Annotated in this window: 47 protein-coding genes, 1 pseudogene and 1 riboswitch (2 of these 49 running past the window's edge); of the genes and pseudogenes, 19 read left to right on the top strand and 29 right to left on the bottom strand. The window is 63.2% G+C overall.

Annotated elements, in window-relative coordinates:
* The 6 genes from ACUXH0_RS24690 to ACUXH0_RS24665 form a co-directional block, all read left to right on the top strand.
* Positions 1–583, top strand: the 3' portion of a protein-coding gene (locus ACUXH0_RS24690; protein WP_182594795.1) for an alpha/beta fold hydrolase. It extends 374 nt beyond the left edge of the window; 583 of the gene's 957 nt are visible here — the last part of the coding sequence; the start codon falls outside the window, past its left edge; its stop codon occupies positions 581–583.
* 107 nt (positions 584–690) lie between these two features.
* A complete protein-coding gene (locus ACUXH0_RS24685) occupies positions 691–2,112 on the top strand; it encodes a coniferyl aldehyde dehydrogenase (protein ID WP_182594794.1) in 1,422 nt (473 codons plus the stop codon).
* 30 nt (positions 2,113–2,142) lie between these two features.
* Positions 2,143–3,825 (top strand): GMC family oxidoreductase, encoded by a 1,683-nt coding sequence (locus ACUXH0_RS24680; RefSeq protein ID WP_182594793.1) that lies wholly within the window; start codon positions 2,143–2,145, stop codon positions 3,823–3,825.
* Positions 3,826–3,848: 23 nt separating this feature from the next.
* Complete coding sequence (locus ACUXH0_RS24675) at positions 3,849–4,565, top strand: hypothetical protein (RefSeq protein ID WP_182594792.1); 717 nt, start codon at positions 3,849–3,851, stop codon at positions 4,563–4,565.
* A 39-nt stretch (positions 4,566–4,604) separates the two neighbouring features.
* Positions 4,605–6,296 carry a long-chain fatty acid--CoA ligase gene (locus tag ACUXH0_RS24670; RefSeq protein ID WP_015855720.1) on the top strand — a complete coding sequence of 564 codons (1,692 nt, stop codon included), beginning with the start codon at positions 4,605–4,607 and terminating at the stop codon, positions 6,294–6,296.
* 41 nt (positions 6,297–6,337) lie between these two features.
* Entirely contained in the window at positions 6,338–6,610 is a 273-nt protein-coding gene (locus ACUXH0_RS24665; protein ID WP_015855719.1) for a hypothetical protein, read from the top strand.
* Between the two features lie 36 nt (positions 6,611–6,646).
* Here ACUXH0_RS24665 and ACUXH0_RS24660 read toward each other — a convergent pair whose 3' ends face one another.
* The 9 genes from ACUXH0_RS24660 to ACUXH0_RS24620 all read right to left on the bottom strand — a co-directional run bounded on the left by ACUXH0_RS24660 (position 6,647) and on the right by ACUXH0_RS24620 (position 15,218).
* Complete coding sequence (locus tag ACUXH0_RS24660; protein WP_024542196.1) at positions 6,647–6,829, bottom strand: hypothetical protein; 183 nt, start codon at positions 6,827–6,829, stop codon at positions 6,647–6,649.
* A complete protein-coding gene (locus ACUXH0_RS24655; RefSeq protein WP_182594791.1) occupies positions 6,826–7,473 on the bottom strand; it encodes a TetR/AcrR family transcriptional regulator in 648 nt (215 codons plus the stop codon). Before ACUXH0_RS24655 ends, ACUXH0_RS24660 begins: the two co-directional genes overlap by 4 nt.
* A gap of 74 nt (positions 7,474–7,547) precedes the next feature.
* Positions 7,548–8,237 carry a hypothetical protein gene (locus ACUXH0_RS24650; RefSeq protein WP_182594790.1) on the bottom strand — a complete coding sequence of 230 codons (690 nt, stop codon included), beginning with the start codon at positions 8,235–8,237 and terminating at the stop codon, positions 7,548–7,550.
* A 66-nt stretch (positions 8,238–8,303) separates the two neighbouring features.
* Positions 8,304–8,984 carry a c-type cytochrome gene (locus tag ACUXH0_RS24645; protein ID WP_182594789.1) on the bottom strand — a complete coding sequence of 227 codons (681 nt, stop codon included), beginning with the start codon at positions 8,982–8,984 and terminating at the stop codon, positions 8,304–8,306.
* Positions 8,984–10,480 (bottom strand): flavin monoamine oxidase family protein, encoded by a 1,497-nt coding sequence (locus tag ACUXH0_RS24640; protein WP_182594788.1) that lies wholly within the window; start codon positions 10,478–10,480, stop codon positions 8,984–8,986. Before ACUXH0_RS24640 ends, ACUXH0_RS24645 begins: the two co-directional genes overlap by 1 nt.
* Positions 10,481–10,515: 35 nt before the next feature.
* The gene (locus ACUXH0_RS24635; RefSeq protein ID WP_137911000.1) at positions 10,516–11,205 is read right to left on the bottom strand and encodes a c-type cytochrome; all 690 of its coding nucleotides are present in this window, start codon (positions 11,203–11,205) and stop codon (positions 10,516–10,518) included.
* Positions 11,202–12,698: a flavin monoamine oxidase family protein gene (locus ACUXH0_RS24630; protein WP_182594787.1), complete on the bottom strand. Its 1,497-nt coding sequence runs from the start codon at positions 12,696–12,698 to the stop codon at positions 11,202–11,204. The genes ACUXH0_RS24635 and ACUXH0_RS24630 overlap by 4 nt, the downstream gene beginning before the upstream one ends.
* A gap of 193 nt (positions 12,699–12,891) precedes the next feature.
* Positions 12,892–13,770 (bottom strand): phytanoyl-CoA dioxygenase family protein, encoded by an 879-nt coding sequence (locus ACUXH0_RS24625; RefSeq protein ID WP_012430350.1) that lies wholly within the window; start codon positions 13,768–13,770, stop codon positions 12,892–12,894.
* 86 nt (positions 13,771–13,856) lie between these two features.
* Positions 13,857–15,218 (bottom strand): NAD(P)/FAD-dependent oxidoreductase, encoded by a 1,362-nt coding sequence (locus ACUXH0_RS24620; protein ID WP_182594786.1) that lies wholly within the window; start codon positions 15,216–15,218, stop codon positions 13,857–13,859.
* A gap of 716 nt (positions 15,219–15,934) precedes the next feature.
* Here ACUXH0_RS24620 and ACUXH0_RS24615 point away from each other — a divergent pair.
* On the top strand, positions 15,935–17,368 hold the full coding sequence (locus tag ACUXH0_RS24615) for a TetR/AcrR family transcriptional regulator (RefSeq protein ID WP_182594785.1): 1,434 nt from the start codon (positions 15,935–15,937) through the stop codon (positions 17,366–17,368).
* A gap of 178 nt (positions 17,369–17,546) precedes the next feature.
* Here ACUXH0_RS24615 and ACUXH0_RS24610 read toward each other — a convergent pair whose 3' ends face one another.
* The 14 genes from ACUXH0_RS24610 to ACUXH0_RS24545 form a co-directional block, all read right to left on the bottom strand.
* Positions 17,547–18,359 carry a phytanoyl-CoA dioxygenase family protein gene (locus ACUXH0_RS24610; RefSeq protein ID WP_259393758.1) on the bottom strand — a complete coding sequence of 271 codons (813 nt, stop codon included), beginning with the start codon at positions 18,357–18,359 and terminating at the stop codon, positions 17,547–17,549.
* Positions 18,360–18,463: 104 nt separating this feature from the next.
* Positions 18,464–19,435: a WD40/YVTN/BNR-like repeat-containing protein gene (locus ACUXH0_RS24605; RefSeq protein ID WP_024974765.1), complete on the bottom strand. Its 972-nt coding sequence runs from the start codon at positions 19,433–19,435 to the stop codon at positions 18,464–18,466.
* Between the two features lie 13 nt (positions 19,436–19,448).
* Positions 19,449–21,809 carry an efflux RND transporter permease subunit gene (locus tag ACUXH0_RS24600; RefSeq protein WP_182594783.1) on the bottom strand — a complete coding sequence of 787 codons (2,361 nt, stop codon included), beginning with the start codon at positions 21,807–21,809 and terminating at the stop codon, positions 19,449–19,451.
* Positions 21,810–21,872: 63 nt separating this feature from the next.
* Positions 21,873–23,708, bottom strand: a complete 1,836-nt coding sequence (locus ACUXH0_RS24595; RefSeq protein WP_182594782.1) for a DUF1302 domain-containing protein — start codon at positions 23,706–23,708, stop codon at positions 21,873–21,875.
* A 74-nt stretch (positions 23,709–23,782) separates the two neighbouring features.
* A complete protein-coding gene (locus tag ACUXH0_RS24590; RefSeq protein WP_024974762.1) occupies positions 23,783–25,150 on the bottom strand; it encodes a DUF1329 domain-containing protein in 1,368 nt (455 codons plus the stop codon).
* A 56-nt stretch (positions 25,151–25,206) separates the two neighbouring features.
* The gene (locus tag ACUXH0_RS24585) at positions 25,207–25,620 is read right to left on the bottom strand and encodes a RidA family protein (protein WP_012430342.1); all 414 of its coding nucleotides are present in this window, start codon (positions 25,618–25,620) and stop codon (positions 25,207–25,209) included.
* Positions 25,621–26,282: 662 nt separating this feature from the next.
* Positions 26,283–27,260, bottom strand: coding sequence for an alpha/beta hydrolase (locus ACUXH0_RS24580; RefSeq protein ID WP_182594781.1), 978 nt, complete (start codon positions 27,258–27,260; stop codon positions 26,283–26,285).
* A gap of 13 nt (positions 27,261–27,273) precedes the next feature.
* Positions 27,274–28,737, bottom strand: coding sequence for a flavin-containing monooxygenase (locus ACUXH0_RS24575; protein WP_182594780.1), 1,464 nt, complete (start codon positions 28,735–28,737; stop codon positions 27,274–27,276).
* 196 nt (positions 28,738–28,933) lie between these two features.
* Positions 28,934–30,103, bottom strand: a complete 1,170-nt coding sequence (locus tag ACUXH0_RS24570; protein WP_182594779.1) for an iron-containing alcohol dehydrogenase — start codon at positions 30,101–30,103, stop codon at positions 28,934–28,936.
* A 35-nt stretch (positions 30,104–30,138) separates the two neighbouring features.
* Positions 30,139–31,623: an NAD-dependent succinate-semialdehyde dehydrogenase gene (locus ACUXH0_RS24565; protein ID WP_182594778.1), complete on the bottom strand. Its 1,485-nt coding sequence runs from the start codon at positions 31,621–31,623 to the stop codon at positions 30,139–30,141.
* A 443-nt stretch (positions 31,624–32,066) separates the two neighbouring features.
* Complete coding sequence (locus tag ACUXH0_RS24560) at positions 32,067–33,248, bottom strand: acetate/propionate family kinase (protein WP_182594777.1); 1,182 nt, start codon at positions 33,246–33,248, stop codon at positions 32,067–32,069.
* Complete coding sequence (locus ACUXH0_RS24555) at positions 33,245–34,690, bottom strand: bifunctional enoyl-CoA hydratase/phosphate acetyltransferase (protein ID WP_182594776.1); 1,446 nt, start codon at positions 34,688–34,690, stop codon at positions 33,245–33,247. The genes ACUXH0_RS24560 and ACUXH0_RS24555 overlap by 4 nt, the downstream gene beginning before the upstream one ends.
* Positions 34,691–34,699: 9 nt before the next feature.
* Complete coding sequence (locus ACUXH0_RS24550) at positions 34,700–35,212, bottom strand: hypothetical protein (RefSeq protein WP_182594775.1); 513 nt, start codon at positions 35,210–35,212, stop codon at positions 34,700–34,702.
* Between the two features lie 164 nt (positions 35,213–35,376).
* Positions 35,377–37,125 carry a PHA/PHB synthase family protein gene (locus tag ACUXH0_RS24545; RefSeq protein ID WP_004627239.1) on the bottom strand — a complete coding sequence of 583 codons (1,749 nt, stop codon included), beginning with the start codon at positions 37,123–37,125 and terminating at the stop codon, positions 35,377–35,379.
* Between the two features lie 597 nt (positions 37,126–37,722).
* Here ACUXH0_RS24545 and ACUXH0_RS24540 point away from each other — a divergent pair.
* Both ACUXH0_RS24540 and dbpA read left to right on the top strand, forming a co-directional pair.
* The gene (locus ACUXH0_RS24540) at positions 37,723–37,908 is read left to right on the top strand and encodes a hypothetical protein (RefSeq protein ID WP_024542192.1); all 186 of its coding nucleotides are present in this window, start codon (positions 37,723–37,725) and stop codon (positions 37,906–37,908) included.
* 14 nt (positions 37,909–37,922) lie between these two features.
* Positions 37,923–39,320: an ATP-dependent RNA helicase DbpA gene (dbpA, locus tag ACUXH0_RS24535; RefSeq protein WP_024974752.1), complete on the top strand. Its 1,398-nt coding sequence runs from the start codon at positions 37,923–37,925 to the stop codon at positions 39,318–39,320.
* 50 nt (positions 39,321–39,370) lie between these two features.
* On the opposite strand, the gene chrA is transcribed toward dbpA, so the two are convergent.
* The gene (gene chrA, locus ACUXH0_RS24530) at positions 39,371–40,606 is read right to left on the bottom strand and encodes a chromate efflux transporter (protein WP_024974751.1); all 1,236 of its coding nucleotides are present in this window, start codon (positions 40,604–40,606) and stop codon (positions 39,371–39,373) included.
* A gap of 124 nt (positions 40,607–40,730) precedes the next feature.
* Between chrA and ACUXH0_RS24525 the strand changes: the two genes are divergently transcribed.
* The 3 genes from ACUXH0_RS24525 (at position 40,731) to ACUXH0_RS24515 (ending at position 44,494) form a co-directional block, all read left to right on the top strand.
* A complete protein-coding gene (locus ACUXH0_RS24525; protein ID WP_182594774.1) occupies positions 40,731–42,113 on the top strand; it encodes an ethanolamine ammonia-lyase subunit EutB in 1,383 nt (460 codons plus the stop codon).
* Between the two features lie 20 nt (positions 42,114–42,133).
* Positions 42,134–42,925 (top strand): ethanolamine ammonia-lyase subunit EutC, encoded by a 792-nt coding sequence (eutC, locus tag ACUXH0_RS24520; RefSeq protein WP_182594773.1) that lies wholly within the window; start codon positions 42,134–42,136, stop codon positions 42,923–42,925.
* 64 nt (positions 42,926–42,989) lie between these two features.
* Positions 42,990–43,095, top strand: a riboswitch (glycine riboswitch).
* Positions 43,096–43,240: 145 nt separating this feature from the next.
* Entirely contained in the window at positions 43,241–44,494 is a 1,254-nt protein-coding gene (locus ACUXH0_RS24515) for a D-amino acid dehydrogenase (RefSeq protein ID WP_182594772.1), read from the top strand.
* A 67-nt stretch (positions 44,495–44,561) separates the two neighbouring features.
* On the opposite strand, the gene ACUXH0_RS24510 is transcribed toward ACUXH0_RS24515, so the two are convergent.
* Both ACUXH0_RS24510 and ACUXH0_RS24505 read right to left on the bottom strand, forming a co-directional pair.
* A complete protein-coding gene (locus ACUXH0_RS24510) occupies positions 44,562–45,626 on the bottom strand; it encodes a porin (RefSeq protein ID WP_024974747.1) in 1,065 nt (354 codons plus the stop codon).
* A gap of 121 nt (positions 45,627–45,747) precedes the next feature.
* Complete coding sequence (locus tag ACUXH0_RS24505; protein ID WP_182594771.1) at positions 45,748–47,634, bottom strand: bifunctional sugar phosphate isomerase/epimerase/4-hydroxyphenylpyruvate dioxygenase family protein; 1,887 nt, start codon at positions 47,632–47,634, stop codon at positions 45,748–45,750.
* Between the two features lie 130 nt (positions 47,635–47,764).
* Between ACUXH0_RS24505 and ACUXH0_RS24500 the strand changes: the two genes are divergently transcribed.
* From ACUXH0_RS24500 to ACUXH0_RS24480, 5 genes are all read left to right on the top strand, one after another.
* A complete protein-coding gene (locus ACUXH0_RS24500; protein ID WP_182594770.1) occupies positions 47,765–48,532 on the top strand; it encodes an IclR family transcriptional regulator domain-containing protein in 768 nt (255 codons plus the stop codon).
* Between the two features lie 231 nt (positions 48,533–48,763).
* On the top strand, positions 48,764–50,149 hold the full coding sequence (locus tag ACUXH0_RS24495; protein ID WP_004627269.1) for an MFS transporter: 1,386 nt from the start codon (positions 48,764–48,766) through the stop codon (positions 50,147–50,149).
* A 19-nt stretch (positions 50,150–50,168) separates the two neighbouring features.
* Entirely contained in the window at positions 50,169–51,002 is an 834-nt protein-coding gene (locus ACUXH0_RS24490; protein ID WP_182594769.1) for a shikimate dehydrogenase family protein, read from the top strand.
* A 4-nt stretch (positions 51,003–51,006) separates the two neighbouring features.
* Positions 51,007–52,197, top strand: a complete 1,191-nt coding sequence (locus ACUXH0_RS24485; protein ID WP_182594768.1) for an MFS transporter — start codon at positions 51,007–51,009, stop codon at positions 52,195–52,197.
* 81 nt (positions 52,198–52,278) lie between these two features.
* On the top strand, positions 52,279–53,352 hold the full coding sequence (locus tag ACUXH0_RS24480) for a 4-hydroxyphenylpyruvate dioxygenase family protein (protein WP_182594767.1): 1,074 nt from the start codon (positions 52,279–52,281) through the stop codon (positions 53,350–53,352).
* Between the two features lie 76 nt (positions 53,353–53,428).
* Here the strand turns inward: ACUXH0_RS24480 and ggt are convergent, their stop codons facing one another.
* Both ggt and ACUXH0_RS24470 read right to left on the bottom strand, forming a co-directional pair.
* The gene (gene ggt, locus ACUXH0_RS24475; RefSeq protein ID WP_012430324.1) at positions 53,429–55,159 is read right to left on the bottom strand and encodes a gamma-glutamyltransferase; all 1,731 of its coding nucleotides are present in this window, start codon (positions 55,157–55,159) and stop codon (positions 53,429–53,431) included.
* Positions 55,160–55,302: 143 nt separating this feature from the next.
* Positions 55,303–55,779, bottom strand: coding sequence for an Lrp/AsnC family transcriptional regulator (locus tag ACUXH0_RS24470; protein ID WP_004627279.1), 477 nt, complete (start codon positions 55,777–55,779; stop codon positions 55,303–55,305).
* 80 nt (positions 55,780–55,859) lie between these two features.
* Between ACUXH0_RS24470 and ACUXH0_RS24465 the strand changes: the two are divergent.
* A pseudogene (locus tag ACUXH0_RS24465) lies at positions 55,860–57,067 on the top strand (cystathionine beta-lyase).
* 11 nt (positions 57,068–57,078) lie between these two features.
* On the opposite strand, the gene ACUXH0_RS24460 reads toward ACUXH0_RS24465, so the two are convergent.
* Positions 57,079–57,558 (bottom strand): Lrp/AsnC family transcriptional regulator, encoded by a 480-nt coding sequence (locus tag ACUXH0_RS24460; RefSeq protein WP_198135802.1) that lies wholly within the window; start codon positions 57,556–57,558, stop codon positions 57,079–57,081.
* Between the two features lie 107 nt (positions 57,559–57,665).
* Here ACUXH0_RS24460 and ACUXH0_RS24455 point away from each other — a divergent pair, with 107 nt between their 5' ends.
* Positions 57,666–57,671 carry the 5' end (the start) of a DMT family transporter gene (locus ACUXH0_RS24455; RefSeq protein WP_015855712.1) on the top strand. Its footprint extends 897 nt past the window's final position, so 6 of the gene's 903 nt are visible here — the first part of the coding sequence; it begins with the start codon at positions 57,666–57,668; its stop codon lies beyond the right edge, outside the window.

The raw sequence follows: 57,671 nt of genomic DNA, 5'->3' as shown, positions 1-57,671 counted from the left end.
GGGCGGCATGATCGCGCAGATCATCGCTGGCCGCCATCCGCAGCGCACGCTGTCGCTCACCTCGATCTTCTCCAGCACTGGCTCGCGAAAGGTCGGCCAACTGGCCATGTCCAGCATGCTGATGCTGATCAAGCCGCCCGCACGCACGCGCGACGAAGCCGTGCAGCGTTACAGCGCGGCCATGGCCCACATCGGCACGCAGACGTACCCCGTGAACGACGCCGCGCGACGCGCCTACGCCGCCGACGCGTGGGACCGCGGCCAGCAGGCGAAGGATGCCGAAGGCATGGCACGCCAGCTGGAGGCCATCATGAAGTCGGGCGACAGGACGGCAGAAGTCCGCCGTATCCGGGTGCCAACGCTGGTGGTGCACGGCGATCGGGATCTGATGGTGGCAACCAGCGGGGGTACCGCGACTGCGGCTGCCATCCCCAATGCGGAGATGGTCATCATCCGCGGCATGGGCCACGACATCTCGGAAGGTGTCGTACCGCTGCTGGTCGACCTGATCGCCGGACATGCGAAACGCAATACGGCAGCTTCCGCAGCCGAACAGATGAACGCCAGCAGGCATTCCGCCTGAGTACGTTCCGGCGTGCGGCGACCACCTCGCCGGTACGCATCCACGCACAACCAAAACAAGAACAGCCGTTGCTGTGATCTCGCTACCGAGAACGCATAGGAGACACCATGCTGCAAGGCTCCCCCACCGAGCTTGTCGCCAGCTTTGAACGCCAGCGACAGGCTTTCGCGCTGGACCCCGACCCGACACTGGCCACGCGCCTGTCGCGTCTCGATCGGCTCGCGGCCTGGCTCGACTCGCACGAGCCGGACATCGTGCGTGCCATCGACGCCGACTTTCAAGGCCGCTCGGCGCATGAAACCCGGCTTGCCGAAGTGTTTGTCGTGCGCGCGGGCATCCGTCATGCGCGGCGCCACCTGAAGCAGTGGATGCGCACGCAACGCGTGCCGACCGCATTGCATTTCCGCCCCGGCTACAACCGGCTCATGCCGCAGCCGCTGGGTGTGGTGGGCATCATTGCGCCGTGGAACTATCCGCTGCAACTGTCGTTGGGGCCAGCGCTTGCGGCGCTTGCGGCAGGCAACCGGGTGTTGATCAAGCCGTCGGAGCTCACGCCTCGGCTGTCAGCGTTGCTCGCTTCGATGGCGCGCGAGATATTCAACCCGGATGAGCTCGATGTCGCCATCGGCGATGTCGAACTCGGCAAGGCCTTTGCCAGCCTGCCGTTCGATCACCTGTTCTTCACCGGTTCCACGCAGGTCGGGCGTGACGTGGCGCAAGCGGCGGCGGCCAATCTGACGCCGGTGACGCTGGAACTCGGAGGCAAATCGCCAGCCATTCTTGATGTGTCGTGCAATGTCGCTGTTGCGGCGCAACGCATCGCATTCGGCAAGCTGTTGAACGCAGGGCAAACCTGCGTCGCGCCGGATTACCTGCTCGTGCCGACAGGTACGGCGGAAAACGTCGCATCGCATCTGGAGCGGGCCATCACGAAGCTCTATCCGAATCTGACTGCCAACCCCGACTACACCGCGATCATCAGCGAACGCCACCGTGCGCGCCTGGCAGAGATGGTCCGCGAGGCGCGCACCGCAGGCGCACGTGTGATCGAGGTCAACCCGGCTGGCGAAGTGTTCAACGCGGCATCACGCAAGCTCCCGCCCACGCTCGTGATTGGCGCACCCGCCGCCACGCGGCTCATGCGTGAAGAGATCTTTGGCCCCGTGCTGCCCATTGTCGAATACGCAAACCTCGACGATGCGCTGGCGTATGTCCAGCGCAACGCCCGCCCGCTCGCGCTGTACTGGTTTGGTGACGATGCATCGCGCTGCAACCGCGCACTGCGCGAAACCGTATCGGGCGGTGTGACGATCAACGATTGCCTGTGGCATCTGGCACAGGAGAGCCAGCCGTTCGGCGGCGTCGGCCCCAGCGGCATGGGCGCCTACCACGGCAAGTGGGGCTTCGATACCTTCAGCAAGCGCAAGCCGGTCTTTCATCAGACCCGCTGGAATGGCACTGCGCTGTTCCACCCGCCCTACGGCCATACCTTCAACTGGCTGCTGCGCGTGCTGTCGCGCATTGCCTGATCCCGTCCGTTGCTTGTCGAGAGAAACATCATGAATCAACAGTTCGATTACATCATCGTCGGCGGCGGCTCGGGCGGCTGCGTGGTCGCGGGCCGGTTGTCCGAAGACCCGAACGTCTCGGTTTGCGTGCTCGAGGCGGGGGGGCATGGCGACGGCATGATGGTCAAGGTCCCGGCGGGTGCGGTCGCCATGGTGCCAACCCGCCTCAATAACTGGGCATTCGATACCGTGCCGCAGGCCGGGCTTGGCGGGCGCATCGGCTACCAGCCTCGCGGCAAGATGTTGGGCGGTTCCTCCGCCATCAACGCGATGGTCTACATCCGCGGCCACCGCAGCGATTACGATCACTGGGCGTCGCTGGGCAACGGCGGCTGGTCGTATGACGACGTGCTGCCCTACTTCCGCCTCAGCGAGCACAACGAGCGCTTCGACAACGCCTGGCACGGCCGCAACGGCCCGCTCAACGTGAGCGACCTGCGCACCGACAATCCCTTCCAGGCACGCTACCTTGAAGCTGCGCGCCAGGCGGGCTTGCCGCTCACGGACGACTTCAACGGCCCGCAACAGGAAGGCATCGGCATCTACCAGGTCACCCAGAAGCAGGGCGAGCGGTGGAGCGCGGCGCGTGCCTATCTGCACCCGCACATCGGCCAACGCGCCAATCTTACGGTCGAAACGCACGCGCAAGTCCGTCGCATCCTGTTCGAAGGCAGGCGCGCCGTTGGCGTGGAGGTGCTGCAGAACGGCACGGTACGCACACTGCGCGCGCGGCGCGAAGTGGTGCTGGCTGCAGGTGCGCTCCAGACGCCGCAGTTGCTGATGCTGTCTGGCGTGGGGCCGGCACAGGAACTTGCACGCCTTGGCATCCAGGCCGTGCAGCATCTGCCGGGCGTGGGACGCAATCTGCAGGACCATCCCGACTTCGTCTTCGGCTACAGCGCACGCAGTCTCGACACAATTGGCGTCTCACTTGGCGGCGGTGTGCGCATGCTGGGCGAGATCCTGCGTTTCCGCCGCGAGCGGCGCGGCATGCTGACAACGAACTTCGCCGAAGGTGGTGGCTTCCTGAAGACACGCCCCGAGCTTGAGGCACCCGACATACAGCTGCATTTCGTGGTGGCGATGGTGGACAACCACGCGCGGCGCATGCGCCTGGGCCATGGGTTCTCGTGCCACGTCTGCCTGCTGCGTCCGCGCAGCCGGGGCGCGGTCACGCTGCGCAGCAACGATCCGCTCGCCGCACCGCTCATCGACCCGGCCTTCTTCGATGACCCGCGTGATGTCGAAGACATGGTGGCCGGCTTCAAGATCACGCGCGGGCTCATGCAGACGCCCGCACTCGCCAAGTGGGCCACACGCGACCTCTTCACCTCGCACGTGAAGACCGACGAAGACATCCGCGCAATCCTGCGGCAGCGCACCGATACCGTCTATCACCCTGTCGGCACCTGCCGCATGGGCCAGGACGAGATGGCCGTGGTCGACTCGCAGTTGCGCGTGCACGGCCTGGAAGGATTGCGTGTTGTCGATGCGTCGATCATGCCGACGCTGATCGGCGGCAACACCAATGCGCCCACCATCATGATCGGTGAGAAGGCTGTCGATCTGATCCGCGGTGTCAGCCGCGTCGCGTCCGGCACGCGCGAAGAAGCGGAAGCCGCCGTAGCGCAGTCCGCGATCCATCACCAAGAAACCCGTCATGCAACCACCTGAGGCATCCCTGGAGATTGATGCATATGAACTCGTATAACGTAGCCAGGTTCACGGCCTGGAGCGCCATCTTTGGCGGTCTCGCGGCTTGCACCACCCTCGGTCTTTCGGTGGTCGTCACGGGCGGAGACATCGAAATGGTGCCCCACGGCCCGGCAATGCTGGCGTTGTCTGCCGAAGGGCGTGACCTGTTCCGCTGGTGGATGCTGGCTGACGTGCTGGGCTTCTATCTGCCGTTCGTGGCCATCGGCGGCTACTTCCTGCACACGTTCCGAGAAGAGCTTGGGGCGCTGCGCGAGATGATCGCCATTGCTGTTGCGGTCTATATCGTCTGCGGCATCGCCGGAGCGGTGCTCCAGTTGTCGACCATCCATCCGCTCGCGCATGTGTATGCCAGCGGGGACGACGGGGCGAAGGTTGCAGCTGGCGCCGTGTGGACCGCCATTGCCAATGCCACGCAAAACGGGTTCTGGTGGGTGGAAGGCCCGCTCGTGTTCTTCTGGACATCGATCGCCGCCAGAATGCTCAAGAAGGCGGGCTGGCGCGGATCGTTCCTTCTTCATATCGTCGGCTGGGGCTTCGGCGTCTTTTTCGTGTTCGGCTTCTTCCCTAGCCTTGCTGCAGTCACGGATGCGGGCGAAACCGTCGGCGTCCTGGCCCTGCCGCTCTGGATGCTGGTATTTGGCTGGCAGTTGCTGCGTCGCGCGCCGACGCTCGCGGCGCCGACTGCGGTCCGGGCTTAACACCCTGTCTACTACCCACGTGAAGTTTGGAGTCGAAACATGCCCCCGGAAACCTCTCCGCATTGGCCAGCGCACCTTCCCCGTCATCTGACGCTGCCCGCGACCAATCTGTACTTCAACGCCGAGGTTTCGGCAGCCCGCTATCCAGACAAGCCGTTCATCGTCTTCTACGACACGCCCATCACGTTTGCGCAGTTCAAGGACGAGACCGAAAGGATTGCCGGCTATCTGCAGCAACACTGCGACGTGAAGGCCGGAGACCGCGTGCTGCTGTACATGCAGAACAGCCCGCAATGGATGCTCGCCTATTACGGCATCCTGCGCGCCAACGCCGTCGTTGTGCCCGTCAACCCGATGAACATGACGGATGAACTGCGTCACTACGTAGAGGACGGCGGCGCGCGCACGGCCTTCGTCGCGCAGAATTTGTACGAACGCATCGCGCCGCTCGTCGGCGATGCTGATGGACAGCTTGCGCACACCATCGTCGCGACGTACAGCGATTACCTGAAGCAGCCATCCAGCATCACGCCGCCGGAGTTCGTCAGTGCGCCACGCCATATCAGCGGCGGTGACCACATTGGCGTCACGCATTGGAACGACATGCTGGATGCGCGCGTTGCGCCAGGGCCACTGACCGCAGGGCCGGACGATCTCTGCGTGATGCCGTATACGTCGGGCACGACGGGCAAGCCGAAGGGCTGCATGCACACACACCGCAGCGTCATGTGCACCGCGCTCGGCGTGGTCAACTGGGCGAGCGGCACGCAGAACTCGATCCTGCTGTCGGTACTGCCGCTGTTCCATGTGACCGGCATGCAGAGTGGGCTGAACGCGCCGCTGTTCAGCGGCGCAACCGTCGTCGTGCTGCCGCGCTGGGATCGTGATGCAGTCGGTCGCGCGATCGCACACCATCGGGTGACGGAATGGTGGTCCATCTCCACCATGGCCGTCGATTTCCTATCGAACCCGAAGCTCGATGACTACGACCTGTCGAGCTTGCGTGTAGTGGCCGGCGGCGGCGCGGCGATGCCGGACGCCGTCGCCAAGAAACTGCATGACAAGACCGGCATCGAGTACATCGAAGGCTACGGCCTGTCGGAAACGATCGCCCCGACGCACATCAACCCGCCGCACCGGCCGAAGTCGAATTGCCTCGGCATTCCGATCTTCGATGTCGACGCCCGCATCGTCGACCCGCAAACGCTTGAAGAGCTGCCGCAAGGCGAGACCGGCGAAATCGTGACGCATGGCCCGCAGCTGATGCAAGGCTATTGGCGCAATCCCGAAGCCACGCGCGAAGCGTTCATCGAGATCGACGGCAAGCGCTTTCTGCGCACCGGCGACCTCGCCAGGAAAGACGAGGATGGCTATTTCTTCATGGCGGATCGCCTGAAGCGGATGATCAACGCATCGGGCTACAAGGTGTGGCCAGCCGAGGTCGAGACCATGATGTACTACCACCCGGCGATTCAGGAAGTCTGCGTGATTGCCGCGCGCGACACACATCGCGGCGAGACTGTGAAGGCGTTCGTCGTGCGCAATGCACGGCATACGCAAGCCGTGACCGAAGACGACATCATCACGTGGGCCCGCGAGAACATGGCGGCCTACAAGGCACCGCGCATTGTTGAATTTGTCGAGTCATTGCCCAAATCGGGCACCGGCAAGATCATGTGGCGCGAGCTTCAGGAGCAGGAAGCCGCGAAGGCCGCACGAACCGCAAGCTGAGCCGATCAACGTAATCCACATCCCTCTCTGGAGACTCAACCGTGTTCACCCTCCCCGGCAAGTTGCTGCTGCTGGCTGTGTATGGCACCGCTGTCTGCAGTTACCTGGCGGCGCTGCCGCTAACGCCGGACGCCATCCACTGGTTGCGCATCGTGGCGGCGGTGCTGCTGGGCGTGCATGTGCTTGAGGTGCTCATCTGCTTCAGACAGGTGGCACTGCACAAGGGGTCGCTGTTCGATAGCGTGCTGCTGACGCTGCTCTTCGGTGTCCTGCACTGGAAGCCGACGGCCGATGCCGCGCGTCGCCCGCGCTGATCGCAGCGCAGCACCCCGAACACATCGATCGGCCACTCAGACAGTGGCCTCAAAGAACGACAGCCCCGCCATGACAACACCGACCACCAGCAGTACGGTCGGAGTGCGCGTGTTGGCATCGAAACCAGGGTGCCGCGCCACACGCGCCTCTAATGCCCGATTCACTGACTGCAATATCTGACGCTCGTCCGCATCGACCTTGTCGAAGATGTCCGTCAACGCGTTGTCCGTATCCGGAAACGGATCGCGCAGGAGCAGCGCCGCATCGGCACTGGCGTGATGAACACCTTCGGTTCCAGCGCCTTGGCTGCACAGATGCCGAAGGAGAGCTTCCACATCTTCAGAAACAGCATCGGTGGGACCAGAGCCAACGTGATCTGATGCACGTCGGTTTCTCGAAAATCGCCGCGCGCCGGGATGCGAGCAAACAGCCGATCGTAGCGCTCTATGACGTCCACGCTGTAGTACTGCACGAGATCGGGGAAGTTGCCCGATTCGGCGATCAGCAGTTTGGTCCGACCCGAGGCAGCGGATTCACCAATTCGCTCCCACCAGCGCATCAGAATCTCGTGCAGCAGCGCCTCGCTGGTCCCTTGAAAGGTATCAATGAAGACTTCGCCTTCAGCCAGCACTGGCAAGAGGTTTTCCTGGATCACTGCCTTGAACAGATCTTCCTTGCCGGCGAAATACAGGTAGACGGTGCCTTTGGATACCCCTGCGGCCGCGGCGACATCTTCCAGCCGCGTGGCCGCACAGCCGCGCACAACGAACAGGTCCAACGCAGCGGAGACCAGCGCTTGCGGCCGGGTTTTCTTGCGTCGGACCCAGCGTTTAGCGGACGTCTCGCGGCTTTGACGCTTCACGGCACCCACTCCAAAAGTGTATGGCCGACTCGTTCCGGGAGCCTCTAAAAGGAATGTCTACAAGAACGGCGTGATCACTGCGAAGTCCGTTCCAAGCCGCCAAGGGCATAACCCCGATTCAGGTTCCATTCCTGTGCCTGCGCGCGCTCCAAGGCGCAATAGGCGTAATAAAACACCACGGACTGATAAGCCCAGACAAGCATCGCAATCGTATAGAAGACCGCGTGATCATCGTCACCCGGTATATGGTAGAAGTCATAGATGCTGGCAATCGTCTGTGCGGATACCAACGCCAGGATCACGCCGAAAGCGATCCGCTTCTCTCCGGCGCTTAGCAATTTCTTGATCACGTAAGCGACGTAAACCGAGAACAAAGACCACATCACCAGATAGAAGTAAGGCTTTGGTCCCACCATGAAATCTGCTGTCCATACCACCACGGTTGCCGCCAGCGCGCCCAACACATACATGACATCAGCGCCCATCGATGGCTTGTATCGATGCGTCACAGCCATCATGCCGGCGATCCCGATCACCGGTACACCGGCGGTTCTGGAAAATGCATCGCAAAAAAGCGAGATGTTCAAGAACATCCGTTCGCCGGTTAATGCATTGGTCAATAAGTTCGTCGCCGAGAATGTCACAACCAGCCACTCGAACCCGAGCAGGAAGTTTCGCTTCTTGAGAAGCTTGATCCCATAGATTAACGACGTCGTGATCAAGGTGAAATCAGCGAGGCAATAAAGATAATATTTTGGTTCCATGATGAATTCCGGTGGTGTCGATGAATGCCTTCACCATTGCACTTATCTACGAATATCAATCCTTTCTTATCGGCTGGCGATGAATTGCGCGAGGTCTTCGATATCCTGTTGCGACAACGGACCGGCCATCGCCGCCATCGCGCCGGTGGCATCGTGGCGCTTACCGGTCTTAAAGTTCGTGAGCTGATCGACCAGGTAGTCGTAGCCCTGCCCTGCCAATCGGGGATACGCGTCCTTCCCCTCGAGCTGCTGCCCATGGCAGGCGGCGCAGTTCTTGGCTTTGGCCAGCGCCTCGCCGCGTGCTACGCGCGCCGCATCGGCATGGAAGCTCGTGTTGGGCAGCGGCGTCATCTGCGAGAAATGCGTCACCATCGACTCGAACTCGTGCTCCGAAAGGCTGAGCGCAAATGGCGTCATGGTCGGGTCGCTACGCTCGCCACTGGCGAATGCCTTGAGCTGCTTCCTGAGATAGGCCTCCTTCTGCCCCGCCAGGCGCGGATAGGCCTGGGTAACGGCGTTGCCTTCGAAGCCGTGGCAGTAAATGCAAGAATCGCTGGCGCGCGGCCAAGGGCCGTTCACACGTGCGTTGTTGTCCGAGATCTTGTCGACCTCATTGCTTATCCGCAGCAGGCCATAGACTTCGGGCCCATAGACGATGCCGCCGACCACCGCAGCCGCCAACAGCAGCCAGCCCGACAGGATGAGCATCCGCTTGCCGCGGCTGCGTGGTTTCGTTGTGGTATTCATCAAGCCTTCCCCCCGGCTACGGCCTGCAGCGCCTGCAACGCTGCCTTGTGGCCGGAACGCACCGCACCGTCCATGTAACCCGCCCAGATTTCCGCCGTTTCCGTGCCCGACCAGATCAGCTTGCCAACAGACGGATGCAGGGCTTCACCGTACGTGGTGAGAAAACCGGGCGGCATCGGCGACACGCAGCTCAGCGTCCATTTGTCTGCCTTGAGCCAATCACGCTGATGGAATGCGATGGGGTGCAGCGCTTCGTCGCCAAACGCCTCGGCATAGATCTGCGAGAGCTGGGCCTCGGCCTCCTTCGGATCGGCCGGCAGCATGCTGATGTGCACGAATGCGTTGATCACGCCGAACGAGACATCCTCCGGCGAGTTGTCGTACGCCCAAAGCACCGGCCCTCCCGGTTGAAAAATCCAGCCGTTCAGGCCCTTGTCGCGCCAGAACGCTTTCTTGTAGACGTGCGTCGTCTTGCGTCCGGGCGCAAACGCCGGCCAGCGGCGCTGCATTTCGCGGCGTTTCTCCGGCAGCGGCGGGTCGAAGGCGATCTGATTGCACAACATCGGCGCGAGCGCGACGATCACGTTACGCGCACGGACCACACCATTGGCGGTATGAATGGCGACTGGTCCGTTCTGCCAGTTCTCAATGCGCAGCACGGGGCTCGACAGTCGGACCTTGTTACCCAACGCTTCCGCCATCTTGATCGACAGAATCTGCGAACCGCCCGAGAGTCGGGTGCCTTGCGCGCCGTCCTTAACCGCTTCGAGCCGGTCGTAGTTGCATTCGGCTGAATTGACCATCGACAACCAGTGCAGCAGCGACAGTCGCGCCGGCGAGGCGCCACCCGTGATCGCCAAGCCGGTCGACCAACCGATCTGGTCTGCGTTTGCGATGTTCTTTTTCACCAGCCAGTCGCCGACCGACATCGCGTCGAACTCGGCGGCGCGCGGCGATTTCCACGGCGCGCCGCACGGCACGCTCTTAGCCAGCTCCTCGAGTTCATGTGCAATCTTCGGATCCGTGCCGAAGCCGCCCTCGGTATCGACTGCGGCACGCGCGCCACCGGCCAGCATCACGGTCTTGCCCTGCCAGTAGGTTGGAAACGTGCCAACTCCCAGCTCGCGAGCCAGATCGGCAACCGCAGTCTGACCCGGCCCGATCCATTGGCCGCCCGATTCCGAGAAGTAGCCTTTGCCGAGATCGTGGTTGAGGGTGCGTCCGCCAACACGGTCGCGTGCCTCCAGCACCACGAAGGATTCGCACTCCGCACGCTTCAGGTCACGTGCAGCGGTCAGGCCGGCCAGCCCGGCACCGATGATGGCCACCTCGAGCACGTCGCGCTCATCGCCGGCGGCAACAGCGGCGCTCGCCACCTTGGGCAATACCGCCGCCGTCGCCGCAGCTGTCACCGATGCGGCCATGCCGAGAAAGCCACGCCGCGTGAGCGCTGCCGCCTCCGGCGCCTCATCGCCTTTCTTTGCAAAATCGTCCATCTTGCTTCCCGCCTAGCTTGAAAAATCTGCGTGGTTTATCGGCTTGCGATGTAGTGCGCGAGGTCGTCGATATCCTGCTGCGACAGCGCTCCGACGACCGCAGTCATTGAACCCGTGGCATCGCGGCGCGCACCGCTCTTGAAGTTGTTCAACTGATCGCGCAGATAGCCGTAACCCTGCCCGGCCAACCGCGGATACAGGTCCTTGCCCTCCAACTGCTGACCATGACAAGCGGCGCAGTTGTTGGCCTTGACCAGCGCCTCGCCGCGCGCTACGCGCGCCGGATCCGCCTGGAACGTCGTGTTCGGCAACGGCGTCATCTTCGAGAAATGCGCCGCCAAGCCGTCGATCTCGTGTTGCGACATGCTCGCTGCCAGCGACGTCATAGTCGAATTGCTGCGCTCGCCGCTGGCGAAGGCGGTGAGCTGCTTCTTGAGGTAGGCCTCCGGCTGACCCGCCAGGCGCGGATAAGTCTGGGCGCGTGCGTTGCCCTCATAACCATGGCAAGACACGCACACTTCGCTAACGCGTGGCCATGGACCGCCGACACGCGTGTCCTCCTGCGTGATCTGATCGAGCTGCTTGCCAAACTGCAGCAGGCCATAGAACTCCGGCCCGTACATGACGCCGCCGACCACCACTGCGGCCAACAGCAGCGCGCCTCCCAGTACCAGAATCCGCTTGCCGCGGCCGCGTGATTTCGTTGTGGTATTCGTGTTCATCATGCTTTCCCCCCAGCCGCGGCCTGAAGCGCTTGCAATGCCGCCTTGTGGCCCGACCGTATTGCGCCGTCCATGGTGGTAATCCAGATTTCTGCGGTTTCCGTACCCGCCCAGATCAACCGGCCGATTGGCGGATGCAGCACGTCGCCGTACTTGGTGAGAAAGCCCGGAGGGATGGGCGATGTGCAGCTCAGTGACCAGTTGTCAGCCTTGCCCCAGTCGTGCTCGTGGTACGCGACGGGATGCAGCGCTTCGTCGCCAAACGCCTGGGCATAGATGCGCGAGAGCTCGGTTTCGGCAGCCTTGGGGTCGGACGGCAGCACGCCGTTGTTCACAAAGGCCGAGATCACGCCGAACGAGACATCCTCCGGCGAGTTGTCGTAGGCAAATTGGACCGGCCCCTTCAATTGCACGAGCATGCCGTCCAAGCCCTTGTCACGCCAGAACGCCTTCTTGTAGACATGCGCCGTCTTGCGCATCGGCGCATAGGCAGGCCAGCGGCGCTGCATTTCGCGGCGCTTTTCCGGCAGCGGCGGATCGAAGGCGATCTGGTTGCACAGCGATGGCGAGAGCGCGACGATCAAACTGCGCGCGCGAACCACGCACTTCGCGGTATGGATGGTCACCGGTCCGTTCTGCCAGTTCTCGATGCGCAGCACCGGGGTCGACAGGCGCACCTTGTCGCCCAGCGCCTCGGCCATCTTGATCGACAGGATCTGCGAACCGCCCGAGATGCGGCTCTCCTGTGCACCGCCCTTGATTGCTTCGAGCTGCCTGTAATTGCAATCCGCCGAGTTGATCAGGGACAGATAGTGCAGCATCGATAGTTTTTCCGGTGCAGTACCCGTCGTCAGCTGCGCGGCAAGCGCCCAGCCGATTTGGTCTTCCGGTGTGAGGTGCTTGGTTGCCAGCCAGTCGGCTAGCGACATGGCGTCGAACTCGGCAGCACGCGGTGAGGTCCACGGTGCGGCGGTCGGCACGCTCCTGGCCATCTCCTCGAGCTCGCGCCGCAGCTTCGGATCCGTGTCAAAGCCGCCGTCGTTTGCGAGGGTTGTGCGTGCGTTGCCGGCAAGCATCACTAAATCGCCCTCCCAGTGCGTCAGGAAGGTGCCGACACCCAGCTCGCGAGCCAGATTGGCAATCGCGGTCTGGCCCGGCCCGATCCATTGGCCACCCGCTTCCGAGAAGTAGCCGTTGCCGAGATCGTGGTTGAGGGTCCGTCCGCCAACGCGGTCGCGCGCCTCCAGCACCACGAAGGACTCGCACCCCGCACGCTTCAGGTCACGTGCCGCGGTCAGGCCTGCCAGCCCCGCGCCGATGATGGCCACCTCGAGCACATCGCGGCTATCGCTTGCTGCAGTGACTGCGCTCGCCACATTCGGCAGTACCGCCGCCGTTGCCGCTGCCGTCACCGATGCGGCCATGCCGAGAAAGCCGCGCCGCGTGAGCGCGGCCGCCTCCGGCGCCTCATCGTGTTTCTTTGCAATGTCGTCCATCTTGCCCCCGGGCTTAACTTGAAAAATCTGCGTGATCTATTGGCTTGCGATGCATTGCGCAAAGTCGTCGATATCCTGTCGCGACAGCACTCCGACGCCCCTGGCATCGCGCCAGTGACATCGCTGCGTGCACCGCCCTTGAAGCGGCTGAGCCCTCCCCATGCGCTCCATGGGGAGGACGGATGCACTGGAGTCAGTCAAAGTGGCCAACCTCGACAAAGTCGTCCTGCTGGAGCAGCGCATGCGGGTCGGTCATCACCCCGTTGCGCTCGACAAATCCTGCATAGGTCGTGCTGCACGACCACCCGAGCAGCCGCTGCATTTCCTCAGGGAAGCGCTTGACGCGCTCGATGGGCAACGTCAGGTAGTGGTTCTCTTCCTGCCGCAGGATCGCGAGGTCATACGACATGGTCAGCCCCGTGCGCGGCGCATTGCTCCGGTTCTGACCACCGCCGTGGTACGTCGAACCGATGAAGATCAGTGCATCGCCGGCCTCCATCGAGGTCGGGATCGCCTCTTCCTGCTTTGGCATGCGTTCGTCATCCCACTTGTGGCTGCCCGGGATGACCAAGGTCCCGCCGTTCTCTTCGGAGAAATCGGTGATGGCGATCATGATCTGCACGCGAGCTTCCCGCTTGTAGCCAGGGTGCCGCCACAGCCAGACCGAATCGTCGCGATGCAACGGCTGCATGCCCTGACCAGGTCGAATCTGGATAGCCTGCGTCACACCCACCTGAATATCGGGGGCCACCTCGACCTGGTTCTCACCGCTCCAGAGCTTGATCGGCTTCTGCAGAATGAGGCGTGCGGTTTCGAGATACAGCGGGTTCAGCGCGACGTCGACCATATGATCGGTGCGGGCAAACAGACGTGACAGCCGCCGCGTTTGCGTACCGGCAAAGTATTCGTCCACCCCATTCGGCGTGGTTTCGAGCATCGGAAGAAGGTCCTTCTTCAGGTGTTCGAGCAGGCTGGGGCTGAGGAAGCCCTTCACGATCGCACCGCCGTCTTCTTCAATGACGGACGCGAGTTCAGAGGGCGCTGCTGAATTGGGGAAACGCTTGACGGACATGGTGTTACCTCACGTTGATGTTGAGGGCTGAATAGCGGCAAAACGGCCCAAGGCGTCGTGTTGCTTTGCAGTGAAAGCGCTCGCCTTCAGGCTGCCGCGTGCCGCACTTTGCGGTTCAATCGATCGTCCAATATGTTTGCCGCAGCCAGAGCCCCATTGAGGAGACACCAGCGGAACGGCTCTGGCGGCAGCGTGGGCGTGTCGTAGCGCAACGCTGCCAGCAGCGGCGGCTCGGACCCGCGAATCTTCTGGGCGAGCATGTTCCCGAGCATGGATTGACTGGCCAAACCATGACCAGAACACCCGGCGGTGTAGTAGATGTTCTGGTTTGCGCCGGTGGTGCCGACCACGGGAAGCGCGTTGCCGGCGGTGCTGATGTAGCCGCTCCAGCAATGCCGCAATGCGACGTCCTTCAAGGTGGGCAAACGCTCATGGAGGTTTGCTCTCAGCGCTCGATACTGGTCGTAGGCGGGCACGTTCGGCGTTTCTGATCCGTACGGATAGTGGATGCGCTTGACGGTGGAGATGATTGTGTTACGTGCCGTCAGCCGGAAGCTCTCCATGCTGTAGTGGCCCGTCACGATGCCTTCGCGCCTTGGCCAATCCAGCGAGGCCAACTGCACTGCGGACAGCGATTCGGTCTCAATTGCCGAGATCCGCAATGGCACGACCTTGTTTGCAAGCAAACCGAGCTGCGGGGTGTAGGCATTGGTGGCCAGCAACAGCACCGGGGCACTGACGCTACCGCGCGGAGTCTTCACCTGAATGACCGGCCCTTCGGTGTAAGACAGCAGCGGCGTGTTCTCGTAGAGCTTCACGCGAGCCCGCAGCGCGGCACGCCGCAGCCCCATGACGTATTTGCCCGGGTGGAGCGTTCCTCCGGCCGGCGTGTATTCACCAAACAGAAACGCCGGTGGAATCCCGCGTGCGCGCATTTGCGCGTGATCGAGAAATTCCGACTTGTGGCCGTGTTCGGTACCGACCAGCATATCGGCGCGGATCTTCTTTTCCTGCGACGGATGGACACCCGCCCGAATCCACCCGGACTGCACGTACTCGCAGTCGATATCGTGTTCCTTGAGCTTGTCTTCCACGAAGCCGACAGCGTCGTCGTAGTAGCGGACGATCTGCGTCGCCCGCTCCTTGCTGAGGCCCCTGAACATGAGGTCGTATTCGAGCGCCATGGCGCCGGCCAGATAGCCTGCGTTGCGTCCGCTGGCACCAAAGCCGGCGAAATCCCGCTCAATCACAACGACGTTCGCACCCAGCCTGGTGAGCTCCAGCGCCGCGGAAAGACCTGCAAAACCGGCACCGGCAATCACCACATCCGCGCTGACGTTGCCCTCGAGCGCATGCTGCATGTCGTCGGGCTTCTCCACCCAGCCACCCAGCGCCCGATACTTCCCCAGGTCGGCTCGCTCTTTGCCGTCCTCAAGATTCGTACTCATTTCAGACTCCCTCAGTTCCTACTCAAGATGTGGACGGCCAGCGCGGCTTCTTCGATGCCTTCCATGCCTCCACGCACGAAGACGGGATGCTTTGCCATGGTTGTCCCCTGCGACTTGTTCTGTTGAGGGTTGGGTCAATCAAACGTGGATCGATGCGCGACGGTGCGCTGCACATCAGTTGAAGCCGACTCTCATATCCGGGCGAAAGAGAAGCGGCGCCGCCCTTCTGTTTCACCGTCAAGTTGGGAGCCGTTCAGAACTTTCCGAAATGCATTGCGCATGCAGCCAGCGCTGCGACGCATGAAATCCCTCACCCGATTCTGCGGCCGACACCCGCCTTGAATGAGCGTATTACCGGCCCTCGACTTACGTTATTACGGCCTAATATTAACGGCGTGACGGCCTACATTCAAGGAAGAGCGCGTTAGGGAAAACACCGACCGGGCGCGACGCAAACGCTGTCGAGTTGGCTCAGCTTCGCTCGCTGCAAGTTACGGTGTGGCGCGGCAAACCACCGAAAGCGTTTCGCAGCGCGAGGTTGGCAGGGAACGTCCTCCGCGAGGGACTCGCGTTAAAGACGCACGCGAGCGCTGCGCGTCAGGAAGCAGTTACCGCTCGCACACAAGGACGTGAGAGAAAGCAGCTACGTTTCTCCCATTCCGTCGGATAGGCCTATAATTTGCGGAAGTTTTTGTATAAGCCACGGGAGAGTCAACGTGCCAAACAGCGCGGTCAAGCAAGGAACCCCTGACCATTCGGAGGGAGCCAAGTCCGCCGTGCGCCCATCCACACGGCGCAATCGGGAACAGCGCATTCGCGAGATCATCGAAACCGCGCGCCAGGTCTTTCAAGAAGACGGCTATGCCGGATTCGCGATACGCCGTGTAGCGGATCGCATGGGCATCACCCATGGAAATCTCCAGTACTACTTTCGCACGACGGAAGAATTGCTGCGCACGGCGCTCCCGGCCTATATGAGCCAGGTCATGGAGGACTACGCGGCAATTGCGAGTCGTCCGGGCACGGGAGCAGCGCAACGTTGCTCCGCGCTGATCAATCGCATCTTCCAGAACATCAACGAAACCGATCTGCCGAAATTCATGGTGGAGATCTGGGCATTCGCTTCGCATGAAGCCTTTGTCGCAGAACTGCTGGACGATATGCAGGCGCGTTTTCGGAGCATCTTTGCGAAGTTGTTGTCGGAAATGCATCCCACGTTGAGTCACGAAGAATGTCTGGTGCGTGCCGCCGTGATCGGTGCCCAAATGGACGGCATGACGCTATTCGCCTCCCACGGCGATTACCCCGGAAGAGACTATGTCGAGCTCGCTCGTGTTGGGAAACGCGCCGTCAAATTGGTCGTGAGTGCTTCAGCAGCAACGCTGCAAAGCGAGGTCCCTCTTCGTCGTCCACGCACACAGCACGATGGTAGCGATGCCCGTGTCAGCATTTTTGGATCTGACGGATATCTGCAGCCGGCCCTACTGGAATTGCGCGCGCGTCAGTCGACTCAAGACACCTTCCATTACAGGCCAACGGCGCAGGGCAAACGCAGAGAGCTCAAGATCAACGAGATCATCTCCATCGCCGCCAACCTGCTGGCGACGGAAGGCTATGCAAATTTCACCCTGGCACGGGTAGCCAGAGAACTCGGCACCCTGCCATCGGCGCTTCAGAACTATTTCCCGACCCATGACGACTTGCTCCGCTCGACGATGGAGGCGGTGGGGCAGGCTTATCTGGACCGCTACTCGGAGATCGGCAAACCGAGCGGCAAACCGGCACTGGAGCGCGTGCTCGAAATTGCCGCAGAAAACTTCGAGGAAACCTGTGTTCCTGCGGTGCAGCAGCTGTGGTCGGAGATGTGGGCGCTGGCCCAGCATTCGGATATCACGCGTGAACATGTGAGAAACGGCTATGCCGCCTACCGGGTGGTCTGGGCCGACCTCATCCGGGAAGTCGACGCGACGGCAACCGCGCGGGAATGCCTGGCTCGCGCAACGCTCATCACAGCCCTGCTGGACGGTGTCACGGTGCTGAGGTTTGATGCACAGCACCAATCGGTGAGCGAGGACCGCACGTTCGAACTGGTCATGGTGATGACAGCGCTCATCGCGCAAGGACGGATCGCCCCCAACGACGTTCCGTAAAGCACGAACAAAAAAAGGTGCCGTGCTGCCACGGCATCGAAAGACCCCAGAGGAGACCAAAGCTAGGATCTAGGAGACGTCACCAGCGTACGTTTTCAATAGCATCGGCTTACTGCGTTCGCTAGTTTGAGGGGGCTTGGCGATGGCGCACGCCGCTGAGGCGACGACTTTGCTTGCCTCACCGCACCTGCGTGCAGTAAGGCGCCCGGAACGGCTCGCCCGGCGTCAGCGACGGATCGTTGAGATTGCTGATGTCGTAGCCGTAGTTGCATCCTCCGGTTGGCAGGGGCCGGTAAAACAGCTTGTCGCCGTAGAACCGGTAAACCAGCGTATGGCGATCCGGGCAATCCGGGGTCACGGGCGCACCGCCGTGCAGCGAGCCCGAGTGGAACAACAGCGCATCGCCCGGCTCCAGATCCCAGGACACAACGTCCCACGACGCCGGGTCTTTTACACGGTCGGCCTCGATGTTGGGCAGTAGAGGCCAATCGGTGTTGGCCCACAGCGGTTTGGTGTGATCGTTGGGGTCGTTGTAGGACGTACCGTTGTACTGCGCCCCAAGGTGAGAGCCTCGTACGACCTCCAGCGCATTCTTGCGGGGAATCTTCTCAAAGCAGGTCCAGATGTTGAGCAACTGCGCCCCGCTGAACGGATAGTACGAAGTGTCCTGGTGCCACGGCGATCGGCCGGCCCTGCCGCCCTTCTTGATGAAGAGTTCCTCGCCGATGAACCACACATGCTCGGAATCCCAGAGCGACGCTACAAACTCATCGAGTCCCAACGCCTTGACCGTCGCGACGTGTACATCGCGGTTGTCGAAGTTGCCGTAGTCGTTGAAATGCTCATCCGGCGTACCTGCAAAGGCGTAGCCGTGCTGCGGGCTGGGGTGAGCAATCCCGTAATCGAACGCCTCGCGCATCCGCTTGAGGCGCTCGGGTGAAAACAGGCCTCGGGCGACGGTGGCGCCATCGCGCGCCAGCTCCAGCTTCATCTGCTCTGTCACTTGCATGTGAACCCCTTCTTACCTCGTTGGATAACGAACCGTCTCGAAGATGTCGGGAGACACGGGGAGACGTGTGAGCGCTTTAACTGGCCTCAGAGCCCAGCCAGCACGCCCTCTTTCGAAAACAGGATTGGCTTGCCGCCCGCGTCGATCACAGCGGCGGTGAGTGCCGCGCGGTCTTCACGCTGTGCAACCGCCAGCGGCGCGCCGTCTTCACGCTGCTTGAGCACGAGCCCATCCAGCCCAACCGCAACGAACCCGTTACCCGACGCCACAAGACCGGTGATCGAACTCTTCGTTTCGGCCTTCAACGGTTGCCAGTTCGCTCCACCATCGCTGCTCTGGAACAGGCTGCCGAGCAGACCACCCACCACAATCCGCCCATCGGGCATGGCTACACCCGACCAGAGCGAGCCCTTTCCACCGGTTGCCAGATAGTCCCAAGTGGCGCCGCCATCCGTCGACTTGAGCACCGTCCCCTGCTCGGCAGAGATGTAGAACGCGCCCTTGCCATCCGCAAACACGTGGTACAGGTTGCGGTCGGCCTTGCCGCCCCCGGGCGGTTTTGGCAGCGTCGTTTTCGTCCACGTCTTACCGCCGTCATGGGTCTGCAGCATCAAAGACCACAGGCCGATCGCAATGCCGTCGCGGTCGTTTGTAAAGAGCACCGAGAACAGCGGTTGATCGACGGCCGTATCCATGCGCTGCTTTTGCCATGTCTCACCGCCATCGCTCGTCGCGAGAATCGCGCCCCACTGCCCGACTGCCCAGCCGTGCTTTTCATCGGCAAAGGAGACAGCCGACAGCGTGGCGGACGCCGGCACCGTGCGCGCCTGCCGATACGTCTGGCCTTCATCGTCGGAGAGCAGAACGATGCCGTGCTCGCCCACGGCGACGATGCGTTTTCCGGCGCGCGTGGCGTCCAGCAGCATTCTGTTGGTCGGCGCTGGCCACGTATGCGCAGGCTTGGCGCTCCAGGTGGCGACTGTGCCGTCGGCGGGCGTTTGTGCAAACACTGCGGCAGCCGCGCACAGCGCGATGCTGGTAAGAATCGTTTTCATCATGGTTGCCTCCGGATCAGTGGCTCAACACGCCCGGCGCACGCGCTGGCTTACGCCGCGGGAACCAGCGCTCCAGCACTGAGGCCAGCGCTGGAAGCGCGGTCATCGCCATCACCAAGTTCACGATGAACATGAAGGCCAGCAGCTTGCCCATGTCCGCCTGGAACTTGAGCGCCGAGAAGCTCCACGTCGCCACACCGACGGCCAGCGTGATGGCGGTAAAGATCGTCGCCACGCACTCGAACTCGAGCGCCCGCTCCATCGCCCGCTCAATCGGGTCGCCCTCGGCCAGGTGCCGCTGCAGGCGGTTGTAGATGTACAGCGCGTAGTCCACACCGATGCCCACCGCCAGCACCATCACCGGCAAGGTCGCCACCGTCAGGCCGATCTTGAGTTCCTTCATGAACCAGTAACCAATGAAGGTGGCCACCGTCAGCGGCACGCAGCAAGCAAGCATCGAGCGCCAGTCGCGATAGGCCAGGAACACCAGGATCACGATGGCCGCGTACACGTACAGCATCATCGGCAGCTCGCTATGCTCCACCTCGTCATTGGTGGCGGCCAGCACGCCGGCATTCCCTGCCGCCAGGCGGATGTTGACGCCGGGGAACGGATGCGACACGCGGTACTGCTTGATGTCCTCCAGGATCCGGTTGATCGTCGTCGCCTTGTGGTCGGTCAGGTACAGGTGCACGGCGGTCATGCTGCAGTCGGCCTTCATGAAGCCCTTCAGACGCGCCACGTCCACCGACACCGCACCGTAGTTCTCGGGGTCGATCGGCACGACGTTCATCTTTGGATAGTCTTCGTTGTAGCCCGCGTTGTAGGTGCGCAGCATCCCCGAGTACGACTGGGCGGAGACCACGCCGGGCTCGGTGCGCATGGCGGCGGTGAATTCGTCCTCGTACAAGCCGACGGCTGGGTTGTTGCACGCCTTGCCGGTCGACTCGACGGCCACCGACAGCCAATCGAGCCCCATGTCGTAGTTGCCTGCGATGGACGTCGCATCCCGGTTGAAGCGCGCTTCCTCGCGCAACTCCGGGGCGCCAGGCTGCAGCGTGCCGATCACACGGTCACGGCTCTGCCAGACCGCCAGCCCAAACACCATCAACGTGATCAACAACGTGACGCCGGCGTACTTTGGCTGGGCAACCTTCGACAGAGGACGCAGCACCGCCGAGCGCCAAGCCGCACGCTTGAGCGCGCTCTGCGCATACGCCTGCGTGAAGTTGAAACACGAGGCAGCCACCGGCAGCAGGATCAGGTTCGTCACGATCTTGTAGGCCACGCCCAGCGAGGCCGTGATTGCCAGCTCCCGCACCATCGGAATCGGGATCAGCAGTAGCGTGATGAACGAGACGAAGGCCGTCACGAGGGCCAGCACGCCCGGGATCAGCAGACCGCTGAAGCTGTGGCGTGCGGCGTCGTACGAGCTATTGCCGCGGGCAATCTCGCGCACGATGAAGTTGACCTGCTGCACGCCGTGTGACACCCCGATGGCAAAGACCAGGAACGGCACCAACACCGCCAGCGGATCCAGCCCGAAGCCCAGCAGCCGCAGCGTGCCGAACTGCCAGACCAACGACGACAGCGAACACACGATCAGCAGCACCGTGAAGCGCACGGAATGGCAATACCAGTACACCGAGAGAGCCGTCAGCAGCAGCGCGATCACGCAGAAGACGAGCACGCCCTTGGCGCCATCGGCAATGTCACCAATCTGCTTGGCGAAGCCGATGATCTGAACTTCGTAGCCGGCATCTTCAAACGGCTTGCGGATCTTGTCTTCAAGCGTGTGGTTGAACGCCACGTAGTCGAGCACCTTGCCGGCACTGTCGCGCTCGTTCAGCTCTGCGGTGATCATCGCGCTGTCTTCGTTATGCGAGACGAGCGTGCCCACGTAGCCGCCGAGCGTGGTCGCGCGACGAATACTCGCCACGACTTCAGGCGTGAGCTGATCCGGCGTGATGTTGCCCGAGATGATCGGCTCGGCGCGGAAGCCTTCTTCGGTGATCTCGTTGACGAACGCGTTGGGCGTCCACAGCGAGCGCACACCGATGCGATCCACGTTCGGCAGGTAAATGACCGCCTGAGTCACCTTGTACAACCGTGTGAGCCCTTCCGGCGTCCAGATGGAACCCTTCTTCGCGCGTACCACCACCGTGATGCGATTGGCCCCGAGCAGATCGTTCCGGTACTTCTGGAACGTCTGGATGTATTCATGGCCGATCGGCATCTGCTTCTCGAAGCCCGCATCCATGCGCAGTTGCACGGCAAACACGGCCATTCCTGCAGTGAAGAGGCCAATCACCGCGAGTACGATCATGCGGTGACCGAAGAAGGCTTTTTCCAGCCCCGCAACAAGACGATTCAACACGACACTACCCCTTCAAGTATTTCTGGCGGCGCACCGCGCGCGCCGCCGCCCGACACGGACGCGTCAGAAGTTGCGCGTGACGAATGCGCCGATAAAGTTGCGATCCGAATACGGATTGCCGACCGTGTTGTGCCCACCCCAGAACGCCGTGAAGTTGATGCCCGCCTGCCAGACGGTGGGGTTCTGGTTGAACAGCACGTAGAAGTTGGCCGACTTCGCGCCCTGCATGTAGTTCGCGTTAAAGGTGGGCGTGTAACCGTACAGGCCCGCGTTGAACGTCACACCCGGCGTGACCTGCCAGCCGGGGATCAGCGTGCCGTCATACGTCCAGTTGAAGTCGACCGTCACGCCGCCCGAGGCGGCCGTACCCTGGCGCATGCCGATGGGGTAGCCCGTGCCTGAGTTGTTGTTCAGCCACGTCAGATAGCCTGCCTGCGGCGCCTGCATGACCTGCACGCCGTTGATGGTGCGTGTCACGCTTCCGCCAAGACCGGGGTAGTAGACCATCGTCGCTTCTGCGGTCAGCGAGGCCGAATCCGCTCCTATCATCTTGAGGAACGGATACTCGCTGCGCGTGAGTGCCAGAATGCCGTTGATACCGAATTGCAGCTTCTTGCGGTCCACCCACTGCTGGCAGTCGACACCGGCCGGGTTCACGTTCAGGTCCATCGGTCCGCCTGCGCCGTAGCAACCCGAGAGCGCCACGGCGTCACGCGGGCGATACGACAGCTCGGTACCGACTGCCCACGGTCCCACCGGGAAGTTCGCGCTGATACCAAACAGCTGACGATTCTGCTGATACGACCACTGTGCTGTGTTATTCGTGAACGAACTCAACACGGGCGACTTGTCGGTGTAGTTCTCGTAATAGAAGGCGAAGTTCGCGTCGATGGAGGTCGGCACATAGTTGAACTTCACCCCGAACTGCGGCTTGTACTTTGAAGGCAGCTTGTTGGAGACCGGCAGCCCGATCGAGAACGACGGTGGGCCAGCGAAGTCGCCATTGACCAGGCCGTTGTTGATCGCCGCAATGGTGCCCGGGTCGTGGCTGTTCAAACCGTTCTGGCCCGCCACCGTACCCGCGCTCGGGCCGTTCGCGTTGAAATTGGTCGTGTTCACGGTGAAAGGCTCAGCACCACGGCCCACAGCGTTGGACGCCGACCAGAAAGAGCCAACCGGCGGCATGCGGTTGCCGTTCCAGATGAACTGGTAATAAGCCTCGGTGCTCAAGCCATGCGAGAGATTCGTGGCAAAGCTCACCATCGGCGCAGGTAGCAGCGCCTGCTTGAGCTGCGAGCCAGGAATCAGAAGCTTCTGGATATCGAGCGAGTTGGTGGCATTGATGCCGCCCATGGCATACATGCTCTCGCCCCAGTTGATGACCTGGTTGCCGATACGGACGTGGGCGTTCTGATCCGCCACGGTAAAGTCCTTCTGCGCCCATAGGTCAAGCACGTGCGCGTCATAAACCACCTGCGCCCTCGCATCACTCGACAGCGGCGTGCGCTCGGTGTTCTTGGCCATGAAGTCGTACATGCCCGTGCCGCGCGCCATGAACTTCAACCCCTCGCTGGGCATCGTCAGCAGCAGTTCGCTGGTCGCGCTCAGGTATGTGCTGTAGGGCTTCCACTTGCGATAGTTCAGATCGCCGTTGTCGCCAGCGCCCCACTGGTCGGTATTGGCCGCCGCACCGCAGCCATTTGCATTCGGATCACCCGTGAGCGCGCAGCTCGGGCTTTTTGTCCGCGTTGCCACACCGGCCGTGATGTTGCTCACCAGCGAGCCTTTCACCGCGTCGTCCGTGCCCAGGGTGAAGTCGTAGGCGTGCGTTGCAGACGTTGTTGCCGCCAACACGGCGAGCGAAATCGCTGTCCGCGTGGACATCTTCTTGGTATTCATTTTTCCTCCAACCCGTTTTGATACCGGTACGCCCCTCCTCAAGCGCGTGCCGGCCCCCGCTCATGCGGCCACGTTCAGCGCTCGCTCACCGCGCGCAGTGTCTCTGCGGTAAAGAAATCCGTCTTGAAGCGCGGATCATTGATCTGCTCGTACCAACGAATGTCTTTGCCCTGACCGAACGTCGTTTGATCCATCACGTAACGGCCGTTGCTGAGGTCGTACATCGCGAAGGGCAGGTTGTCGCACGTGCTGCCCAGCTCCCACACCGGAATCGGGTAGCTCTCGCGCACCTTCCAGAGCTTGCCCTGGGCGTCGTAGTCTTCGCCGACGAGCGCCAACCAGCTGTCTTCATCCAGGTAGAACACCTTCTTGGATGCAACGTGACGCGCGCTGGGCTTGAGCGTGGCCTCGACCACCCAGACGCGGTGCATCTCGTAGCGACGGTTGCCCGAAGCAACGCCGTCGGGCGTGGCAACGTCGTGCAGGTTGGTTTTGAACTTGTACATGCCGAACGCGTTGTACGGCACCAGCAGCTCCTTCTTGCCGACGAGCTTCCAGTTGAACCGGTCGATCGTGCCGTAGAACATGTTGGCCTCATCGATCAGGTACTGGTTCTCCATGCCGATGACCGGCGCATCGTGCGTATAGGCCGGCATGCGGCGCACACGACGCTGCCCCGGGAAGTAATAGAACGTCTCCGACGACTTGTTGAAGAACTGCCGCTGTACAAAAGCCTGTCCGGCCAGCGCCGGTGGCGATTCCATCTTGAAGAAGGCGGCGCTGCTGAGTTGGTCAACATCCTGCGGCGTCGTCTTGCCGGGCTTGCCCCATGGGAGGAGAGCATGCTGTGGAGAGATCACGTCGATCCATTCATTGCCGCCCGGGCGCGGGGAAATCGAGGTAACCATCTTCGGCCATTCCAGACCTTCACCGTGGTAGCGATATATGTAGTTCAGGATCGCTTCTGCGCCGTTCTTGGGCTGCGGGAATGCAACACCCGGAAGGGTGGCGGTCTGCAGCTGCTCCCCCGTCGAATCCAGCTTCGCTCCGGTCAGATTTGCCTTGGAGTTCTGCGCAACGAAGTCGGGCACCTGGCATTCGCGATGCGACGGATACACGTCCATGCGATAGCCCTTCTTCTGCTTGATGAGCTGGATCTGGCCTGGCGTCAGCTTGTCTGCGTACTTGTCGATGTTTGACGCATCGATCGAGTACAGCGGCTTCTCGCTCTTGTGCTTCCAGAAATCGCCGCGAACCTTGCCCCACTCCCAACCCGCTTCGGGCGACTGTTTACCTGCGTAAGCAGGTACCGCACCATCTTTGCTCGCGGCGCGATCACCGCCCTCCGGCGTGAGGTCTTCCGCCATGGCGGCGGTGCCGATCACACAACATACTGCGGCCGCAATAGCGGATACGAATTCAATGCGTTGCTTCTTCATCATGGGCTCCTTCCAATATCTCTCGCCGTGCAGCCAGCATGTCCGGCCGCCTCAAGCGCTCATTCCTCACCGGATCCGGCCACGGCCATCGCGCGAATCTCGATCAGCAATCCAGGCAAGGCCAACTGCGTCACCCCTACCGCCGACCACGACGGATAGCGGCTCGGAAAGAACTGGTCCTTGACGGCGATAAACGCGTCGATATCGCCATGCAGGTCCGTGTGAAACGTCGTGAGCTCGACCACATCGGCCAGGCTTGCGCCCGCCTCGTTGAGAACGAGCTTCAGGCATTCGAATGCGATCTGCGCCTGCGCTTGCATCCCCTCCGCAGGCTTCATGTCAGCATCCACCCCAACCTGGCCGGACACCCAGACCATGTCGCCCACGCGCGTTGCCGGCGAGAAGTGATACGCGTCGTAGTGCCCTTGGAAAGGAGCCGGGATGATCGATTGACGCTTATTGCTTGCAGCCATGGCCTGAGCCTCTCTGCTAGATGCGTTGATGGAAACAGGTGTGCGGAGCAGAAGAAGACGCCAACAGCGCTCTAGCCCTGCACCTGTTTTCGGGCTGCCATTTGAAGATCGTCTCGCCGCCAAGAAAGCCAGCACGGCCGCGTGACGCGCGGTGCGGCACCGACCTGAGCGACACCCATCTGAGCATCGCCTTATGAATACGTATTGACGGCCTACAAATAACGTTAGTACGGCCAAATATTAGCGTTGCACCGGCCTATCATCAAGGTGTGACAAACTAGGGAAAATACCAACCAAGCGGGACGCAAACGATGTCCAACCGGTCCATTAAGGGGTGCTGGTGTGGATTCGGCGGTTCGATCGCCGCAGCGCAACGCTGCAGCACGCGCATGTGCCGCGTTGCCATTAGATGGAGAGCCGGAACAGGAGCGACCTGAGGGAGCCGCCGGGGGGCTGGGAGTCACGCGGGCGGTCGACTGAACCGATCCGCGCATGGGCAAGCGAATGGATTCATGCGTTGCAGGCCTGGCTAATTGCCGAAGCTCGAGTCAAGACCGACAGGCCGACGCGACATTGCTGGCGCAGCGATCAGCACACGCGCCAGCTCGCGTGCCACCCATCAGAAAAAGGCGACCTCATCGTTGCGCATCAAAAGCAACGCTTTACGAGTGCCGAGAAAGTCGACGAATGAATAAGCCGCCAAGCTCGAGCAAGTTCTGCGCCGAGCTGATGCGACCTGCCGCCGTGAAAATGCCGTGCATATGGCGAGGCAGGTGGTGATGCTCCAGCAAGCCGCCTGCCCGCGCTGCCATTGCTGCGTATTCAATGCCTTCGTCGCAGAGTGGGTCCAGGCCAACGGTGGCGATAAACATCGGAGGCTGACGGCGGCCCTCTGCATGCAGCAGCGGCGACAAGGTGGGCTGGTCAAGCGGTGTGCCTGCGGGCACGTACAGCTCACGGAACCATTGCATCGATTCTGCGACGAGCGGCAGCCCGCCCAGGAAGCGTCCGTAGGACGGCCGGCTTGCGGTCAGGTCCGTCACCGGATAGAGCAGCACCTGGCCCGCGACCTCGTACGCCCCTGTAGCCGGCGAATTGCTGATGATGGTCGCCATACTGCCGCCCGCGCTATCGCCGGCCAGCACTACGCGGCTGGCGTCAATGGACAACGCTGCCGCATTGGCGACCAGATGGCCGAGTGCCTGCTCGCAGTCCCGCAGCGGCACGGGCCATTGATGCTCTGGGGCCAAACGATATTCCACCGACGCGACGACGCAGCCACTTTGCCGGGCCAGCAGTCGGCAAATGCCGTCATGCGTGTCAATGCTGCCAATCACCCACCCGCCGCCGTGCAGGAACACGACCAACGGCCCCTTGTCGCCCGCGCCCCCCGCTTCGTCCGGCTGGTACAGCCGCACCCGGATCTCTCCGTCGGTCACCGGCACCATGATGTCGCGATGGCCAACGCCGTCAATGCCGTTCAAGCCGTTCAGGCCGCAGGCCCGGGCAAAGTTAGCACGCGAAGGCTCCGGCGCCAGGCTGCCGTAGTGCAGGCCGCCCGCCTCGCGGAACGCCTGCACGAGGGGCCGCGCATCCTCCGCCACCTCGGCGAGCGGCTGCCAGGAGCGTTCCGAAGACATGTCCCTGCTCCCGTCAGATCGGCTCGAATGCGCCGAGATCCCAGCGCGCCGTCGCTCGGTATTCATCCACCGTGCCGGACCAGTTGTTGATGACCTTGCCTTTGGCGTTCTTGTACCAGCTTGAGCAGTCGGCCGAAAATGCCGAGCCGCTCATTGCCGCCTGCAGCGCGCGGTTGTAGTCGTCGGATAGCGACCTGCTGACGTGGCATGCATCCACCCCCGAGGCCTCGATACCGCGAATCGCATCGATGATGTAGCGCTGCTGGATCTCCAGCATCGACAGGATGGAGTTGTGGTTCAGGTTGGTGTTCGGGCCATAGATCATGAATAGATTGGGAAAGCCCGGTACTGCCATGCCGAGATACGCTTGCGGTCCGTCGGCCCAGGCATCGGCCAGCGAACCATCTAGGCCACTGACCTGCAGGTCACCCTGGAATGCCTGGCTCTCAAAACCGGTGCCGAACACCACGACCTCGAAAGCATGCACGCGGCCGTCTTTGGTCAGGATGCCCTCTTCGACAAACGCCTCGATTCCGGCCGTCTCGAGCGTGACGTTGTCGCGCGTCAGGGCCGGATAGTAGTCGTCGGAGCGCAGAATCCGCTTGCAGGCAAATTCATAGTCAGGCGTGAGCTTGGCACGCAGGACGGGGTCGGCGACGCTTCGCTCCAGATGTTCCAGCGCCAGGCGCTTGCCTTCGCGCTGCGCATCGGTGCCGACGCGGGTGCGCTCGAAGCCTGACTCTCGGAATGCATGGAGCCGCTCGCGGCTCTTCTCGAACAGGGCCGGATCGCGCTGAAATTCATCGAGCTGTTCCGTGGCGAAGACAATCTGATTGCGCGGCATGATCCAGTTGGCGCTGCGTTGGAACACAGTCAGATGGTTCACCACCGGGGCAATCTCGGGAACGTACTGCACCGCGCTGGCCGCGTTACCAATGCTGGCGACGCGCTTGCCGCGCAGGTCCACGTCATGGCGCCAGTCGGCGGAATGGAAGTACTGCCCCTTGAAGGTGCCCAGTCCCGGCACCTTGGGAATCAACGGTCGGTTGAGCTGCCCCCAGGCCGGCACGAAGAAGCGCGAGGTCAGGCGCGAGCCGTCGGCCAGCTCGAAGCGCCAGAGGCGATCGACCTTGTCCCAGACCGCGCCGCGGATTTCGCTGTTGAAGCGCAGATGGGATTCGAGTCCGAAACGGGTTGCGAGCGATTCCATGTAGCCGAGCAGCTCGTCGCGGCCCGCGTACATGGCACTCACGCGCAGATGCGGATGGAAGCTGTAGCAGTAGAGGTGCGATTCGGTGTCACACGCCGCGCCGGGATAGGAGTTGTCGCGCCAAACGCCGCCCAGCGCCGGGCGCTTTTCCAGCACGACGAAATCATCGATACCCGCCCGCTTCAACTGGGCCGCCATGCCAAGCCCGCCGAATCCGGCGCCGAGGATGACAACCTTGTAGTGACCGTTGGTTTCGACCTGACTCATGATGCTTCGCTTCCTGTACTGCGGGCCCCGCCCGACGACGGGTCCCTTTGCAATGGATTGATAGATGCCAGCCTGCGCTGTTCCCGAGCGCATCGCAGGCGAAGGTCGGGCTTCGCACCTGGCGCAGGTCAGCACATGGTTCTCCAGCCAGTGGCGCGCTGGCCTTGACTGGTCCAGCAAGCGCCCCACTCCGGCCTTAGTACGCCTGTTCGTAGAGCCGCAGGGCGTCGGCTTGCTGCACGTCGATCGGGTTGTTCTGTAGTAAGCGCTGCTGCTGCATGGCGTCCGCGGCAAGCATCGCCAGGCTTTCGCGCGTGACACCTGCATCGCGCAGCCGCCGCGGCGCACCGGACCGATCCATCAGGTCCTCCAAGAATGCAATGAAGGCAGCGGTGCGGGCATCGTCATCGCCATCTGCCTCGCCGATGCCCAGCGCGCCCGCCAGCTCTGCGTACTGCGCAGCCGCTGCTGCGGCGTTGAAGCGCAACACCGGCCCAAGCATCAGCGCGTTGGACAGACCGTGCGGGATATGGAAATGCCCACCCAGCGGATACGCCAACGCGTGCACGGCCGCAACCGGCGCGTTGGCGAAAGCCTGGCCCGCGAGCGTCGCGCCAAGCAGCATCGCCTCGCGCGCGCGCCGGTCGTTACCGTTCTCGCATGCAGCCAGCAGATTGGCCGACAGCAGGCGCAGCGCCTCACGCGCCAGCGCGTCGGAAATGGCGTTCTTCTTGTGCTTGCTGGTGTAAGCCTCGATGGCGTGAACCATGGCGTCGATCCCCGTGGCCGCGGTGTGCTGCCGCGGCAGGCCGACGGTCAGCTCGGCGTCGAGGATCACGCGGTCTGCGTAAAGCTGGGGCGCGACGATTCCCATCTTGGTCGTCTCGCCGACGGACACGATGGAGATATTGGTCACTTCCGAACCGGTACCGGCCGTGGTCGGCATCTGCACCAGCGGCACGCGTGCGCCCTTGACGTTTCCGATGCCGTACATCTCGGCCAGCGGCTGCTCGGAGACAGCCAGCACGGCCGCCAGCTTTGCAATGTCCATCGACGAGCCGCCACCCAGACCAATCACGAGATCGACACGGGCCGCGCGCGCATGCTCGACGCAACGCAGCAACACCGCCTCAGGCGGATCGGCCACGACCTCGTCGAAAACGGTCACGCGGAAGCCGGCGGTCGCCAGCGATGCCTTGGCGCTCTCCAGCACCCCGGCCTTGTGCAGGCCACCATCGGTGACGACCAGCACACTGCGGCGCTCGGTCCATGCGGCCAAGAGCTCTCCGAGGCGGCGCGCGGCGCCCCACTCCTGGAGGATGGAAGGGACCGTGTCGAAACGTACCGGCTGTTGGAATTGATCCATGCTCTTGCTCGTTGGTGCTGTCGGTTGCCCCGCGCTCAGACCTGTGCGCACAGGTACTTGATTTCCAGGTATTCGTCGATGCCGTATCGCGAGCCTTCACGGCCGAGACCGGATTGCTTCACGCCGCCGAACGGGGCCACCTCGTTGGAAATCAGACCGGTGTTCAGGCCCACCATGCCGTACTCCAGCGCTTCACCAACGCGCCAGATGCGCGCGTTGTCGCGGGTGTAGAGATAGGCGGCAAGGCCGTACTCGGTGTCATTGGCCATAGCAATCGCCTCTGCCTCATCGCGGAAGCGGAACACAGGAGCGACCGGACCGAACAGTTCCTCGCGCGCCACGCGCATGTCCGGCGTGGCGCCGGCAATCACGGTCGGCTCGAAGAACGTGCCACCCAATGCATGGCCCTTGCCTCCAACGACAACCCTCGCGCCCTTGCCGACGGCATCGTCGATCATGGCTTGCAGGTGTTCGCACGCTGACTGCTGAATCAGCGGCCCCTGCTGCACGCCTGGCTCCACGCCATTGCCGACCTTGAGCTCCGCCACGCGGCGCACCAGCGCCTCGACGAAGCGATCGTGGATGCCGTCCTGCACCAGAAAGCGGTTGGCGCATACGCACGTCTGGCCGCTGTTGCGGTACTTCGACGCCATCGCACCTTCGATGGCGGCATCGAGATCGGCATCGTCGAACACGATGAACGGCGCGTTGCCGCCCAGCTCGAGCGACATCCGCTTGATCGTCGGCGACGACTGGCTCATCAGCACCCGGCCAACCTCGGTCGAGCCTGTGAAGGACAGTTTGCGCACGACCGGGCTGGCCGTCAGGACCGCGCCGATCTCGCGCGATGGGCCACACACGACTTGAAGCACCCCGGCAGGAATACCCGCACGCTCGGCCAGCACCGCCAGTGCAAGCGCGGTCAGCGGCGTCAGATCGGCCGGCCGCACGATAATCGAGCAGCCCGCAGCGAGGGCTGGCGCCACCTTGCGGGTGATCATCGCCGCCGGGAAATTCCACGGCGTGATGGCCGCGCACACGCCGACCGGCTGGCGAATGACGAGGATCCGCTTGTCGGTCTGCGGATGCGATGCGACGTCACCGTAGATGCGCTTGGCCTCTTCCGCGAACCACTCAACAAACGACGCCGCGTAAAGGATCTCGCCGCGCGCTTCGGCCAGCGGCTTGCCCTGCTCCGAGGTCATGATCAGGGCCAGGTCATCGGCGTTGGCAATCATCAGATCGAACCAGGCACGCAACAGCTTGGCCCGCTCGTGGCTGCTGCGGCGCTGCCAAACGGCCTGCGCTTGTGCGGAGGCCGTGATTGCAGACTCAACTTCGGCACCGCTCAAACTGGCCACGCGGGCCAGGATCTCGCCCGTGGTGGGATTGGTCACCGCAAACGAGCGTCCGTCGGATGCCTCTTGCCATCCCGAGGCCAACCAGGCGCGCGTTTCCAGCAATGAAGGATCGCGCAGGCGGGCCTGGAGCGCTGCGGTAGCTTGGGTGTCGTGGTTCATTACGTTGAACTGCATATGGAATGGATGACGCTTCGCAGAGAGCGGTCGGGCAAGCCATGCGGAGGCTGGCGAACCAGATCAGATATCGGTACGCCATGGCGACGCGCTGGTACAGGCGCAAAGGATGACAGTCAATTGCAGTGCCACACGCAAGGCGCCAGCCCAACATCTCGGTCCCGACAAACCTCCGATTATTGCGTGTTGTTGGCCTACAAAACACGTTACGACGGCCAAATATTAGCGGCTAAATGGCCTAAATTCAATGCAATAAAGGTTAGGGAAAACACCGACGGAATTAGGCGCAGATGATGTCGAATCGAGTGAGTTGGGCGTGTTGCGGGACATGCAGGCGTGACTGAAGTGCGCGCGATTTCTTGCGAATGACGCGGCATAGCCATTTCGGACTGGGACATTGCACCTAGATTTACATCGCCGCACTCTCGTCACTGCAAATTGCATTGAACCGCATGCCGAGCTGCCACCCACTCCTCATTAGTAGGCTCCACCGCCACGCGAATCCGGCTCGCTGAACTGGAAATGATCGCTGCATGCGCTTGGTTGGCCTCGCCATCCAGGTTGGCGCCCAAATAACCAAGTCCCCCCACAACGCGTTCGCGCAGTACGGCGTTGTGTTCGCCGATACCGGCCGTGAATACCAAGAGATCCAGACCACCAAGCACCGCTACCAGGGCGCCGATCTCGCGGACGATCCGGCGCACGTAGAGCGCAAGCGCTGCCTGCGCACGCGGGTTGTCGGCCTCGCGCGGAATCAGGTCGCGCGGGTCGGAAGACAGCCCTGACACGCCAAGCAGACCCGATTCGTGATACAGCACGTGCCCGACCTGTGCTGGGGAAAGATGCTCCGTCTCCATCATGTAGAGCACTGCCCCCGGATCGAGCGAGCCACATCGCGTCCCCATCATCAGGCCTTCGAGCGCGGAAAACCCCATCGTAGTGGCCACGCTCTTCAGCCCGTGCATTGCACACAGGCTGGCGCCGCTGCCCAGGTGCGCGACGATGGTTCGCCCGCGTGCGATGTCGCCATGCCGTTCGGGCAAGGCCATCGACATGTACTCGTACGACAGCCCATGAAAGCCATAACGCCGCAGGCCACGCTCCCATGCACTGTAAGGCAACGGCAGCATCGTCTCGACCTGTGGCAGCGTGTTGTGGAACGCGGTATCGAAGCAAGCAACTTGCGGCACGTCGGGCAAGCCCGACAGAAGCGCCTCGATGGCTTCCAATGCAAACGGCTGATGCAGCGGCGCCAGCGGAATGTAGCTGCGCAGATCGGAAAGCACCTCCGCGCTCACGCGTGCCGGCGCAAAGTACTTGGCGCCGCCATGCACCACCCGATGGGCCACGGCCTTCAGCCGGCGGCCTTCCAGCCTTTGCTCGACACGCTGGCGAATGTGCATGAGCGCGGCGTGATACGGCTGCACACCGTCAAGCTCCAGCGCCTGTGTCGGCGCGCCAGCCTCTGTCGCCGTGGGGTGTTCAGTGCCGATCCCCTCCACTTTGCCGTTCCACATGGGCGCACGCGGCAACGGGTCCAAGGTGGCATCGAACAACGCAAACTTGATGCTCGACGAGCCGCAATTCAGTACGACGATGCAATCGTTCATGGCGGCAAGCTGCGGTAGCGGTGAGCCAGCAAGGTGGCAAGCGCGCACGACGCGATGCGCGATTCACGCGAGTCGGCACGGCTGGTCAACACAATGGGCACGCGGGCGCCGAGCACAATGCCCGCGCTGGCAGCCCCGCCAAGGTATTCCAACTGTTTGGCGAGCATGTTGCCGCTTTCCAGATCGGGCACCACCAGCACATCGGCCTGCCCTGCCACTTCCGAGACGATGCCCTTGATGCGCGCGGCAGCGGCAGATACCGCGTTATCGAAAGCCAGTGGCCCGTCCAGCACACCGCCTTCAATCTGGCCGCGGTCCGCCATCTTGCACAGTGCGGCCGCATCGAGCGTGGCCGGCATGCGCGGGTTCACGGTCTCGACCGCCGCAAGGATCGCCACCCGGGGGCGTTCCACGCCAATCGCATGGGCCAAATCGATGGCGTTGCGGACGATGTCCGCCTTCTGATCGAGGGTCGGCGCGATGTTGATGGCGGCGTCCGTCACGATAAACGGCCGCGGATACGCGGGCGACTGCATCAGGAAACAATGGCTGATCCGGCGCTTGGTACGCAGCCCCGCTTCGTCGCGCACGACCGCTGCCATCAATTCATCGGTATGCAGGCTGCCCTTCATGAGCGCCTCTGCCCTGCCCTGCGTGACAAGCTCCACCGCGCGGGTGGCAGCGGCGCTGCTGTGCGGCACGTCTTCAATCTCTATGCCACGGAGGTCAAGGCCGGCATCGGCGGCTACGCGCATCAGCTTGGCGTATGGCGCGACGAGGCAAGGCACGATCAGGCCTTCAGCGTGCGCGTCCATCACGGCTGTCAGGCTCAGCGCATCGCACGGGTGGACGATGGCCATGCGGACTGCACCAAGAGGTCGCACATGGTCGAGCAGCCGGTGCATACCGTCACTGCCGGTGGTGATACGCACATCCGGCAGTGTGGTGCGCGGACGCTCGATCCGCTCGGTGGGCGCGATGACCTCGGCCTCGCCCGTGATGGCCAACGTGCCGCTGTCGTTTGTACACGTGCATGCCAGCGTGACCCGCTTTCTTTCGTCCTCTTTGCTGACCACCGTCACGCGGATGGTCAACGTGTCGCCCACGCGCACCGGTGCAAGGAATTGCAGCGTCTGCCCAAGGTAGATCGTTCCCGGGCCGGGCAAACGGGTCCCGAGCAAGGCGGAAATGAGTGCTCCGCCCAGCATGCCGTGGGCGATCACGCCGTGAAAGCGCGTGGATGCGGCAAATTCGGGGTCGAGGTGCTGCGGGTTGACGTCCCCGGACAGCACGGCAAAGAGCTGGATGTCCTCCGCCGTGAGGGTGCGCAGGATGGCCGCAGTGTCGCCAACGGCAATTTCGTCAAAGGTGCGATTGCGCACCACGCTAAGGTCGCTGCCCGGCAGCAGCGCCGGCGGTGCAGGCAAATGATCGGGGCCCATGTGCGCTCGTCAGGAAGTTTTGCGGAGTTGACCGTTGCCCTTGCCGGAGGCACGCAAAAGGGTCGGGTTCGACTGCTCGCTTGCGGAACGCGGCAATGCATCGCCCGGCAAGCCCCACGTCGACAGCATCCCCTGCAGCGCCGTGTGGATCGGCATGGCATTGCCGGCCGTGCTCAGCGCCCGGACGGAAGCCTGCTGCCATTCCAGCATGACGCGTTGGTAATCCGCCACGAAGCTCGACTGGTTCGAGATGGCGGTATGCAGCACCCCTTGCAGCACATCCATGGCCCGCTGGCTGCTCTGCCAGAATGCGTTGGGTAGCAGCGCAGCAAACGCGTTCCAATCCTCGACGCTTTGCAGGTCGGCCAGCGCAGACTCCGTGCGGGCAACGTCTGCGGCCAGTAGCTCGGCGCCGAGTTCATACCAGCGCTGCCGCGTTGCCTTGAGCAGACCCAACGTCTGCAGTCCGAATGCAATCTGCGCCTTTTGAAGCGCGAGAGGAACGTTGGCGGGTGTATCCATGTTGGGCTCCTTAAGCCATCTGGCTGATGGTTTGGCGAAAGCGTGTCAATGATGCGAGAAACAGCACGGTGCCGATTACGCAGATGGCCAGACATTGAGGCCACACCACCAGTCCCATCGACCAGACCTTGGACCAGATCCCCGCGTTGTTTCTCCACACGCATCTATTTCTCCAGCACGTAGGTGCCGGGCGCGTCGGCCAGTGGCGGCAATCCTGGAACGCCCATCTTCGGCGGTTTGACCAGCGCGGAGCCCGATGCATGTGCAACGAGCCATGCGTGCCACGCCGGCCACCACGAACCGTCGGTGGCGGGCGCCGATGCCAGCCAGTCATCCGGCCCCGCCGATGTCTCGCCTGTGTGGCGTGTCTGCATCTGGAACCTTCGATGCGAGTTGGTGGGCGGGCTGACGATGCCGGCGTTATGACCGCCGCTGGTCAACACGAACGTCAGCTCCGCCTCGGTCAGGTGATGCAGCTTGTAGACGGAGCGCCAGGGCGCCACGTGGTCGGTCAGCGTGCCCACCACGAAGATGGGCAAATCGATCTCGTTGAGTGCCACCGGCTTGCCGTTGACGGGATAGTGGCCCTCGCTCAGGTCGTCGTTCAGGAAAAGATGCCGCAGGTACTGGCTGTGCATGCGCGCGGGCATGCGCGTGGCGTCGGCGTTCCAGGCCATCAGATCGTTCATGGGTGCGCGGTCGCCCAGCAAGTATTCGCCCACCAGGCGCGACCACAGCAAGTCGTATGAGCGCAGCATCTGGAAAGCCCCGGCCATCTGGCTGGCGCGCAGATAGCCGGTCTGCTCCATCTGCGCTTCAAGCAGGCTGACCTGTGCCTCGTCGATGAACAGGCCCAGTTCGCCCGGCTCGCAAAAGTCAGTCTGCGCGGCAAAGAGCGTCATGGACGCCAGCCGTGCATCGCCATCGCGTGCCATGGCAGCCGCAGCGATGGCCAATAACGTGCCCCCCAGGCAGTAGCCGGCGGCGTGGACGCGCTGGCCCGGCACGATGGCATTGACGGCATCGAGCGCGGCAAAGACGCCGAGCTTGAGGTAGTCATCCATGTCGAGGGCGCGATCCGCCTCGTCGGGGTTCTTCCAGGAGATGCAGAACACGGTATGGCCCTGCTCGACCAGATAGCGGATCAGCGAGTTCTGCGGCGACAGATCCAGGATGTAGTACTTCATGATCCAGGCCGGCACGATCAGGATGGGCTCGGCCTGGACCTTGCCCGTAGCCGGTGCGTACTGGATCAACTCGATCAGGCGGTTGCGCAAGACCACCTTGCCGGGCGTGATGGCCACATCGCGGCCCACCATAAAGCGTTCGGTACCGGCAGCCGGCGCGCCGCTCATGGAGCGCTCCAGATCGTCAAGCGCATTGAGCGCGCCGCGCACAAGGTTGGTGCCGTGCTGCTCAAAGGTCCGGCGCAGGACAATGGGGTTGGTTGCCAATTGGTTGCCCGGCGACATCATGTCGAGCCATTGACGCGCAGCAAAGGCGACCACGTCCTCATGGTGCTTCGCGACACCCCACACGCCGCGCGTGGCGGCCTCCCACCATTGTTCTGTCAATAGGAAGGACTGGTGCAGCACGTTGAACGGCCACAGGCGCCACTCGTCGGCCGCGAAACGACGGTCGCGGGCCGGCGGCTGGACGCAAAGACACGCGTTCTGAGGGCCGGACGCCATGCAGTTCCGGATGTAACCCTCGAGTTGTTGGGCCTGCGTTAGCGCCAATCGCCATAGATCCAGCCGCTTGCCCGGTGAGCCGGCCAGATGCAGCGCCCAATCGAACAGGGCCAGTTGCATTGATGCAATCGAAAGCGAATTGGACGCGCGGGCAAGCGCCGCGTGAAATGGTAGGTCGATCTGCTCTGCAGTCGGCGAAGACGGCACGGGGGCGGTGCGCATGGTCGGGGCGTCAAACGATTGCGAAATATGCAATCCATTAGATGCCAGGGGCTACGGCCCGGACTTGATGCACCTCAAACTGGGACAAGAGGGCCGACTCTAGGTGGTTTCACAGAAACGACATCTGCGGTTGCCTGCCAGTCGTCGCAGTGGCGGTGGCGACGGAGTTCCGCGGTTGGGAGTGGACATGAGCGCGCTGCTTTCATATCGCGCCGATGCCGCTCGGGTCCGGCTGGAACCGCGGATTCCAAGAGGCCCGGTCAACGGGCCACCGGCCTAAATGGGTGTGTTAGAGTCCGGCGGGGAAAACGCGGCGGTCTGCAACATCGGGCCCAGATTTCCATCGCGCTCCAGGTTGTGCCCGCGAATCTGTCGCAACCACAGGATGCATTGAGCGCAACGCGCCGACTCCATCAGACGAGATGCAATCTCCACTGCTCGGGCCAAAATAGGCCCAGGGCAGTGCAAACTCCTGCAAATGGCGCGGCAAAGCCATTTGTGGTTGAGGTACCCATCTGGATTCATATCGGTGCACTCGCAGCCCCTGACTACCACCTCGTCATCGAGGCGCAACACAACATCCATTTAGAGAAAACCGTGTTCATTTGCATCAACCAGAGCTGCGGCACGCAGTGGCAGCTTTCCGACGTCGTGATCAAAGACGAGGGCCAAGGGCCGCTGTTCCGCTGTGCGCTGTGCGGCGCACGCAACTATGTCGAACGCTTCGAAGCTGCCGACGGCACCGTCGTCTACGAACAACTCGAAGGCAAGCCGTACAAGTGACCCAGCGCAACAACATGACCATCGAACCGACCGCCACGCCCTTCAGCACCCTAGCGCTCGCCCCGGCTGTGCTCGCGAACCTTGCGCAGCTCGGCTATACCGACATGACGCCGATCCAGGCCGCAAGCCTGCCGATCGCCCTTGCCGGCCACGATCTGATCGCGCAGGCAAAAACGGGCAGCGGCAAAACCGCTGCGTTTGCGCTGGCCCTGCTCGCACGGCTCGACGCGCGCAGCTTCGACGTGCAGGCGATGGTGCTGTGCCCTACGCGCGAACTTGCCGATCAGGTGGCGCAGGAGATCCGCCGCCTGGCCCGTGCCGAAGAAAACGTGAAGGTGCTGACGCTGTGCGGCGGCACACCGATGCGCCCGCAGGCCGCAAGCCTGGAGCACGGCGCCCACGTCATCGTCGGCACGCCGGGCCGCATCATGGACCATCTGGAGCGCGGCAATCTCGCGCTCGGTGCACTGAAGACGCTGGTGCTGGACGAAGCCGACCGCATGCTCGACATGGGCTTCTTCGACGACATCGCAACAGTCGTGCGCCAGTGTCCAGCCGATCGGCAGACGCTGCTGTTCTCGGCGACGTACCCGGAAGGTATTGCAAAGCTGAGCCAGCGGATTCTGCGCAACCCGAAGGAAGTGAAGCTCGAAGAGCGCCACGACGACAGCAAGATCCGCCAGCGCTTCTACGAGGTGACCGACAGCCAGCGGCTGCATGCGGTGGGGCAACTGCTCAAGCACTACCGTCCGGTCAGCACGCTCGCGTTCTGCAACACGAAGCAGCAATGCCGAGACCTGCTCGATGTGTTGCGCGCGCAGGGCATTCACGCGCTTGCGCTGCATGGCGAACTCGAACAGCGTGAGCGCGACCAGGTGTTGATCCAGTTCGCGAACCGCAGTTGCTCAGTGCTGGTTGCGACCGACGTTGCCGCGCGAGGGCTCGATATCGCCCAGCTTGAAGCGGTGATCAACGTTGACGTGACGCCCGATCCCGAAGTGCACGTGCACCGGATTGGCCGCACAGGCCGCGCCGATGAGAACGGCTGGGCATTAAGCCTCGCCAGCATGGACGAGATGGGGCGCGTCGGCAATATCGAGCAGGCGCTCGGCCGCGAGGTCGAATGGCACAAGCTCGACGAGCTGGATACCGGCAACGATGCGCCGCTGCTGCCGCCCATGGAAACGCTGCAGATTCTGGGCGGGCGCAAGGAGAAGATCCGCCCTGGCGATGTGCTCGGCGCACTGACTGGGGATGCCGGCTTTCGCGGCGACCAGATCGGCAAGATCAACGTGACCGAATTCTCGACGTACGTTGCGGTCGAACGCGGCATCGCGCGCGACGCGCTGCGCAAGCTCAACGCCGGCACGTTGAAGGGCAAGAAGGTCAGGGTTCGGCTGATGGATGAATGACGCCCCTGCCCTGCGCAGCTACCGGTTGCCGCCCGCAGGAAGCGCGTGATTCAACCCAGCATGGCAGCGGCAACACCCGCCGCCGCACAGAACGCCACCACGATCAGCGGTGGCGTTTTCCATTGCGTCAGCAGCAGGAACGCAATCGCCGCGACGGCAAAATCGAGCCATGACCGCACGGCGCTCGTCCAGACCGGCGTGTAAAGGGCAAACGCCAGCAACCCAACCACTGCGGCATTCACCCCCGCAAGCAACGCTGCCATGGACGGGCGCGCGCGCAATCCCTGCCAGTAAGGCAGCGCCGCGATGACCAACAGCAAGCCCGGCAGGAAAATACCCACCGTAGCGAGGGCAGCACCGGCCCAGTGATTGAGCCCGGGGCCGATCGTCCAACCGAGGAAAGCGGCGAAGGTGAAGAGCGGCCCCGGCACGGCCTGTGCGGCACCGTAGCCAGCCAAAAAATCGTTCGATGCCACCCAACCGGTCGCGACCGTCTGCTGCTCCAGCAACGGAAGCACGACGTGCCCGCCCCCAAAAACCAATGCACCCGAACGATAGAACGCATCGAATACCTTCGCGGGCATCCACGGATGAAGATCCGTCAGAACCGGAAGTCCGAACAGCAGCGCGCAGAACAACGCCAGGCTGACGATGCTGGCCACGTGAGACACGCGGAATGCGGCCTCCTGCCCTGCCCTCTGGCTACCGCTGGCCGGAAGGGATGTCCGGCACAACACCAGGCCCAGCGCGGCGCCAAGCGCAATCACGACAAGTTGCGCGTAGACGGTCGTCAACGCGCCAAGCACGGCGATGCTGAGTACCGCGATGCCTGCGCGCTGCCAGTCTGGACAGAGCTTGCGCGCCATGTCCCACACGGCCTGCGCCACCACAGCAACGGCAACCAGCTTCAAACCGTGGATCAGGCCCGCGCCAAACGGGCCGCCGAGGCTCGGCGCGAGCATCGCAAATGCCAGCAGCAACAAGACGGAAGGCAGCGTAAAGCCGCACCACGCCGCCAACCCGCCGCGCCAGCCGGCCCGGAGCAGGCCGACGGAAAACCCGACCTGGCTGCTGGCAGGCCCCGGCAGAAACTGGCACAGCCCGACCAGATCGGTGAATGTTGCGTCGTCCAGCCAACGGCGGCGCTCCACGAACTCGCGGCGGAAGTAGCCGATATGCGCGACAGGGCCGCCGAAGCTCGTGAGGCCCAGCTTGAGAAAGACCGCCAGCACTTCCATGGCAGAGCCCGCTTGATGTGTACGGGACGGTGTGGCGGAAGCGGTCATTGGCGCGGGATATCGACGTTTGAGAAACCCGTATTAGAACATTGCCGCCATGGCTTGGAAGGCAACTAAAGTGGCAGGATAGGCATCGCCGTCACCGCCATTGGACTCTGCCGGGTATCCCATCATGCACTTTGCCCACACCATTGGCGCACAGCGCCATGTGTTCAACGATCTCAAGACGCTGCTGGCCAAGGCCAGCCCGTCGCGTTCGGGCGACTATCTGGCTGGCTTGGCAGCCGCCAGCGAAGGCGAACGCATGGCCGCGCGCACGGCGCTGGCGGATGTGCCGCTGTCGGTGTTTCTCAACGAAGCGCTGGTGCCCTATGAAGACGACGAGGTCACGCGCCTGATTCTTGATCGGCACGACGCGCAGGCCTTCCAGCCGATCGCCTCGCTCACGGTGGGCGAATTCCGCAACTGGCTGCTCCTGCATGAGACCGACAGCCAGACACTGGCAAGCGTCGCGCCCGGCATCACGCCGGAAATGGCCGCCGCGGTCAGCAAGCTGATGCGCAACCAGGATCTGATCGCCGTGGCGCGCAAGTGCCGCGTGGTCACGCGCTTTCGCAACACCATCGGTTTGCCGGGCCGGTTGTCGGTCCGGCTGCAACCCAACCACCCGACGGATGATCCCAAAGGCATTGCTGCGTCGATCATCGATGGCCTGCTCTATGGCTGCGGCGACGCGACCATCGGCATCAACCCTGCCAGCGACAATCTCGGCGCCATCGTTTCGCTGCTGCAATTGGTTGACGAACTGCGCAATCGCTACGCCATTCCCACGCAGTCTTGCGTACTGACGCACGTGACGAACACGGTGCGCGCCATTGACCAAGGTGCGCCGGTCGACCTGGTGTTCCAGTCGGTGGCGGGCAGCGAACAGGCCAACGCGGGATTCGGCATCAGCCTCGCCTTGCTGGCCGAGGCCCATGACGCCGCGCAGAGCCTGGCGCGCGGCACGGTCGGCAACAACGTGATGTATTTCGAGACCGGCCAGGGCAGCGCGCTGTCGGCCAACGCACACCACGGTGTGGATCAGCAGACCATGGAAGCGCGCGCGTATGCGGTGGCGCGGGCGTTCTCGCCGCTGCTGGTCAATACGGTGGTCGGCTTTATCGGGCCGGAGTATCTGTACGACGGCAAGCAGATCATCCGCGCTGGATTGGAAGACCACTTCTGCGGCAAGCTGATGGGCCTGCCGATGGGCTGCGACGTCTGCTACACCAACCACGCCGAAGCCGATCAGGACGACATGGATACGCTGCTCACGCTGTTTGGCGTGGCGGGCATCCATTTCATCATGGGCGTGCCGGGCGCTGACGACATCATGCTGAATTACCAGAGTACGTCGTTCCATGACGCGCTCTATCTGCGCGACATGCTGGGGTTGCGACCCGCACCGGAGTTCGAGGCGTGGCTACAAAGCATGGGCATCGTCGATGCTGCCGGCCGCCTGCAAGACGCCACGGCGCGGCAACCGCTGCTGCAGTTGGCTCACGCACTGTGAATTCCGTGGGGAAGCCAGACATGCCGAAACACACCCTCGTCCAGCTGAATCCGTGGGCGCACCTGCGCGCCTTTACCGACGCCCGTATCGCGCTGGGCCGCGCCGGCAACAGCCAGACGACCGACGCCGTGCTGGCGTTTGGCGTGGCGCATGCCCAGGCGCGCGACGCCGTGCACCTGCCGCTCGATAGCGCAGCGGTGGCGGCCGCACTTGGTGAAGCGGGCTTCACGGTGGTGACCGCGCACAGCGCGGCAGCCGATCGCGCGGAATACCTGCGCCGTCCCGACCTTGGCCGCCGCCTTGACGAGGCCAGCCGCGCAAGACTTGGCGCGTTGCGGCCAGCGCAGCCGTTCGACGTTGTCTTCGTGATTGCCGATGGGCTCTCCGCATTGGCGGTGCAAAGCCATGCAGTGCAGCTGCTATGCAGCGTGCGTGAGCGTCTGCCGGCCGGATGGTCGATCGGGCCAGTTGCCATCGCCGAGCAGTCCCGGGTTGCGCTGGGGGATGAGATCGGTGCACTGCTGGGCGCGCGGCAGGTGGTGATGCTGATCGGTGAGCGGCCAGGGTTGAGTTCGCCTGACAGCCTAGGCATTTACCTGACCTACGCGCCGTGCGTTGGCCGCTCCGATGCGGAGCGCAATTGCATCTCCAATGTGCGGCCGGCAGGTCTGACCTATGACCAGGCAGCGACCCGGCTGGTGTTCCTGCTCAACGGCGCGCTGGCGCTGGGCCGCAGTGGCGTCGACCTGAAGGACGACACGCCGGCCGTTGCCTACGGGGCAGCCCGACTTGCCGAACGTCACGACCCATGACACACTCCCTCCCGCTGCCCACACCGGCAGCACGCAGGCGCGGCTGACGCACCAACGACAGCTGCAACACGCCGCAGGAGAGACCGGGCTCAACGCACACGCGCGCAACGCCCGGCGCCGATGGAGCAACCACCCCGGAAACTCTCAGGCAAAAGGACTGTGGCGTCGACTGCGAATCTGGAGAGAGGCGTGCACGCGCGCGCCCACCGAAGGGGAAGGCGCCAGCGCTGCTGACGCCCAAGCTCTCAGGTCCCGAGACAGATGGGGTGAGCCGACCGGATCGTCCGGTCATGACATCACTCCATAGGGACCGCCATGACGCACATCGTCATCGTCGGCGCCGGCATATCCGGCGTCACCACTGCTTACACGCTCTCGCAACTCGGTTATCAGGTCACGGTACTCGACCGCCACCTGTATCCGGCCATGGAAACATCGTTCGCCAACGGCGGGCAGCTTTCCGCCAGCAACGCTGAAGTCTGGAACAGCACTGGCACGCTGCTCAAGGGCATCAAATGGATGCTGCGCAACGATGCCCCGCTGCTGCTCAATCCCAAGCCCTCGTGGCACAAATACTCGTGGATCGGCGAGTTCGTGGCCAGCATCGCGCACTACCGCCGCAACACCATCGAAACCACACGCATGGCCATCGAGGCACGCAAGCATCTGTTTGCGATGGCGGAACGCGAGCAGATCGATTTCGACCTGCAGAAGCGCGGCATTCTGCACGTCTATCACGACAAGGCCAGCTTTGCGGCAGCAGGCAAGGCCAACGCCCTGCTCGTCGCCGGCGGCCTTGAGCGCCACGCCGTGAGCCCCGAGGAGATTGCCGCCATTGAGCCGACGCTACGCGGCAACTACTACGGCGGCTACTTCACCGAATCCGACGCCACCGGTGACATCCACAAGTTCACGCGGGGCCTCGCGCAGGCCTGCGAAAGGCGCGGCGTGCGCTTCATGCAAGGCGTGGATGTGCGCGATGTGCAAACCACTGAAGGCGGCGTCCGCCTCCTGCTGCAGACCACGCTGGATGACCGCCTTTCCACCAGTGCGGCGAATATCGTTCAGGACCTTGCCGCCGATGCGATGGTCGTCTGCGCGGGCGTGGGCAGCCGGCATATCGCGCAACTGGTGGGCGATCGCATCAACGTGTATCCGGTCAAGGGTTATTCGATTACGGTGCACCTGGACGATGAAGCCAGCGTGCAAGGCGCGCCGTGGGTCAGCCTGCTGGATGAGAGCGCGAAGATCGTGACAAGCCGCTTGGGCACTGGCCGGTTCCGCGTGGCCGGCACGGCGGAGTTCAATGGCTACAACCGCGACATCCGCGCCGACCGCATCGAACCCCTGGTGGCCTGGACGCGCCGCAACTTTGCGATGGGCACGTCGCGCGTGGTGCCCTGGGCCGGCTTGCGCCCGATGATGCCGGACATGATGCCGCGCGTCGGCCGTGGCAGGCACGCGCGCGTGTTCTACAACACAGGCCACGGGCACCTCGGCTGGACGCTGTCCGGCGCCACTGCCGCGATGGTGGGCGACGTGATCGCGCGAGATTGCCCGGTGCATTGATCGCAGAAAACGAAAAAGCCCGCCGGGACGCTGGCGGGCTTATTCATTGCGAGAACGATCCAAGCGATCAGAACTTGTGTCGCACGCCCAGCATCACGCCCAAGCGCGAGTTGTTGCCGTACAGGTTGCCGGAGTTGTTGAACGCGGCGGCGCTGTCCAACGCCACCCAACTCCCCTGCAGATGCGTGTAGTCCACCTCGGCATACACATCGGTGCGCTTGCTGAAGGCGTAGTCGAGCATGCCGGCGGTGGTCAGGCGCTTGCCGCTGGAATCGAGGTGCTTCATCCAGTCGTACTGCACGGTGCCGATGAAGCTCAGTGCGCCGGAGATCGGCACCTTTGCGCCCACATAGGCGGCCTGGTTCTTGTAGTCGGCCACGTCGAGGCGGCTGTTCGTGTAGCCGAGGTACCACGTGGCAATCGAGGTATCCAGCTTGCCGCCAAAACCCCAGACCGTCTGCTTGCTGGCAAGCGCCGCCGGCACCGCGCCGAAGAACGCCGACGACACATCGCGCGTGACCTGGTACACCGCGCCCACTTCAGCCGACCCCATGCTGTAGACGATCGAGCCGGCGCCGGCCGAACTCTTGCTGAAGCTGCCGGCCGCCTCCCCAAACGTCCATGCACCGGCAAGCTGCAGGCCGCCAAACGACTTGATGTATTTGACCGTGTTGTCGTAGCGCAGGCCGGTGTAGTTGCCGCCCTGATAGCCGACGATGGAGTTGTTGGCAAACGCCATCGCCTCGTACGAAGACAAAACCTCGTGTGCCAGCGTGTATTGCCGGCCGAGGTAGAGCTTGCCGTAGTCGCCTTCCAGGCCCACCACCGCGGTGCGTCCGAACAGTCGCCCGCCCTGCTGGCTGCCGCCGGTATCGGGGAAGAAGCCCGATTCCAGGATGAACATGGCCTTGGTGCCGCCACCCAGGTCTTCGGTGCCACGCAGGCCCCAGCGGCTACCGGTCAGCACGCCGTCCATCATCTGCAGATTGCTGTTGCCTGCCGCGTTTTCGTGCGTGCTGTAGCGGATGGTGGTGTCGATCAGCCCGTAGAGCGTGACACCGCCGGTGGTTTGCGCTGCCGCTGGCAGGCTCGTGGCTCCGAGCACCAATGCGGCAATCATTGTCTTGTTCATGGCTCCCTTGTCTCCTCTTTGATGTGATGGGGATGGATCTGCAACGGCTGCCCGCGCAGCCGTGGTGTTGCGTGGATAACGCCCACGGCCGCACGACCGCGAGCGCCAAAGTCTTCGTGACTCAGTGGTCAGCCGTATTGGTGGTGGTGCGGCTCAGTTGCGCCTGTACGGCCATGCGCACAGCGGCGTTTGCCGCGCCGTAGCCCAGGTAGCCGTTGCGCTGGACAAGCTCGAAGAAGAAGCGCTCGCGAAAGGGCTCGGTGTAGGTGTGCAGAAAATCGCCGTGCGGGTCGCGGTCGTAGAGCAGACCATCGTCGTGCAGGCGGGTGAGCAGCGCATCGTCCAGCCCCAGGCGGGCGGCAACGTCGTCGTAGTAGTTCTCTGGCACGTGCTGCAGGTGGGCGGCGCCTCGGTCGATGGCCTCAATGGTTTCGAACAGCCGCTCGGTGCGGAAGGCAATGTGATGCACGCCCGAGCCCGCGTAGGCGGCAATGAACCGGCCGGTGGCGGTGCGCCCGCTCTCCGATACGTTGAGCGGAATCCGCACGTTGCGGTCGGGGCTCACCATCGCACGGCTTTTGACTAGGCCGTACGGGTCGGCAATCTCCTGTTCGGGTTCGGCTTCCATGCCGAAGATGGCCCGGTAGAACAGCACGAAGCTGTCGAGCCGATGTGCGGGCAGCGCGTGCGCGACGTGGTCGATTGATGCCAATCCCGCTGCATCGTCCTGTATGCCAGGATGGAGAACGAAATCGCTTTCGTAGATGCTGCGATCGGCTTGGCGGTCGTCGATCAGATAGAGCAGCGTGCCATCGGGGGCCCGCAGCGCGGGAATGCTGCGTTCGGCAGGCCCCACCGGCCCGCGCCACTCCTGGGCGCACAGCACACGTGCGCGTGCCATGGCGCGCTCGGCGTCGTCCACCTTCAGGCCGATCGCGCAGACAGACGGCCCGTGCAGCTCGAAATGCTCCGACGCCGCGCTGTCCTGCTCCATGTTCAGGATCACGTTGACGCGGCCTTGCCGATACAGGTCAACGGCCTTGGAGCGATGGTGCCCGGCAAAGGCAAAACCCAGCGCACGCAGGCGCGTTTCAAGCTCCCGCCCTGCCGCGGCATCCACGGCAAACTCCAGGAAGTCCACGCCTTCAAATTGAGCTGCGGCCGGCAGTTCTGCCCCGCCCGCTTCGGACTCCAGCCAGAGTAGTGAACGCATGCCATCCAGCGCCGTGAGCCGCGCGGGCGCGGAGCGGAAATCGTCATTGAAGACTTCGAGCGACAAGGGCCCGGTATAGCCTGCAGCAAGCAAGTCGCGCGCAAAGTCCGTCACCGGCAGGTCGCCCTGCCCCGGGAAGTTACGGTGATGCCGGCTCCAGGACAGTACGTCCATCGACAGCCTTGGCGCATCCGCAAACTGCACGAAGAAGAGCTTGTCCGCCGGCACGTTGTGGAGGCCATCCAACGTGTCGCCCAGCGACAGCGTATGGAAACTGTCGAGAATCAGCCCGAGCGCCGGGTGGTCAGCCTGCTGCACGATTTGCCACGCTTGCCGCCAGGTTCGCGTGTGCCGCCCCCATGCCAGCGCCTCGTAGCCCACACGCAGCCCACGCCCGGCCGCAGCTTCCGCCATCTGGCGCAGATCGTCTGCTGCGCGCGCCGGGTCGTCGATGGCGATGTCCTGCACGTTGCTGCATACCAGCACCGTCTCGACGCCCAGTTCGGCCATCACGTCGAACTTGCGCTCGGCGCGCGCCAGGTTTCGGGCGAACAACTCACGCGGCATGGCTTCGAAGTCACGGAACGGCTGGTACAGCATGATCGCGAGCCCAAGGTCTGCCGCCATCTGGCGCACGCGGTCCGGCGAGCCGTCGAAGTTCAGCAGATCGTTTTCGAAGATCTCGATGCCATCAAAACCGGCAGCGGCCGCCGCCTCCAGCTTTTCAGGCAGCGTGCCGGACAGGCACACGGTGGCGATGCATTTGGGATAGCGCGCTGCGCGGAGCGAATTCATGGCGATGCGTTGTCTGACGATGCCCGCAGCGTAGGTGGCCACACCCCGCATTCACAAGCGGCATTCGCGCAACAGCGTGCGATCACCGTACAATCATGCGCACATATCGCTCGTTTTTAGGGTTATCGCCATGACGAAGGAACCGCTGAACCGGCGCGACTGGATCGCCGGGCTGGAAAAAGGGCTCGCGATCCTGGAGGCATTCGACCACGAGCACCCGCGGTTGACGCCCACCCAGGCCGCCGAGTTGACCGGCCTTACCCGCACAGCCGCGCGCCGTTACCTGCTGACGCTTGAACACCTGGGCTACCTCACCAGCGAAGGCACGCTGTTCAGTCTGACGCCGCGTGTGCTGAAGGTCGGCTGGTCGTACTTCGATTCGGCGCGCCTGCCGCGCACGGTGCAGCCGTTCCTGCAGCAGGTGACCGCCGCCGTGGGCGAGGTGGCATACCTCAGCGTGCTGGATGATTGGGAGCTCGTTTTCATTTCGCGCACCAGCACGAGCCGCGTCATGAGTACCGGCTTCGTGCTGGGGGCGCGCGTGCCGGCACCGCTGGCATCGGCGGGGGTGATGATGCTGGCCGCTCTGCCCGAGCACACCGTCCAGGCATGGCTGGAAACCTGTGTGCTGACGCCCTATACGCCGTACACGATCCTGCAGCGCGACCGGCTGCTCGATGAAATCCGCAAGGCCAGCCGGCAGGACTACGCCGTGGTCGAGCAGCAACTGCAGATTGGCGTTCGTGGGGTGGCGGTGCCGCTGCGCGATCGCCATGGCAACGTGATCGCAGCGTTGAGCGTGAACATGCAGGTCGGTGCGGAAACCACCGAGCACGCCTTGCAGCGTGTTCTGCAGGTGCTGCAGGACACCGCCCTTTCGATCATGCGCGTGCTGTAGCGCGCCACGCACCTTCGTTGCACCAGGACGCCATGCTTTGACACACGTACGGACTCGGAGAAACCCTTGAGTCGTGCGTTATTCGCACCATATTGTGCGATTATCGAACGAATTCAACGGGCGATCGCTTGTGCGTCGCCCCGGCGGCGGACTACGCTGCGTTGCGTGTACAGACGGCCCTTCATCGAACGCATCGCACGATAGGCCGCACAGATAAAACCGGAGACAACCATGACCGCAGCCCCTGCCCACGAGCCCTTGGGCAAGCACCAGTCGAAGAAAGCCGCCGCCAGCGGCTGGATCGGCTCGGCGCTCGAGTACTACGACTTCTTTATCTACGCCACCGCAGCGGCGCTGATCTTTCCGCAGATCTTCTTCCCCAAGGGCGACCCCAAGACGGCCATCATCGCCTCGCTTGCCACGTACGGCGTGGGTTACATCGCGCGGCCGATCGGGGCGTTCGTGCTGGGCCATCTGGGCGACACGCACGGGCGCAAGAACGTGCTGCTCTGGTGCATGTTCCTGATGGGTTTTTCGACCATTGCCGTGGGCTTGCTGCCCACGTACGACCAGGTTGGGCTGTGGGCTCCCACGTTGCTGGTCATCATGCGGCTGATCCAGGGGTTTGCCGTGGCCGGGGAAATTTCGGGCGCCAGTTCGATGATCCTGGAGCACGCACCATTTGGCCGGCGCGGGTTTTTTGCGAGCTTTACGCTGCAAGGGGTGCAGGCGGGCCAGATCCTGGCGGCTGCCGTGTTCTTGCCGCTGGCGCACTACATGCCGGCCGACCAGTTCAACAGCTGGGGCTGGCGCATTCCGTTCCTGCTGAGTTTCGTGGTCATCATCGCGGGCTACGTCATCCGCCGCGAAGTGCACGAAACACCGGCGTTTACCGCTGAGCAACAGCAACAAGGCCGCCCGCGCTCGCCCGTGATCGACGCTTTCAAATACAGCACACCCGACATGTTGCGCGTGGTCTGCATGGCGCTGATGAACGTGATTCCGGTGGTGGCGACTATCTTTGGGGCCGCCTACGCGGTGCAGCCGGCTTACGGCATCGGCTTTGCCAAAGACATCTACCTGTGGATTCCGGTGGTGGGCAACATCGTTGCCGTGCTGGTCATTCCGTATGTTGGCGACCTGTCCGACCGCATCGGCCGCAAGCCACCGATCGTGCTGGGCTCGCTGCTCGCCGGCGTGCTTGCGTTTGCGTATCTGTATGCCATCAGCATCAAGAACGTGCCGCTGGCCTTTGGCATGTCGATCCTGATGTGGGGCGTGGTCTATCAGGGCTACAACGCGGTGTTCCCGAGCTTCTATCCGGAGCTGTTCCCGACGCGCACCCGTGTATCGGCTATGGCGATTTCGCAGAACATCGGCACCGCAATTACTGCCATGCTGCCGGCCCTCTTCACCGCCGTGGCACCGCCGGGAGCCACCAACATCTGGCTGACCGTGGGCGCCATTGCCTTTGGCGTAACGGTGATTGCCGCCGTGGCCGCCATGACCGCTCGTGAGACGTACCGCATCCACATGGACGACCTGGGTCAGCCAGCCGCCCAACCCGTCGACAAGGCAGAATATGCCCGCCAGCGGGCCGGAGCCCTCGCTGCCTGAAACACCCCTGCCCTGAACCATGATTTCTGGAAAAACCACCCTCATCGCCCACATCGGCTACCCGACCGAGACGTTCAAGTCGCCGATGATCTACAACCCCTGGTTCGAGCAAAAAGGCATCGATGCCGTTGTGATGCCCATGGGGGTCAAGGCAGAGGATTACCCGCAGAGCTTCGCGTCGATCTGCCGTTTCACCAACCTGCGGGGCGCGCTGATCACCATGCCGCACAAGGTCACCACGGTGGAGTTGGTCGATGAAGTCACGCCGGCGGTGCGCATTGCCGGCGCCTGCAATGCGGTGCTCAAGCGCGATGACGGCACGTTGCTGGGCGACCAGTTCGACGGCGCCGGCTTCGTGCGCGGCGTGCTGCGCAAGGGGCGCCAGCTGGAAGGCGCGCGCGTGCTGCTCTCGGGCGCCGGCGGTGTCGGCTCGGCGATTGCCGCGTCGCTGGCGGCGGCCGGTGTGGGCGAGTTGGCCCTGTACGACACGCGCGCAGAATCCGCCGAATCGCTCGGCCGACGTCTACTCGAGCACTACCCCGCGCTTGCGGTGCGTACCGGATCGAATGATCCGGATGGCTTCGATGTGGTCGTCAACGCCACACCTGTCGGTATGAAGGACGATGATCCTCTGCCCTTCGACGCCGCCCGCATCGCACCGAGCTGCTTCGTCGGCGAGGTCGTCATGAAATCCGAGTACACGCCGCTGCTGCGCGCGGCGCTCGACAAGGGTTGCGATGTCCAGGTCGGCACCGACATGCTGTTCGAGATGATTCCCGCGTACCTGGAGTTCTTCGGCTTCGGCACCGCCACCGCAGATGAGCTGCGGCGCAGCGCTGCCATTGCCTACTGAGCCGATGACGCGTCGCCCTCTGAGCTTTGCCCTGCTGCTGCCGTTGTTGCTGTCGGCACAGCCGGTTGCGACCGACAGCTACCTCCCCGCCCTGCCCGCCATTGCCCAGGCGCTGGGATCGGCCAGCACGAGCCTCACGGTCTTCGCGCTGGCCTTTGGCATCGGGCAACTGCCGATGGGCAGCCTGGCCGATCGTTTTGGCCGGCGCCATGTGCTGCTGATCGGGCTCGCGTGCTACGCCCTGGCTGCACTGGCCGGCGCGCTGGCGACAACCGCTTCCATGCTGACCGCTGCGCGCGCGCTGCAGGGCTTCTCGATGGCCGCCATCCTCGTGTGTGCGCGTGCTGCCGTACGCGATCTGCACCCGGCACGCGATGGTCCGCACGTCATGGCACGCGGCCTCACGGGGCTGGGCTTCGTGGCGTTGATGGCACCGATTCTCGGTGCCTTTGTCGCGCAACACGCGGGTTGGCGCTGGGTGCTGGTGGGCATGAGCCTCTATGCAATCGTGCTGTGGGCGATGTGCTGGTATGGCTTTGCCGAAACCCGGCAAGAGACACACATCCAGGCAGGCAGCGTGCGCGAGATCTTTGCCAGCGCGGATTTTCGCGCCTGGGGGCTGCTGGCGGCCACGACCTACGCCGGCATCTTCTGCTTCCTGCTGCTCTCGCCGATGGTCTATATCGCGTACCTCGGCTTATCGCCCGAGCTTTATGGTTGGATACCGGCTGGCGGCTCGCTCGTCTATATCGTGAGTACGACCGGCTGCCGGCGCCTGCTGCGCCGCCAGAGCCTCGTGCGGACGGTGCAGCAAGGCGCCACCCTCAGCCTGGTTGGCGCCGGCATCCAGGGTTTGGGCTGCTGGCTGCTTCCCGGACAAGCGTGGCCGCTGCTGCTTGGGCACGGCATCTACTGCATGGGCCACGGCATTCACCAGCCCTGCGGCCAGGCAGGCGCGGTGGGCGAGTTGCCGCACCTTGCGGGGCGCGCGGTGTCATGGTCGGGCTTCATCATGATGCTGGCGGCCTTCTGCCTGGGGCAGACTGCAGCAGCCTTTGATGACACGTTGCACAGCCTCGGCGCCTGGCCCATGGTGGTGCCGATGATGCTTGCCGGCACCGTGCTGGCGTCCATCGCCTTCCTTTGGCTGCCGAAGCTGCAGAGCCAGCCGGATCCACAAAGCGCTGCCGCATAGCGACTGCCGGATGCGCATTGCCACCCCCGTGGTACACAATGCGGTGTCCCCATTCTTTGCTTCAGCCACAGGAGTTTGACCATGAGCCGCAACGTCGACCTGCCGTTCAAGACCGCCGGCTTGGAGTTCATTGAGTTCGCCACGCAAGCGCCGGCAGCGCTCGGCCAGGTGTTCGCATCGCTCGGCTTCAAGGCCATCGCCCGGCACGTAAGCAAGGATGTCACGCTGTATCGGCAAGGCGACATGAACTTCCTCGTCAATGCTGAAGCCGATTCATTCGCACACCGCTGGGCCGAGGAATATGGCGTGGGTATCTGCGCCATCGGGATCCGCGTCGACGATGCCCAGCACGCCTATGACCGCGCCGTCGAACTGGGCGCATGGCCGCCCGAGGCAGAGCCGATCGGCCCGAGCGAACTCGTGATCCCGGCTATCCAGGGCGTGGGCGATACGCACCTGTATTTTGTCGACCGCTGGCGCGGCAAGCACGGTGCCAGGGGCGGCCTGGGCGACATCTCCATCTACGACATCGACTTCCGGCCGCTGGACGCCGCCACAGCGCATGAGGACTGGCACCACGCCGGCGTTGGACTGGCCCGCGTCGACCACTTGACGCAAACCGTCGGCCCCGGCCGCCTGCAGGATTGGATCGACTTCTACCGCAACCAGCTCGGCTTCAGCGAAATCCACGAGCTGCACGCCAACTGGCACGTGGCGGCCGATTCCCGCGTGATGGTGTCGTCGTGCGGCATGATCCGCATTCCGCTCTATGAAGAGGGCACGCACCGCGCCCATCTCATGCACGCCTACCTGCCCGACCATCCCGGCGAAGGCGTGCAGCACATTGCGCTGGCCACCGACGACATCCTGCGCACAGCCACATCGCTCGCCGCCAACGGCCTCACTTTCATCGAGCCGCCCGCGCACTATTACGACACCGTCGACGCGCGCCTGCCTGGTCACGGATTGGATCTGCAAGCCCTGCGCCGATACGGCATCCTGGTCGACGGCGAAATCATCGACGGCGCACCCAAACTGTTCCTGCAAACCTTCGTCAAGCGCCATCCGGGCGAGATCTTCTTCGAGATCGTGCAGCGGCGCGGGCACCACGGCTTTGGCGAAGGTAACCTGCCGGTGCTGACCGCGGCAGCCTGATCCGGGAAACGCCGCAAAGAAAAAGCCCGCCAAGTTTCGGCGGGCTTTTTTCGTGCTGCGGGTGCTGCAATGCCAATCAATAACCGGCTGCCAGCCCCGTGTTGCGACGCGGATCATTCGCGCCATAGAAGCGGTTGTTGCCAACCGGCTTGCCGCCCAGCGACGGCGCCCCGACGATGATCGCCGCCAGGTGGTTGGCCGGCTGCGGCGCGCCAAGGTTGTGGCCCATCGATGTCAGGATCTTGCGCGTGTCTTCCGACAGCGCATACGGCTCGACGTTGGTCACGTCCGGCAGCCATTGCTGATGGAAGCGGGGCATGTCGACGGCTTCCTGCACGTTCATGCCGTAGTCGATCGCGTTGATCATGGTCAGCATGACGGCCGTGATGATGCGGCTGCCGCCCGGCGTGCCCACCACCATGACGGGCTTGCCGTCCTTGGTGACGATGGTCGGGCTCATCGACGACAGCGGACGCTTGCCGGGGGCGATCGAGTTGGCCTCGCCCTGCACCAGACCGTACAGGTTCGGCACGCCGACCTTGGCGGTGAAGTCGTCCATCTCGTCGTTCAGGATCACGCCCGTCTTGGCCGCCGTGACCTTCGCACCAAACCAGTCGTTGAGCGTGTACGTGACCGACACCGCATTGCCGTACTTGTCGGCAATCGAGTAGTGCGTCGTGTTGCTGCCTTCATGCGGCTCGACGCCCGGCTTGATGTCCTTCGACACGCCCGCCTTCTTCGGGTCGATCACGGCACGGATCTTGGCCGCGTAGTCCTTGCTCAGCAGACGGTCCAGCGGGTTCTTCACGAAATCGGGATCGCCCAGGTAGCTGTTGCGATCCACGTAGGCGTGGCGCATGGCTTCGATCTGGTAGTGCGTGGCCTGCGCGGAATGCCAGCCCAGATCTTTCAGCGGATAGCCTTCCAGGATGTTCAGCATTTCGCAGATGATCACGCCGCCCGAGCTCGGGGGCGGTGCCGACACCACGTGATAACCACGGTAGTCGCACTCGACCGGCGCCAGCTCGCGCGTCTTGTAGCTGACGAGATCATCTTGCGTGATCAGGCCACCGCCGGCCTTGCTCGATGCAGCAATGGCCTGCCCGACCCAGCCCTTGTAGAAGCCGTCGGTGCCATGTGTGCTGATCTCACGCAGCGTCTTGGCCAGATCATGCTGCACCAGCTTCTCGCCCACCTGGAAGGGCTGCCCCTTGTTCAGGAAGATCGCGCCCGATGCGGCGTCTTCCTGGAAGTCCTTGGTGGAGGTGTGCAGCATGTCGACATCGCCCTGATCGAGGACGAAGCCCTTTTCGGCCAGCGTGATGGCCGGTGCGATCAGTGCAGCGCGTTGCATGGTGCCGTACTTCTGGCGGGCGTATTCCATGCCGGACACGGTGCCCGGCACGCCCACGGCCAGATGACCCTTGGTGGACGCGCCCTTGATGACGTTGCCGTCCTTGTCCAGGTACATGTTGGCGGTGGCGGCCTTCGGGGCGACTTCACGGAAGTCGAGGAAGGTCTTGCGACCATCGGCCAGCTGGATGGTCATGAAACCACCGCCGCCCAGGTTGCCGGCTGCCGGATAGACCACGGCCAGCGCGTAGCCCACAGCCACTGCCGCGTCGACAGCATTGCCGCCGCGCTTGAGCACTTCCACGCCGACCTTGCTGGCCAGGTGCTGTGCCGCGACGACCATGCCGTTCTCTGCGGCCACGGGTGCGACGGATGCCGCGTGTGTGACGGTCGTGATGCTGATCGATGCGATTGCGGCGGCGATCCACCGCATGCCTGTTCTTGGATTCTGCATAGGAGCTCCTTTGGTACCCTCATGGACGCCGGTCGTGCCAGCGTACGTGTTATGGCGCGCGAACCTTATCAGGCGGCGCGCTGGCGCACTATAGCCTCATCCCCGTATTGACGCGTTGCGCGGGTGGTGGGACGCAGGCAACGCTAACCCAGTGGTACCTCAAGCCCAACCTTCACTCGGTTGAGCACCACGGCCGTGCGGTACCACTTGATGTTGTCGTTGTCGTCGAACAGGCGGCGCGCGAGGGCTTCGTATTCCGTCATCGTGGCCACGTTCAGGATGAGGACGAAATCGGCCTCGCCGGTCACGTAGTAGCACTGCTGCACCTCTGGGCCGGAGAGCGCCCTCTTGAGCGCGGCCATTGCCGCGGTATTGGTGCGCTCGGCATGCACCTCAACGATCACGGTGATGGGTTTGCCCACCCGCTCAGGGTGCACCACCGCCACGTTGCCGACGATGACGCCCGCCTCCTCCATCCGCTTGATGCGCCGCTGCACGGCTGCGGTCGATAGATTGACCTCCTCCCCGATCACACGCAGCGGCGTGGTGTAGCACCGCTGCACGGCGTTGAGGATGGCGATGTCGAAGGCGTCGAGTTCGAGCGATTTCTGTGGGGCCATGGCCGACTCGGAGCGAGAAATTTTTGCGTCTGGCTCGGCAGAATAGCTGAAATTGCTCTCCGGACGTGACATAGGATTTCATGGTTCATGTGTTCGCAGAGGCCCATCCCATGCATTGGCAATCCCGGCTCGTCAGCCCGGAAACCCTTGCCCCTGGCGGTTTTCGTTCATTAGTGACACCGGTCTACCACGGTTCAACCGTGCTGTGCGACCACGCGGCGCAGGTCGTGGACGACTGGCGCCATGCGCAGCACGGCTATACCTACGGCCTCTACGGCACACCGACCGCCATCGAACTCGGCGCACGGATTGCGCAACAGGAGCGCGCTCGCCACAGCTTTATCGTCCCCGGCGGGCAGGCTGCCATCGCCCTCGTCTACTTGGCCTGCTGCGGGGCGGGCAGCCATGCACTGGTGTCTTCAGTGCGTACGGACCCAATCGCAGCATGGCCGACGGCCTGCTCAAACGCATGGGTATCGACATCGAAACCTATGACCCGCTCATCGGCGCGGGCATCGCCGGGCGCATCCGCCCGAACACCGCGCTCGCTTGGACGGAGAGCCCCGGCTCGGTCACGAGGGAAGTGCAAGACGTGCCGGCAATCGTGGCTGCGGCGCACGCGCGCGGCGTGCCGGTGGCGCTCGACAACACCTACATGGCCGGCGTGTATTTCGATGCCTTTGCGCATGGTGTGGGCATCAGCATGCAGGCATTGACCAAGTACGTTGGCGGCCACAGCGACCTGTTGCTCGGTTCGGTATCGGTCAACTCGAAGGCGATGTTCGAACGTGTAGGCAGCGCGTTTGCCGACCTGGGCATGGGCGCCTCGCCCGACGATTGCAGCCTGGCGCTGCGTGGCCTGCAAACGCTGGGGCAGCGGCTTGAGCGCCTGCAAGCCTCCACGCTGGCGGTGGCGCGCTGGCTTCATCTGCAGGATTGCATTGCCACTGTGCTGCATCCGGCGCTGCCGTCATGTCCTGGCCATGAACTCTGGAAGCGCGACTTTACCGGCGCAACCAGCGTGTTTTCGGTGGTGTTCCAGGAAAGCGTCACCGCCGAACAGGTCAATGCATTCATCGATGCGCTGCGCATGTTCCGGATTGGCATGAGCTGGGGCGGCACGAGCAGCCTGGTGATGCCATATCCGGATCTGGCACGGCCGAACCGCCACTATCGCGGCCGCCTGGTGCGGCTCAATGTCGGCCTGGAGGCGCCGGAAGACCTGATTGCCGATCTGCGGCAAGCCATGGCTCGCGCAGCCATCCAGGAGCCCGCCGCCGTCGCATGACCGCCGGCGCGTCATTCAGCCGATGCAAACGGCGGCGCACGCCGCTTGACCGGCTGCGTCTTGACGATGGCGGTGTTGGTCTCGGCGTGATAGGCCACGCGATCGAGAATCTGGTCGAGCTGATCGATCGAGCGCACGTACAGCCGGGCGATGAAGCAGTCCTCGCCGGTGACCTTGTCGCACTCGCCAATCTCCGGAATCTCTTCGATCAGCTTCTGCACGATATGCAGCTTGCCCGGCATGGGCCGCACCCGGACGATGGCCTGCAGCGTGTAACCCAGCGATGCCGGGTCAATGTCGATGGTGTAATGCCGGATCACGCCGCGCTCTTCCAGCCGGCGCAGACGCTCCGACACGCTGGGGGACGACAGCCCCACCTGCTCGGCGAGTTGCTTGAGCGAGATGCGGGAATCGGTCAGCAGGACGTCAAGAATGCGTTGATCAAGCGCGTCAATCGTATTCACCGTGCCTCCTTTCGCCCATTCAGGCATTTCGCCTTATTTCATTAGAAAGAACTTTTAGTTTGCCTTAGAAAAGCAATGGAAGTCAGGCAATCCGCATGCGATCCTTTTTGCATCCAATGCTCAAGGTGGTTCGCATGAAC

The sequence above is a fragment of the Ralstonia sp. 110700041-2 genome, assembly GCF_056280165.1.
Note: the sequence above shows the minus strand (reverse complement) of the source record. Positions and strands in the feature narration are given on the sequence as shown.

Coding starts and splice junctions, on each gene's coding strand:
- ACUXH0_RS24685 (WP_182594794.1), top strand. CDS start 691: ATGCTGCAAGGCTCCCCCACCGAGCTTGTCGCCAGCTTTGAACGCCAG.
- ACUXH0_RS24680 (WP_182594793.1), top strand. CDS start 2,143: ATGAATCAACAGTTCGATTACATCATCGTCGGCGGCGGCTCGGGCGGC.
- ACUXH0_RS24675 (WP_182594792.1), top strand. CDS start 3,849: ATGAACTCGTATAACGTAGCCAGGTTCACGGCCTGGAGCGCCATCTTT.
- ACUXH0_RS24670 (WP_015855720.1), top strand. CDS start 4,605: ATGCCCCCGGAAACCTCTCCGCATTGGCCAGCGCACCTTCCCCGTCAT.
- ACUXH0_RS24650 (WP_182594790.1), bottom strand. CDS start 8,237: ATGGAACCAAAATATTATCTTTATTGCCTCGCTGATTTCACCTTGATC.
- ACUXH0_RS24645 (WP_182594789.1), bottom strand. CDS start 8,984: ATGAATACCACAACGAAACCACGCAGCCGCGGCAAGCGGATGCTCATC.
- ACUXH0_RS24640 (WP_182594788.1), bottom strand. CDS start 10,480: ATGGACGATTTTGCAAAGAAAGGCGATGAGGCGCCGGAGGCGGCAGCG.
- ACUXH0_RS24635 (WP_137911000.1), bottom strand. CDS start 11,205: ATGATGAACACGAATACCACAACGAAATCACGCGGCCGCGGCAAGCGG.
- ACUXH0_RS24630 (WP_182594787.1), bottom strand. CDS start 12,698: ATGGACGACATTGCAAAGAAACACGATGAGGCGCCGGAGGCGGCCGCG.
- ACUXH0_RS24625 (WP_012430350.1), bottom strand. CDS start 13,770: ATGTCCGTCAAGCGTTTCCCCAATTCAGCAGCGCCCTCTGAACTCGCG.
- ACUXH0_RS24620 (WP_182594786.1), bottom strand. CDS start 15,218: ATGAGTACGAATCTTGAGGACGGCAAAGAGCGAGCCGACCTGGGGAAG.
- ACUXH0_RS24610 (WP_259393758.1), bottom strand. CDS start 18,359: ATGAAGCTGGAGCTGGCGCGCGATGGCGCCACCGTCGCCCGAGGCCTG.
- ACUXH0_RS24605 (WP_024974765.1), bottom strand. CDS start 19,435: ATGATGAAAACGATTCTTACCAGCATCGCGCTGTGCGCGGCTGCCGCA.
- ACUXH0_RS24595 (WP_182594782.1), bottom strand. CDS start 23,708: ATGAATACCAAGAAGATGTCCACGCGGACAGCGATTTCGCTCGCCGTG.
- ACUXH0_RS24590 (WP_024974762.1), bottom strand. CDS start 25,150: ATGATGAAGAAGCAACGCATTGAATTCGTATCCGCTATTGCGGCCGCA.
- ACUXH0_RS24585 (WP_012430342.1), bottom strand. CDS start 25,620: ATGGCTGCAAGCAATAAGCGTCAATCGATCATCCCGGCTCCTTTCCAA.
- ACUXH0_RS24580 (WP_182594781.1), bottom strand. CDS start 27,260: ATGTCTTCGGAACGCTCCTGGCAGCCGCTCGCCGAGGTGGCGGAGGAT.
- ACUXH0_RS24575 (WP_182594780.1), bottom strand. CDS start 28,737: ATGAGTCAGGTCGAAACCAACGGTCACTACAAGGTTGTCATCCTCGGC.
- ACUXH0_RS24570 (WP_182594779.1), bottom strand. CDS start 30,103: ATGGATCAATTCCAACAGCCGGTACGTTTCGACACGGTCCCTTCCATC.
- ACUXH0_RS24565 (WP_182594778.1), bottom strand. CDS start 31,623: ATGAACCACGACACCCAAGCTACCGCAGCGCTCCAGGCCCGCCTGCGC.
- ACUXH0_RS24560 (WP_182594777.1), bottom strand. CDS start 33,248: ATGAACGATTGCATCGTCGTACTGAATTGCGGCTCGTCGAGCATCAAG.
- ACUXH0_RS24555 (WP_182594776.1), bottom strand. CDS start 34,690: ATGGGCCCCGATCATTTGCCTGCACCGCCGGCGCTGCTGCCGGGCAGC.
- ACUXH0_RS24550 (WP_182594775.1), bottom strand. CDS start 35,212: ATGGATACACCCGCCAACGTTCCTCTCGCGCTTCAAAAGGCGCAGATT.
- ACUXH0_RS24545 (WP_004627239.1), bottom strand. CDS start 37,125: ATGCGCACCGCCCCCGTGCCGTCTTCGCCGACTGCAGAGCAGATCGAC.
- dbpA (WP_024974752.1), top strand. CDS start 37,923: ATGACCATCGAACCGACCGCCACGCCCTTCAGCACCCTAGCGCTCGCC.
- chrA (WP_024974751.1), bottom strand. CDS start 40,606: ATGACCGCTTCCGCCACACCGTCCCGTACACATCAAGCGGGCTCTGCC.
- ACUXH0_RS24525 (WP_182594774.1), top strand. CDS start 40,731: ATGCACTTTGCCCACACCATTGGCGCACAGCGCCATGTGTTCAACGAT.
- eutC (WP_182594773.1), top strand. CDS start 42,134: ATGCCGAAACACACCCTCGTCCAGCTGAATCCGTGGGCGCACCTGCGC.
- ACUXH0_RS24515 (WP_182594772.1), top strand. CDS start 43,241: ATGACGCACATCGTCATCGTCGGCGCCGGCATATCCGGCGTCACCACT.
- ACUXH0_RS24510 (WP_024974747.1), bottom strand. CDS start 45,626: ATGAACAAGACAATGATTGCCGCATTGGTGCTCGGAGCCACGAGCCTG.
- ACUXH0_RS24505 (WP_182594771.1), bottom strand. CDS start 47,634: ATGAATTCGCTCCGCGCAGCGCGCTATCCCAAATGCATCGCCACCGTG.
- ACUXH0_RS24500 (WP_182594770.1), top strand. CDS start 47,765: ATGACGAAGGAACCGCTGAACCGGCGCGACTGGATCGCCGGGCTGGAA.
- ACUXH0_RS24495 (WP_004627269.1), top strand. CDS start 48,764: ATGACCGCAGCCCCTGCCCACGAGCCCTTGGGCAAGCACCAGTCGAAG.
- ACUXH0_RS24490 (WP_182594769.1), top strand. CDS start 50,169: ATGATTTCTGGAAAAACCACCCTCATCGCCCACATCGGCTACCCGACC.
- ACUXH0_RS24485 (WP_182594768.1), top strand. CDS start 51,007: ATGACGCGTCGCCCTCTGAGCTTTGCCCTGCTGCTGCCGTTGTTGCTG.
- ACUXH0_RS24480 (WP_182594767.1), top strand. CDS start 52,279: ATGAGCCGCAACGTCGACCTGCCGTTCAAGACCGCCGGCTTGGAGTTC.
- ggt (WP_012430324.1), bottom strand. CDS start 55,159: ATGCAGAATCCAAGAACAGGCATGCGGTGGATCGCCGCCGCAATCGCA.
- ACUXH0_RS24470 (WP_004627279.1), bottom strand. CDS start 55,779: ATGGCCCCACAGAAATCGCTCGAACTCGACGCCTTCGACATCGCCATC.
- ACUXH0_RS24460 (WP_198135802.1), bottom strand. CDS start 57,558: ATGCCTGAATGGGCGAAAGGAGGCACGGTGAATACGATTGACGCGCTT.